Genomic DNA, 56,614 nt, shown 5'->3' on the forward strand with positions numbered 1-56,614 from the left:
AACGAGTGTTCACCATGTCTCCGGTCTGTACACTTGGCCCGGCCACCCACGACTTGAGGATGGGCCCGGCAAAGTCGTGGATGCCTGGGCCAAGCCCGGGCAGGACGGCTGAGGGGGACCAGCCACAACCTCCCCGCGCCCTTGACGGCTGCATCCGGCGGGCCTCATGAAGGATCAGCCGTCCCCCGGACCCCTGCCGTGACTTCTCCCCACGCCGAGCCCACCATCACCGAAGCGCCTGCCTCCGGCTGGAGCGTCTTCCGCTTCCGCGATTTTCGTGCCTTCTGCGCCGCCCGGTTCATGACAGGCATCGCGATGCAGGTGCACAATGTCGGCCTGGGCTGGCTGGTCTACGACCGCACCGGCAGCGTCATGGCGCTGGGCCTCGTGGGTCTCGCCGCCTTCCTTCCGGCGCTGCTGCTGGCGCTCGTGGCGGGCGCGGTGGCCGATCGGTACGACCGCCGCCTCATCATGGTGGCCTGCTGGAGCATCATCGCGCTCGGCGACCTCGCTTTGCTCGCCGTGGCGCTGAACCCGAGCCTGCCCGTCTGGCCGATCTTCCTGCTGACGGTGCTCGTCGGCGGCTCGCGCTCCTTCGCCAATCCGGCGAGCCAGGCGCTCCTGCCCAACCTCGTGCCGCGGCCCTATTTCGCCCATGCGGTGACCATGGCGACGACGGCCTGGCAGAGTTCGTCCATCGCCGGTCCGGCGCTCGGCGGCTTCCTCTACGCGCTCGGCCCGGCCGTGGTGTTCGGCTTCGCCTCCGCCTCCTTCGCGCTGGCCGCCATCGCCATCGCGACCGTCCGCCCGCGCGAGCAGGGTGGTCCAAACCGCGCCCGCCCCACGCTCGAGAGCCTGTTCGCCGGCATTGGTTTCATCAAGTCGCGCCCGGCCATCCTCGGCGCCATCTCGCTCGACCTCTTCGCCGTGCTGCTGGGCGGCGCCGTCGCGCTGCTGCCGGTCTACGCCAAGGACATCCTGCACACCGGGCCGTGGGGGCTCGGGCTGCTGCGCAGCGCGCCCGCGCTGGGCGCCGTCGGCATGACGCTGGTGCTGGCGAGCTACCCGCTGCGCCGCCACGCCGGCCGGCGCATGTTCACGGCCGTGGCGGTGTTCGGCCTCGCCACCATCGTCTTCGGCCTCTCGACCCATTTCTGGCTGTCGATGGCCGCGCTCTTCGTCACCGGCGCCGCCGACATGGTGAGCGTCGTCGTGCGCCAGACGCTGGTGCAGGCCGAGACGCCCGACGACATGCGCGGCCGGGTGTCGGCGGTGAACTCGGTGTTCATCGGCGCCTCGAACGAGCTCGGCGAGTTCGAGTCCGGCGCGCTCGCGGCAGCCGTCGGCCCGGTGGGCAGCGTGGTGATCGGCGGGATCGGGACGGTGATCGTCGCCGCGCTGTGGACCCGGCTGTTCCCGACACTGTGGAAGCGCGACGCGCTGGTGTGAGGCGCCGAGTCCGGCTGGCCAGCCCCAATTGTCCTCATCCTGAGCCGGCCGCGCAGCGGCCGAGTCGAAGGACGCAGGATGCCTGCAGCTGCACGGTGGTGCGTCCTTCGACTCACGGCCTTCGGCCGTGGCTCAGGATGAGGGGCATGGGGGCGTTCGGGAGAGGGCCCCGAGCTGCTCCCCCTCACACCGGCAACAACCCGTCCGTCTTCACCTCTTCCATCACCGCGTAGGTGCGGCTCTCCTTGACGCCGGGGAGCGACAGCAGCACGTCGCCGAGGAAGCGGCGGTAGGCGGCCATGTCTTCGACGCGCGTCTTGACGAGGTAGTCGAAGCCGCCCGCCACCATGTGGCACTCCATCACCTCCGGCGAGCGCCGCACGGCGGCGGCGAAACGTTCGAAGGCGTCGGGCGTGGTCTTGTCGAGGCTCACCTCGACGAAGACGAGCAGTCCCCGCCCGAGCCGGTGCGGGTCGAGCACCGCACGAAAGCCAGTGACGTAGCCGTCGCGCAGGAGCCGCTTCATGCGTTCGCTGGTCGCGGTGGCCGAGAGGCCGACGCGCTCGGCGAGTTCCACCGTCGTGATCCTGCCGTCCTCCTGCAGCACCTTGAGGATCCTGCGGTCGGTCCGGTCGAGATCGGTCACGTGGAAGTTCCGGTGAAGCTGGCCCAGAACCGTGAAAAACACGGTTCCGAGGGTCTAAAGGCAGATCGAAAACCCATCGATCTGCGCATATTATGTCGATAACACCGATCCATCAACCGAGGACGCGCCCATGATCGCCCCGTTCCGCGCCCCCTACGCTCCGTCCGACACCGACATCGCGCGCCGGCTCCTGTCGGGAGCGACGCTCGCCACCGAGCGGGAGCGCCGGATCGACGGACGGGCGCGGCGGCTGGTCGAGGCGATCCGGGGACGGGCGAGCGGCCTCGGCGGGGTCGAGGAACTGCTGCGCGAATACTCGCTGTCGACGCGCGAAGGCCTGGCGCTCATGGTGCTCGCGGAGGCGCTGCTGCGCGTGCCGGACGGGGTCACGGCCGACCGCCTCATCGAGGACAAGCTGGGCCAGGGGGACTTCGCCCACCGCGAGGCGCGCTCCGACTCGCTGCTCGTCTCGGCTTCGGCCTGGGCGCTCGGCATCACCGCCCGCATCATCCAGCCCGGCGAGACGCCGGAGTCGATCCTGGGCCAGCTCGCCAAGCGGCTCGGCGTGCCGGCTGTGCGCACCGCCACCCGCCAAGCCATGCGCGTGCTGGGCAGCCACTTCGTGCTGGGCGAGTCCATCTCCGAGGCCATGGATCGCGCTCGCTCCGGGTCCGGCAAGCTCTTCCGCTACTCGTTCGACATGCTGGGCGAAGGCGCGCGCACGCAGGACGACGCGATCCGCTACGCCCGCTCCTATGCCGATGCCATCGACTATATCGGCCGCCACGCCGGCAACGACCGGCTGCCGAACCGGCCGGGCATCTCGGTGAAGCTGTCGGCGCTGCACCCGCGCTACGAGGCGCTGTCGCACGCCCGCGTGATGACCGAGCTCGTGCCGGTGGTGGTCGAGCTCGCGCGGCAGGCCAAGGCGCACGACCTGAACTTCACCATCGACGCGGAGGAGGCGGACCGCCTCGAGCTGTCGCTCGACGTCATCGCCGCCGTGGTGGCGGACCCGTCGCTGGCCGGCTGGAACGGCTTCGGCCTCGCCATCCAGGCCTACCAGAAGCGCGCGGCCGGGGTGATCGACTGGATCGTCGATCTCGCCCGCCTGCATGACCGGCGCATGATGGTGCGCCTCGTGAAAGGCGCCTACTGGGACACCGAGGTGAAGCGCGCGCAGGAGCGCGGGCTCGACGGCTACCCGGTGTTCACGCGCAAGGCGATGACCGACCTGAACTACGTCGCCTGCGCCGACAAACTGCTCGCCGCCCGGCCGCTGATCTATCCGCAGTTCGCGACCCACAACGCGCTCACGGTGGCGACCATCCTGGAGCGCGCCGGCAATGCCGAGGGCTTCGAGTTCCAGCGCCTGCACGGCATGGGCGACGCGCTCTACCAGCGCCTGCTGGAGGAGGAGCCGACGCTCGCCTGCCGCACCTACGCGCCGGTCGGCGGCCATCGCGACCTGCTCGCCTATCTCGTGCGCCGCCTGCTGGAGAACGGCGCCAATTCGTCCTTCGTGTCGGTGGCGGCGGACGCCGACGTGCCGATCGAGGAACTCCTGAAGCGGCCGTCCGACATCATCGGCTCGGCCGAGCGCGCCGCCAATCCGCGCCTGCCGCTGCCCCGCGACCTCTATGGGCAGGAGCGCCGCAATTCGGCCGGCGTCGAGCTCGGCCATGAGGCGAGCCTGAAGGCGCTGCAGGCCGACCTCGGCGCCGCGCAGGGCGGCGGCCGCCAGGCGACGTGCCTCGTCGACGGCAAGCCCGCGGGCGGCGCAGAGCGCGTGCTGCTGGCGCCCGCCGACGGCGCCACCCGCATCGGCAGCGTGCGCGAGGCGGACGAGGCCACGGCCGACGCCGCCATGGCCGCGGCCCGCAAGGGCTTCCGGGGCTGGGAGCGCACGCCGGCGGCCACCCGCGCCACGGCCATCGAGAAGGCCGCCGATCTCATGGAGCAGCGCCGAGGGCTGCTGCTCGGGTTGCTGCAGGTCGAGGGCGGCAAGACCCTCGACGATGCGGTGGCTGAGCTGCGCGAGGCGGTCGACTTCTGCCGCTACTACGCCGCCCAGGCGCGGCGCCAGTTCGGCGAGGGCGAGGTTCTGCCCGGCCCGACCGGCGAGGACAACCGGCTCCTGCATCGCGGACGCGGCGTGTTCCTGTGCATCAGCCCGTGGAACTTCCCGTTGGCCATCTTCACCGGTCAGGTCGTCGCGGCGCTGGCCGCCGGCAACGCGGTCGTCGCCAAGCCCGCCGAGCAGACGCCCCTCGTCGCCCACGAGGCCGTGCGGATCCTGCACGAGGCCGGCGTGCCGGGCACGGCCTTGCATCTCGTCGCCGGCGACGGCGCCGTCGGCGCGCGTCTCGTCGCCCATCCGGCGGTGTCGGGCGTCGCCTTCACCGGCTCCACCGAGGTCGCTCGGCGCATCAACCAGACGCTCGCCGGCAAGCAGGGGCCGATCGTGCCGCTGATCGCCGAGACGGGCGGCATCAACGCCATGATCGTCGACGCCACCGCGCTGCCCGAGCAGGTCGCCGACGACGTGGTGACCTCGGCCTTCCGGTCGGCCGGCCAGCGCTGCTCGGCGCTGCGGCTGCTGTGCGTGCAGGAGGACGTCGCCGACCGCATGATCGAGATGATCGTGGGAGCGGCGCGCGAGCTGAAGCTCGGCGACCCGCGCGACGTCTCGGTGCAGATGGGCCCCGTCATCGACCAGGAGGCCAAGGCCCGCCTCGACGCCCACATCGCCGTCATGCGCCGAACGGCCAACGTGCACCTGAGCGGGGATGCGCCCGGAGCCGGCTTCTACGTCGCTCCCCAGGTGTTCGAGCTGAAGGGACCCGCCGACCTCGAGGACGAGGTCTTCGGCCCGGTCCTGCACGTGGTGCGCTACAAGGCCAGCGATCTCGACAAGGTGCTCGATGCCATCGAGGCCAGCGGCTACGGCCTGACGCTCGGCGTCCACTCGCGCATCGACGCCACCATCGAGCACGTCGTCACGCGCCTCGACGTCGGCAACTGCTACGTCAACCGCAACATGATCGGCGCGGTGGTCGGCACCCAGCCCTTCGGCGGCTCGGGCCTGTCCGGCACGGGGCCGAAGGCCGGCGGCCCCAACTACCTGCAGCGCTTCGCGCTGGAGCAGACCGTGACGGTGAACACCGCGGCCGCCGGCGGAAACGCGAGCCTGATCGCGATGGGGGAATGAGGGGTATTTGAGCCGTTGTGCGTCCTTCGACACGCCGCCTTCGGCGGCTGCTCAGGATGAGCATTAATGAGGATCTTCAGCCTTAAAGCCCCTCATCCTGAGCAGCCCGCAAGGCGGGCGTGTCGAAGGACGCAGCATGGTCGTGTGCGTCAAGGCAGGAACGGATTCTCGATCCTGAGACCCTTGAGCTGAAATCCGTTCTGGAGGTCTTCGCTGAGCAGCCGACCGCAGCCTGCTTGGATGGCAGCCGCCACGATGAGTGCGTCGTAGAAGGATATCTGATGCGACGACGCCAGGCGCCGTGCGGCGAGATGCGTCTCCATCGTGAGCGGAACCGGCGTCGGGAGGAGCGATAGAAAAAAGCCGACGGCGGTCTCGATCTCTGGCCAGGCACGACGAAGCTTGCGACGACTGACCGAGACGAATTCATTCAAGACTTGGACAGAGACAACTCCGCCTTCGGCCAATAGCGCACGCGCGACCGTTCCCTTGGGATCAGCTTGCGACGCGTAGACGAGGACGTTGGTGTCGAAGAAAGTCTTCAACGTTCGTTCGCCTCGTCCCGATCAAAGCGATAATCCGCAGGGAGCGTCCAGTTAAGCTTCGCAAGCCCATCGAGGGCGCGACGCCGCTGATCACGATCTTTCTCGACCTCGATCTCGCCTGTACGGGAAGCGACGATGCTCAGTTCGTCCCCTTCCTTGAGACCGAGTTCATCCACCAGCCGTCGGGGTAGCCGCACGGCCAGGCTGTTCCCCCATTTTGAGATCTGCATCAGCGATGCCCTCGTCCGTCGCCCGGCAATGATATCCCAAGATGGATATCATTTTCAAGATTGGCAGCTCCTGAGCCTCAACTCTCCACCACCTCAGGCGGCCAGGGCACCGTCGGATCCTCCGGGGGCACGGCGGCCATGAGGGCGCGGGTGTAGGGGTGGCGGGGGTTGGAGAAGACCTCTTCGGTCGGGCCCGCTTCCACCACGTCGCCGTTCTTCATCACCATCACGCGGTCGCAGAGGTAGCGCACGACCGCGAGGTCGTGGGAGATGAACAGGAGGCCGATGCCGCGGGCGGCGCGCAGGTCGAGGAGCAGGTTCAGGATCTGGGCCTGCACGGAGACGTCGAGGCCCGAGACGATCTCGTCGGCGACCAGCAGGCGCGGCGTGACGCACAGCGCACGGGCGATGTTGACGCGCTGCTTCTGGCCGCCGGAGAGCTGCGAGGGGTAGCGGTCGAGAAGGTCGGGCGAGAGGCCGGTCTCCAGCATCAGCGAGCGGGCCCGGGCGAGCCGCTCGGCCTCGGTCGTGGCGTGGTGCGGGGCCTCCAGCGACTGCGTGACGAGACGCTCCACGGGCCGGCGCGGGTTCAGCGCGGACTGCGGATCCTGGAACACCATCTGCAGCGCGCCGAGGCGGATCTCGCGCGAGGCGGGGTCGTTCGCGATCACCGGCTTGCCGTCGATCGCGATGCGGCCGGAGGTCGGCTCCTCGAGGCCCATCACGAGCTTGGCGAGCGTGCTCTTGCCGGAGCCGGATTCGCCGACGACGCCGACGAATTCCCCGGCGGCGACCGTGACGTCCGCGCCCTTCACGGCATCGGCGCCGGGGCCGCGCCGGCCGAGCCAGTCGCGCTTGCCGGGATAGTGCTTCGAGACGCCCTCGACCGTCAGCACGGTCTCGCCGCGGGCATCGCCGCGCACCAGGGCGGGCGCCGCGACTGTGGCCTCGGCGGCCTTGGCCAGGCACTCGCCGACGCAGCGCACCACGTGACGCGTACCGACGGGCTCCAGCGGCGGTACGGCGGTGGCGCAGGTCGGGTCGGCCACGGGGCAGCGGGGCGCGAAACGGCAGCCGTGCAGGGCCGTGAAGCGCGAGATCCCCGGCATCTGGTCGGGCAGGGTCACGAGGCGCCGGTCGGTGCCGGCGAGCGGCGGGTTCGCGGCCTGCAGCGCGCGGGTGTAGGGATGGCGCGGCGCGGCGGAGACATCGGCCGCGGGGCCCCGCTCCACCACGTCGCCCGCGTAGAGCACCAGCAGGTCGTCGCAGACGCGGCTCGCGAGCCGTAGGTCGTGCGTGATGAACAGGAGCGCCGTGCCGTGGTCGCGCTGCATGCGGCGGATGATCTGCACGACGGTCGCCTGGGTGCTCACGTCCAGCGCCGTCGTCGGCTCGTCGGCGACGATGAGCGCCGGTTCGCTGGCGAAGGCCATGGCGATCAGCACGCGCTGGCACATGCCCCCGGAGAGCTGGAACGGGTAGAGGTCGAGCAGCGCGTCGGGATCGCGCAGGCGCACGTCCTTCAGCGCCGCGGCCGCCCTGGCGCGACGCTCGCCACGCGGGACACCGATGCGCTCCAGATGCTCGCCGAACTGCGCCCCGATGGTGAGCACCGGGTTGAGCGCCGTGAGCGGTTCCTGCGGGATGAAGGCGATGCGATCGCCGAGCAGCCCGGTGAGGCGGTCGGCGGGGAGCCCGACGAGGTCCTGCCCCTCGAACAGCAACGAGCCCGAGGCGACGCGAAAGCCCGTCGGCAGGCTGCGCCCGATGACCCGGCCGATCATGCTCTTGCCGGCACCGGATTCGCCGACGAGGCCCAGCACCTGCCCGCGCTCCACCGTGAAGGAGAGTTCGCGCAGCACCTTCGGGACGTTCTCGCCCCGGCCGGCCGTGACGGTGAGCCCGCGGGCCTCCAGCGTCGCCATCTAGAGGCTCTCCCGGCTGGTGACGAGGCGCGGGTCGAGGGCGCGGCGCAGGCCGTCGCCGAGCAGGTTGAAGGCGAGCACGGTGGCGAAGATCGCGGCCACGGGCATCACCACGCCCCACGGCGCCTGGTTCATGGTGGTGCGGGCATCGGCGATCATCACGCCCCAGGCCGCGACGTCGGGCTCCACCGAGAGGCCGACGAAGGACATGATCGCCTCGACGATCACCGCGATGCCCATCTCCAGGCTGAACAGCGTGATGACGAGGGGCAGCACGGCGGGCAGCACCTCCTTCACGATGGTCTGCACGTGGGTGAAGCCGGCGAGCCGCGCGGCCGCCACGTAGTCGCGCCTTCGCACCACGATGACCTCGGAGCGGATGACCCGGCAAAAGCGCGTCCAGCCGATCAGCACGATGGCGAGGATCACCTTGTTGACGCCGGCGCCCATGCCGACCAGCAGGATCAGCGCCAGGATCACCGGCGGGAAAGCCATCCAGATGTCGACCAGCCGGCCGATGATCCAGTCGACCCAGCCGCCGAAATAGCCGGAGATCAGGGCGAGCACGGTGCCGAGCAGCATGGCGCCCGTGGCGGCGACGAAGGCCACGTAGAGGGCGACGCGGGCGCCGTAGATGAGGCGGCTCAGGATGCAGCGCCCGAGCGTGTCGGTGCCGAGCGGGAAGGCGGGGTCGCCGCCCGCGCTCCACATCGGCGGCAGCAGCGTGTTGAGGAGGTCCTGCTCCTGCGGGTCGTGGGGCGCGATCCAGGGCGCGCCGAGCGCGACGACGATGACGGCGAGCGCCAGCAGCAGGCCCGCCATGACGCGCGGGTTGCGCGCGCAGCGCAGGAGGGCGGCACGGGTGCGCGGGCTCATGCCGTCCTCAGCTTGGGGTTGGCCATCAGGTAGACGACGTCCACCACGGCGTTGATGGCGAGCACGAGGACGCAATAGACGAGGCCGACGACCTGAATGACCGGGAGGTCGTGGTTGCGCACCGCGTCGACCATCAGGTTGCCCATGCCGGGAAAGGCGAAGATCATCTCCACGAGCACCGTGCCGCCGAACATGAAGCCGCCCTGCACGCCGATGAGGCTGATGGTGGGCAGGGCCGCGTTCTTCAGCGCGTGGCGCACGAGGATGGTGTGCTCCGGGATGCCGCGCAGGCGGGCCTGGGTGATGTAGTCCTCCTGGATCACCTCCATCAGCGACGAGCGCAGCACCCGCATGACGAGCGGCGCGAGGCCGATGGCGAGCGCGGTCGCGGGCAGCACCATGTGGCGCAGCGCGCTGCCGAGCACGTCGAGGCGCAGGGTGATCGCGCTGTCCAGCAGCAGGAAGCCGGTGACCGGCGGCGGCAGCGACAGGCCCGGGCTGAGGCGCCCGATGAAGGGCAGGATGGGCAGGGCGACGCCGAAGACGAGGATGAGCAGGATGGCCCAGAGGAACTCCGGGATGGCCATCAACCCGGAGGTGCCCAGGTCGAGCACCTGCTCGCCGGCACGGCCGCGCCAGGCGAACATGGCGAGCCCGCCGGCGACGCCCAGCGCCACGCCGAGCACGAGGCCCAGGAACACGAGTTCGATGGTGGCCGGCAGCGCCTTCGACACGAGGTCCAGCACGGGCCGCCGGAAATAGATCGAGCCGCCGAAGTCGCCGGTCAGAAGCTTGCCGAGCCAGATGAGGTACTGCTCGGGGATCGACCGGTCGAGGCCGAAGGCCTGGCGCAGCTTGGCGAGATCTTCCGCCGTCGCGCCCGGCGGCAGCGACATGGCGACGGGATCGGCCGGCAACAGGCGCAGGATCACGAAGACCAGCGCCGACACGCAGAGCAGGATCGGGATGGCGAGGAGCACCCGCCGGAACAGGAGTTGGAGAGCGATGCGGCTCATCGTGGTGGGACGCTATGGCGACGCACTTCGTTGGCTCCCATCGCCCTCATCCTGAGAGTCGGCGATCGTTTCGTCGTCCAGCCAGCACCACCCTCTCCGCGGCATGGCCGGGCTTGGCCCGGTCATCCACGACGTGAGACTGGCTCCGGCAGAGTCGTGGATCCCCGGGCCAGGCCCGGGGATGACGGCTGAGAGGTGGGCTCGAGCGGGTGGACCGCCCGGCCATGCTTGCGTCAGGCCTTGGTCCAGCCCTGGGGCAGGGTGAGGCCGTTGTCGTACTTCGTGACCTTCAGCGTGTTGACGTGCACGGTCGTCTTCACGGTCTGGTACAGCGGGATCGTGTAGCCCTTCTCGGCCGCGTAGCGGTGCGCCGCCTTGTAGCCGTCGAGCCGCTTCTTCTCGTCCATCTCGACGAGCAGGGGCTGGAACTTCGGCGCGAGGTCGTCGGTCTTGAAGGCCGAGAAGATCGACTTCGGGTCGAGCAGGTAGCCGCCGTAGAGCTCGGGATCGCCGGCCGCGTTGCCCCACGAGAAGTAGGTCGCCTCCGGCAGCGTTCCGGCGCGCAGGCGCTCCTGGTAGGTCGAGAGCTCGATGGTCTCGAGCTCGGCGTTGATGCCGACCTTCTTCCACATGGCGACGATGGCGCGCGCCGCGTCGAAGTCGTTGGGGAAGGCGCCGTTGGGCGAGGCGAACTTGATCGAGATCGGGTTCTGCGGGCCGTGGCCCACCTCCTTCAGGAGAGCGACCGCCTTCTCCTCGGAGAACGGGAAGTTGAAGTCCTCCGGATAGCCCGAGGTGCCGTGCGCGGCCGGCACCGAGATCGGCTTCGCGGCGCCGCCGAACAGCGCCTTGGAGATCGCCTCCTTGTTGATCGCGTGGTGGGCTGCGAGCCGCACGCGGTCGTCGGCGAAGCCGCCGTTCTTGGTGATCTGCAGGAGCGTGATGTCCGAGATCGCGTCGATCGACGTGGTGAGGCCCTGCACCGTGCCGAGACGGATGGCCTCGCGCACCGGAACGTCGATGGCGCAGTCGACGCGACGCGACTCGATGGCGGCCACGCGGGCCGTGGGATCACGCACGAACTCGATGGTCACGCGGCCGATCTTCGGCGCGCCGTCGAAATACTTCGGGTTCGCCTCGAGCACGGCGCGGGCGCCCTGCTGGTACTCGACGAGCTTGAACGGACCGGAGCCGATCGGCTTCTTCTGGAACTCGTCGAGGCCGACCTTCTCCAGATAGGCCTTCGGCACCACGTAGCTCGTCAGGAAATACATCCAGGCGACGGCCGACGGCATCGGGTCGGTGAAGTGGATGATCGCGCGGGTCGGCGAGGCGACCTCGATGTCCTTGATCTTGCGCCAGATGAAGCTCGTGTCGAGCTTGCGGCCACCCTCCGGCACCGGCGCGCGCGGCCGGTCGAAGAAGGAGTAGCGGAAATCGGCGGCGGTGAGCGGCGAGCCGTCGTGGAAGGTCACGTCCGAGCGGAAGTCGAAGGCGAGCGCCAGGCCCTTGTCGTCGACATAGCCCCACTTGGTGACGAGCGCCGGCTTCACCGTGATGTCGGGGTTCTGCGTCAGCGGCTGGTCGAAGATGCACTTGTAGAGCGACTGCACGGCCGCGAGCGAGCGGGCGTTCGGATCCCAGGTCGGCACGTCCGACGGGAAGGCGATGGTGAGCTGGCCCTGCGCGGCGGCCTGCGCGAGCACCTGCGTCGGCACGCCGAGGGCCGCCAGCGCCGACGCGCCCGCACCCAGTTTCAGAAGACTGCGCCTGTCGATGTCGGTCATGGGTCCCTCTCCCTTGTCGTTGTCAGCGATTGCGTCAGGCAAGGCCGAGACGGCCCGCCGTCTCGGTCAGTTTTCCGCCGCTCTCGTCGGCCAGCGCCGCGGCCCGCAGCTCGGCCAACAGGCGCGCGGGCTGCTGCTGCTGGGCGATGCGGCCCAGCATGCCGGTGATGCGCTCGAAGCTGCGGCGGCCGCGCTCGTGCGTGTCGCCATAGCCCTTCACGAGGTTGCGGCACTCGGCGAATTCCAGCGCCAGCCCGTAGTCGGAGATCGCCAGGTCGAGAACCTTGGCGATCCAGGCATCCAGATGCTGCTGCTCGGTCGCGTAGCGCAGCGATTGGCGACGGCGCGGCTTCAGGCTGGCGACCGCGTAGAGCTGCAGGAAGCCGGTGATGCTCGTCGTCTCGACGATGCGGCCCTCCTGCGTCATGCGCTCGACGAAGCGGCGCAGCCAGCCGTCGGCGAGCATCCGCTTGCCGAGCCAGGCCGGCACGGTCTCGGCGATCTCCTGCAGGCGGGGATGGAGGAACTCGGCGATGGTGAGGATCTGGCCGTCCTTGAGCTGGACTTCCTTGGCCACGCGCTGGAAGCGCGAGTGCCGGATCTTCAGCTCGGCGACGCGGATCGTGTCCTCGTAGGCCATGCCGAGCGCGAGGTGGCGCGCCACCTCGGTCAGCAGCGCGAAGGAGCCGTCGCCGCGGCCGACGTCGAAGTCCGCGACGGGCTTCAGGCGGTCGATGTAGAGATGCGCGTAGGCCTCGTCCTGGTAGTCGACGAGCCGCTCGATGCCGGCGCGGATGATGTCCATCGCTGCGGCCGGGAAGATGCGCTGCGCCTCGTCGACGAGCGCCGGGGGGCGCGGCTTCGGCGGGGCCTTTTCGCGCTCGGGCGGCAGCGGCGCGGGCTCCTTGCCCTGGGCGACGTCGTGGCCGAGACCGAAGGCCTTCTTGGAGGCGGAGACGCCGACCCCGCCGCGCTCGATCGTGGCCTCGAAGGCCTCGCGCGAGAAGGGCAGGGATCCCGAGCCCGCCAGCGCGCCGAACATCACGGCGCTGATGACGCTGCCGGCGCGGTCGGCGAGCGTCGCCATGTCGAAGGCGACCCAGCGCCTGGCGGCCGTGCGGCAGGCATCGCGCAGGGCTGTCTCGTCGACGCGACCGTCGGCCAGCGCGATCTTCTCGGTCATCGCGAAGACACGGTGGGTCGAGGCGATCAGCGTCGTCCGGTCGGGCGTGACGATGCCGCGCTGCACGGCGCGGCCAGCCTCCATCAATTCGGACGCGACGACGATGTCGACGTCGCCCGGCACCGGCATCATGGCCAGCACCGGCGGCCGGCCGGCCGCCTCGGCGACGGCCCGCGGGAACAGCTCGATGTAATAGATCGTGGCGCCCGTGCGCTGGGCGACGCCGGGCACCGAGGTCGTCTGACCGATATAGCCGTTGTGCTCGCCCATATCGACGATCCAGTCGGCGAGGACGCCGCCGCCTTCGCCACCCATGGCGAGGACGGCGATGCGGATCGAGCGCGGCGTATCGGTCGTGGTCATGGTCGTTCCGTCAGGCGGTGGCGAGGCTGCGCCGCGCGAGGCGGCGCTGGAAGAAGCCGATCACCGCGTCGCGCAGCTTCTTGCGGCGCAGGTCCGCCGGGGTCGGGTTGTTGATGATCGAGGCCCGGTAGAAGGACGGGCAGAGCACGGCTGCGTGGCTCACCTCGCCGCACAGGCCGCAGCCGACGCAAGAGTTGATCACCTGCGTGATCGGGTCCTTGCGCAGCGGGTCCGGGTTCGGCGCGATGGTCAGCGACGGGCAGCCCGAGAGCCGGATGCAGGAATGGTCGCCGGTGCAGGTGTCGGGGTCGACGCCGAAACGCTCGCGCACCACGCGCTTGCCGTCCTTGATCGCCTGGTTCATCTGCGGCCGCACGCGGCGCTGCTTGTTCAGCATGCACTCCGACTGCGCCACGATGACCTTGGGACCCTTCTCCGGTGTCGTCAGCGCCTCACGCAGCGTCGAGACCATGGCCTTGAGGTCGTAGGTGCGCTCGATGGTGCGCGCCCAGGTGACGCCGATGCCGCGCACCGCCTTCTCGATGGCGTTCTGCGTGTTGCGCATCAGGCTCGGATGGTGGGACGACAGGATGTCCTGTCCGCCGGTGGCCGCGGAGTAGCCGTTGTCGACCACGATGATGACGTTGTCGGCCTTGTTGAACACGGCATTGCCGACGGACGAGACGAGGCCGTTGTGCCAGAAGCCGCCGTCGCCCATCACAGAGATGACGCGCTTGTCCGACACCGTGTTGAAGGCCGCCGCACCCGCGCCGCCGAGGCCGTAGCCCATGGTCGTCGCGCCGATGTTGAAGGGCGGCAGGATCGAGAACAGGTGGCAGCCGATGTCGCAGCTCACGTGGTGCGGCCCGAGCTCGCGCTCGACGAGCTTCATGGCCGTGAAGATCGGCCGTTCCGGGCAGCCGGTGCAGAAGGACGGCGGACGGCCATGGACCTTGCCGTCGAGCGCCGCGACGGCCGCCTTGCGGCGGTTGTCGCCCTCGGGCGTCGCCCCGGTGCTCATGGCCTGCGGCTCGTAGAGCGCGATGAACTTGCCGAAGGCGTCCTTCATCACCTGGCCGGTGTACTCGCCGGCCATCGGGAAGATGTCCTTGCCGTGCACCTTGGTCTGGATGTCGGCCCGCCGCAGGATGGTGTTCACCGCCTGCTCGATGAATTCGGGCTGGCCCTCCTCGACGATGAGGATCGCCTTCTTGCCGCGGGCGAAGCGGGTGAACTCCTCGTCGACCAGCGGGTAGGTGACGTTGAGGACGTAGAGCGGGATGCGCGAGTTGCCGAAGGCATCGGCGAGGCCGACGAGTTCCAGCGCCCGGAGCGCGGTATTGTACATGCCGCCCTGCAGCGCGATACCGATCTCGGAGAGGTCCCCCTCGGTCATCTCGTTGAGCTTGTTGTCGACGATGAACTTCACCGCCGCGGGCCAGCGCTTCTCGACCTTCTCCTTCTCGTGGAGATAGCTCGCCGGCGGCAGCACGATGCGGTTCACGTCGCGCCTGGGGTTCTCCATGGCGTCGCGCAGCGTGAAGGACGGCCGCACATTGTCCTTGGTCGCGAAGCGTCCGTAGACGTGGCAGGCGCGGATGCGGACCTGCAGCATCACCGGCGTGTTGGAGGCTTCGGAAAGCTGGAAGCCCTTCTCCACCATGTTCACGATGGTCGGCAGGTTCGGCTTGGGATCGAGCTGCCAGATCTGCGACTTCATCGCGAAGGCGTGGTTGCGCTCCTGCATGATCGAGGAGCCCTCGCCGTAGTCCTCGCCGACGATGATCAGCGCACCGCCGGTGACGCCGCCGGAGGTGAGGTTGGCGAGCGCGTCGGACGCGACGTTGGTGCCGACCGGCGACTTGAAGGTCACCGCCCCGCGCAGCGGGTAGTTGACCGAGGCCGCGAGCATGGCCGCCGCGGTCGCCTCGCTGGCGGAAGACTCGAAGTGGACGCCGAGGTCCTCGAGGATGTCGTTGGCGTCCGCCAGCACGTCCATGAGGTGCGAGATCGGCGCGCCCTGGTAGCCGCCGACATAGGACACGCCGGACTGCAGGAGGGCCTTGGTGATGGCGAGGATGCCCTCGCCGGCGAATTCGTCGCCGTCGCCGAGCCTGAGGCTCTTCACCTCTTCCTTGAAGGACCGTTCAGCCATGGTGGGGGCTCCAAGTCAGTCTGTCGTCGAACCACGGGGTCTTCGGGGTTGGGCGCCCACCCTCCCCTGCAGGGGAGGGTGGCAGCCGCGAAGCGGCTGTCGGGTGGGGGCGGTGGTCGGGAATTTTCGCGATGCCGGGGCCGTCCCCGACAACGCGCCTCATCCTGAACCGGGGTCCCCACCCCCGGCCTTCGGCCGGCTCCCTCCCCTGCAGGGGGGGATCGCGCTCCGGCCGTCAGCCTCGTTCTCAATCCTCGTCGTGCACGAGCGCGATGACGCGCAGCGGGCTGCCCGAGCCGTGCTCGATCTTCAGCGGCGCCGTCACGATCACCGCGCCGGTCGGCGGCAGCTTGTCGAGGTTGCACAGGCTCGCGAGGCCGAACTTGTTCGAGCCGTGCATGAGCGCGTGCGCCGGGAAGGCGGGTTCGAACGAGAAGGCCTGGCCGGCGTCGGTGCCGACGGCCTCCACGCCCCAGCCGTTGACGTCGCGCTCGACGAGCAGGCGCACCGCGTCGGCGTTCGGGCCGGGCACGTGCGGGCCGTCTTCCTTCATGTTGAGGAACTTCGCCGGGTCCTCGCGCTTCGACCAGTCGGTCCGCATCAGCACCCACGAGCCCTTCGGGATCGTGCCGTGCTTCTTCTCCCAGGCGAGGATGTGCTTGGGGGTGAGCAGGAACTTCTCGTCCTTCTTCGCCTCCTTCGAGCAGTCGATGACGACCGCCGGGGCGATGAAGCGCTGCACGGGCACCGTGTCCGTGGCGCCGTCGCGGTAGTCCTTGCCGGTGACCCAGTGGATCGGGGCGTCGAAGTGGGTGCCGGTGTGCTCGCCCATGGCGAGGTTGTTCCAGTACCAGGCCGGGCCCTTGTCGTCGTAGCGCGAGATCTCTTCGATCGAGAACGGCGCGGAGGGCGCGAAGGGCGGGGGCAGCTGGATCACCGGCGTCGACGGACGCAGGGTCTGCGTCAGGTCGATGACCTTGATCTTTTCCTTCGCGATGGCCTTGGCCAGTTTCGTCAGCAAGTCGCTCATGTCCTACCCCTCTCGCCTGCGCTGTTTTGCATGAACCGTGCCGTGGTCACAGCACACGGCCCGGATTGAGAATGCCTGCCGGATCCAGGGCTGCCTTGACGCTCGCCATCAGCGCGAGCTCCGGCTCGCTGCGCGACAGCTTGAGATAGGGGCGCTTCATGCGCCCGATTCCGTGTTCCGCCGAGACCGACCCGCCGAGCCGCGCGGTGAGGTCGTAGACGACCTTCTCGATCGCGAGCTTGTTCTGCGTGGAATAGACCTTGGGACAGGCATTGACGTGGAGGTTGCTGTCGGCGATGTGCCCGAACACGACCCAGATGTTGTCCTCGGCCGCACCCGGCATCGCCTCGCGCAGACCGACGATGGCCTCAGCCATGCGGTTGAGCGGGATCGACACGTCGAACCCGACCTGCCGGGGCAGGAACTTGCCGTATTCGTAGACGCTCTCGCGCAGCTGCCACAGCTTGTCGCGCTCGGCCTTCGACTTGGCGATGACCGCATCCTTCACGAGGCCCTTCTCATAAAGGCCGCCGAGAAACTCCTCGAACACCTCGGGGCCGCCATCGCCCGTCGGCGCCTCGACGAGCAGATAGAGGTCGTGGCCGCGCGGGATGGGCGCCGGTACGCCGATCGTCGTCGTCGCGATGCCGTAGAACTCGCTCCACATCGCCTCGAACACGAGCAGGCCCGCGGGCAAGGCGCGCTCGGCGGCGCGCAGGACCTGGATCGCCTCGTCGGCGCCGTCGACGGCGAGCACGGCCGTCTGGATGTTGCGGGGCCGGGCATGCAGCATCAGCACGACCCGCGTGACGACGCCCAGCGTGCCCTCCGAGCCGATGAACATCTGCGTCCAGTCGTAGCCGGCGTTGTTCTTCATCATCTTGTTCAGCGAGCGCACGATGCGCCCGTCGGCGAGCACGACCTCGAGGCCGAGCACGTTCTTGCGCGCCATGCCGTAGCGGAGCACCTGGTTGCCGCCGGCATTTGTGGCGATGTTGCCGCCGATGGAGCACGAGCCGCGCGCGCCCAGGTCGATGCCGCACATCAGGCCGGCATCCTCGGCCGCCTGCTGGATCATGATCAGAGGCGTGCCGGCGAGCGCGGTGAGGGTGTTGGAGGCGGTGTCGACCTCCTCGATGCCGACCATGCGCTCGAGCGACAGGGCGACCTCGCCTTCGCCCGGATGCGCGCCGCCGGCGAGCCCCGTGAGGCCGCCCTGGGTCACCACGGCCTGCTTGTGGGCGTGGCAGATCTCCAGTGCCTTGGAGACCTGCTCGGTGCTGCGCGGCAGGACCAGAGCCGCCGGGCTTTGCGGCGGCAGGCCGACCTGGTCGGCGAAGTTGCGCTGCGGGATGTCGGCGCCGGTCTTGACGACGTCGGGGCCGAGGATGGCGAGCAGGTCCTGGATCGCGGCGTTCATGCGGGGCGAGCCTCGAAGGTGCAGAGCGGAGCGCCCATGGCGGCGCAGGCAGTTTCGCGTGCGACGGCGGGCTTGTCGAAGACGAGCGTGGCGACGGCCCGCACCATGCCCCGCATGGGGGCGCAGACCGGGATGTCGGACGGGCCGTAGCCCTCGGCAAACGGGCTGTTGCGGACCGCCACGAAGAGGCGATCCGGCTCGATCGTCACCTCCCACGTGCCCCAGCCGAGCTGGGGCGCCGTGGCGGCGACGATGCGGGCGAGGTCGGCGCCCTCGCCGCCCATGGCGCGGTAGGCCCGCGCGCTGTCGGAGCCGCCCTCGAAGATCGAGGCCTCGAGCGCCTCCAGCGCGGCGATCCGGGTCGGTCCGTCCAGGCGCTTGAACATCCCCATGAACCCGTCGGGGCGCAGCATGAAGTAGCGCCGCGTCTGGTCGAGAATCTCGCCGGTGGCCGGCTCCCAGACGAGCCGTTCGCGGAAGCTCGGGGAACTCATGGGCGCTGCTCCTCGACATAGCCGGCGCCGTTCGCGGCCTTGTTGGCCGGCGTGGCGGAGACGGCCGGCGATGGCGCGGGCCTGGGCGAAGGCTTGGGCTCCGGCGGCAGCGCCGGGCCGGCGGGCGTGCGCGCCATGAAGCCGGCCGTGGCCTGGCCGAAGCCGCGCATCAGCACGTCGACGTCGTTGCTCGTGACCACCATACGGTAGCCCTTCTCGCGCCGCGCCCGGGCGCCGTCGAGGTTGCCGGTGAAGCAGCCGCACAGCGTCCACTCGGCCTTGCAGGCCGCGTGCACGGTGGCGCAGGCCACGTCGTGGCGCGCGTCGAAATGGGGGAAGGTGCCGAGAGACAAGGCGAGGTCGCCGGTGCCGATGAACACCATGTCGACGCCCTCGACCGCGGCGATCTCGCGGGCGTTCTTCACGCCCTTCTCGGTCTCGATCATGACGACGACCACGATGCCGCGCTCGCAGCCGTGGACGTAGTCGACGAAGTCGCAGAGCGGGCGCACGCCGCCACCGGAGCGGTTGCCGTGCGGCGGGAAGCGCGCGGCATCGACCGCCTTGCGCGCTTGCTTCGCCGTCTCGACGAGGGGGACGATCACGCCCTCGGCGCCGGCGTCCAGCGCCTGCCCGATGGCGAGCGGGGAGTTCTCGGCGACGCGCACGAGGACGGGAATGTCGGAGGGCACGATGCCGATCGCCTCCTCCATCGCCCGGCGCTCCCACAGCCCGTGCTGCAGGTCGAGCACGATGGCGTCCGGGCGGGCCTTGGCCGCGATCTCGGTCATCGCCACGCTGCCCATCATGAGCCAGGTGACGCCCAGCGTCTCGCCCTTGTCGAGGCGGTAGCGCAGGGTCGGGCGGCGCGGGTCGAACATCGGCTCTACTCCTACTCGACGCTCTTGTACTGCCCGTCGCCATACACGAGCGCGCGGGATCCGGGCGGGCCGAGATGCACATCCCCAACCTGGCCGATGACGATGTGGTGCGACCCCCAGTCCATGACCTTGGCCACCACGCATTCGAAGCTGACGCGGGCTCCCACGAGCAGCGGCACGTCGTGCTCGCTGCGCACCCAGTGCCCGTAGATGAAGCGGCCCGTGCCGCGCACCGCGAGCTGGCCGCCGAAGGCCCGCGCCACGTCCATCTGGTCGTCGGCGAGCACGTTCACGGAGAACTCCGCGCCATCCTTCAGCGCCGGCGCCAGCGACGCCGAGCGGTTGACGCAGACGAGCAGCGACGGCGGATCGGCCGAGAGCGAGCAGACAGCCGTCGCGGTGAGGCCGGCGGCGGTGCCTTCGTGGCCCTGGACGGCGACCACGGTGACGGCGCCCACGAGCGAGCGCATGCCCTGCTTGAAGGGGGCGGCGCCGGCAGCGCGGGCGGTTCCGTTGGCCATGCCGTCCTCAGCTCACGCGCAGGCCGGCCTGGCGCATCAGCGGCAGGACGCGGTCGCAGAAGAAGGGGAGCTCGTAGGTGTAGTTGACGAAGGTGAGCGCCGCCCCGGCATAGCCCTCGGCGGAGATCCGCACCATGTCCTCGACGATCTTCTCGGGCGTGCCCACGAGCGGGAAGCTGCCCGCCCCGCCGGCGAAGCGCTGGCGATAGAGGTCGTAGGAATTCTTGTCGTGCGAGTTGGAGAACTCCTTCTTGCCCGCCATGTGCGCGTCGACCGCGGCATGATCCGCCTCGGTGACGGCGTAGCGGGTGTAGTAGTCCTCGGCCTCCTTCTGGGTCTCGCGGCACACCACGTGGCAGACCGTGTAGATGCCGACCTCGCGGCCGACCTTGGCGCTGCGCTCGCGGATGTCGGCGACGTGGCGGCGCCCGTCCTCGATGTCGGTGAAGGTGGAGAACAGATAGTCGCAGTGCTGGGCCGCGAAGTCGCGCCCCGGACCGCCGAAGGCCGCGTTCATCGTCACCGGGCGCGGCACCTGCACGCTCGCCGGCCGGCTCACGACGCCCTTGAGGTCGTAGTACTCGCCCTTGAAGTCGAAGGGCTCGTTGGAGGAGTAGGCGCGCTCGATGATCTCGACCCACTCGGCCGCCTGGACGTAGCCCTTCTCGCCGAGCGCGACGCCGAACATCGCGAATTCCTGCGGGTTCCAGCCGCAGACGAGGTTGAGCCCGGCCCGCCCCTTGGAGATGTGGTCGACGGTGGCGAGCGCCTTGGCGGCGTAGAGCGGATGCACGATCGGCACGTGCACGGTCATGAACAGGCCGATCCGCTCCGTGGCCGAGGCGAGGCCCGCGGCCCAGGTGAACGTCTCGAACGACCACTCGCGCACGCGATTCTTGCCGCCGAAGCCCTTCCAGCGCGCGATGGGCAGGAAGAACTCGAGGCCGGCCCGGTCGGCGATCCCGACGGCGTTCAGGTTGTCGTCCCAGCGGGCGCGCCAGCGCTCGGAGACGTCCGTGATCGCCAGCCCGCCGTCGGCGTTGGCGGAGAACACGCCGAGCTTGAAGCGGTTGGGCCCCTTGAGGGGATGCGGCTTGACGATCATCGGGCGTCCTCGGCGGCGGGCGACTTGCTGGCAGGCGACTTGCTGTCAGGCGTCTCGGCGGCATCCTCGCGGTCGAGCTCGGCCTTGCGGACGCTGAAGAAGGCTTCCTCGGCGGCGGCCATGAAGGTCGCCATGCGCTTGGCGGCCGCCGTCGGGTCACGGCGCAGGAAGGCATCGTAGAGGCCTTCGAGACCGTCGGCCACGACCTTGCGCGTCCCCGATCCGCGCAGCGTGCCGAGCCGGACGGTCTGCACGTGGTCCACGAAGCGCGCGATGGTGTTGGCGAGCCGCTCGTTGCGCACCGCGCCGAGCCAGGCGGCACGGAAGCGGATGTTGGCGACGATGAGGCGTTCCACGTCGTCGAGGCGCGAGGCCTCGCGGGCCTCGCGGATCGCCGCCGTCAACTCGGCTTCGGTCGGCTCGTCGAGGTCGCGTGCCGCGTTGGCGGCGGCCTGCGGCTCGAGCAGGCGGCGCACCTCGAAGATGTCGCGGATGTCGGAGAGCGCCAGGCGCGGAACCATGAAGCCGCGGGTCGTGCCGGCGAGGTAGCCCTCGTTGGCGAGCCGCAGCAGGGCCTCGCGCACCGGCATGCGGGAGGTGCCGTAGGCGCTCGCGATCTCGGTGTCGACCAGGCGGACGTCGGGCCCGATCTCGCAGCGCTGCAGCCGCTGGCGCAGGTCGGCGTAGATGCGCTCGCTGAGGCTGTCGGGCTTCGACAGACGCGCCACGATCTCCGACGGTGCATTCAGCCTTCGAGCCATGCCATGATGCCTGCCGCAAGGTGCCGGCCGGGCCATTGCCGCCGACATTGGATACCGTATACAGTTGTGCCGACGACCGTCAACGGCGCTCTTCGCCGATGACGTCTCCACGCAAAGGACAGCCCGCATGACCGCAGCCGGCGCACCCGATCCGCGCACCATGGCGCGCCTCGCCGAGATCCTCGCCTTCGACACCGTGAGCCGCAGTTCCAATCTCGCCTGCATCGACTGGGCCCGTGCCCATTGCGAGGCCCACGGCGCGGTGACCCGGCTCGACTTCAACGAGGACCGGACCAAGGCCAACATGCTGGCGACCTTCGGGGAAGGTCCCGGCGGCATCGTGCTTTCCGGCCACGTCGACGTGGTGCCCGTGGACGGCCAGCCCTGGACCGTCGATCCCTTCGCCCTGACCGTGAAGGACGGGCGGGCCTACGGGCGCGGCGCCTGCGACATGAAGGGCTTCGACGCCGTGGTCATGGGGCACGTGCCCGACTACGCGGCCGCCGCACGGGCGGCCGGGCGTCCCATCCACGTCGCCTTCACCTACGACGAGGAGCGCGGCTGCCTGGGCATCCCCAAGCTGATCGAGGCCATGCACGGCTGGGGCATCCGGCCGGACGGCGCCGTCATCGGCGAGCCGACGATGATGCGCCTCGTGAGTTCCCACAAGGGCGGGCGCATCTGGCGCTGCCGCGTGACGGGCAAGGCCGCGCATTCCTCGCTCACCCACCAGGCCGTGAACGCCATCGAGTACGCCGCGGCCATCATCGCGCGCATCCAGCAGATCTCCGACCGCGAGCGGACGCAGGGGCTGCGCGTCGAGGGCTTCGACGTGCCCTTCACCACCATCTCGACGAACCTCTTCTCGGGCGGCAACGGCTCCAACATCGTGCCGGCGCTGGCCGAGTTCCTCTTCGACTACCGCTTCGTGCCGGGCTTCGACCCCGAGACGATCATGGCGGACCTGAAGGGTCTCGCCGCCGAGCTCGAGGGGCGCATGAAGGCCGTGGCGCCGGAGACCGGCATCGCCTTCGAGCTCGTCAACAAGGTGCCCGCGCTCGACGCCAAGCCGACCGACGAGATCTACGCGATGTCGCTGGCGCTGCTGCCCGACAAGACGGTCGAGAAGGTGGCCTACGGCACCGAGGCGTCGTTCTTCCAGGACTACGGCGTGCCCTCGATCGTGTGCGGTCCGGGCTCCATCGAGCAGGCCCACAAGGCCGACGAGTTCGTCGCGCTCGACCAGCTCGCGGCCTGCGACCGGTTCATCGGCGATCTTCTCGGCACGATGGGCCGGCGCAAGGTTTGACAGGCGCGCGCCGCTGAACGAAAGCAGGGGCGAGAGACCACGCCATGTCCAAGCCTGCACCTCGCCTCAAGGCCCCCGCCACCGCACCGCGCACCGTCGCGGCGCGGGCCAAGCGGGCGACGCCGCCCGCTCCCGCGTCGGCCTCCGAAGACCTGGACCTGGAGACGCGCGTCCGCGCCGACCACCACGCGTCGGTGCGCCTGTGGCTGCGCCTCCTGTCCTGCACCAACCTCGTCGCCGCCGAGCTGCGCCGGCGCCTGCGCGAGGAGTTCGACTGCACGCTGCCGCGCTTCGACCTGATGTCGCAGCTCGAGCGCGCGCCCGACGGCCTCAGCATGTCGGAGGTGTCGAAGCGCATGATGGTGACCAACGCCGCCATCACCGGCCTGACCGACCGCCTCGTCGCCGATGGCCACGTCGAGCGTGTCGACGACGCGAGCGACCGCCGCACCTTCCGCATCCGCCTGACCCCCGAGGGCCGCGCCTACTTCCTCCGGATGGCCCGCAAGCACGAGGGCTGGGTGGTGGAGATGTTCGCCGGCCTCGACGACCGCAAGAAGACCACGCTGCGCGACCTCGCCGGCGAGCTGAAGCGCAACCTCCGCAAGGGGTGAGGGGGAGCGATCCGCGCTCCTCCCAACCAAAGCACCAAAGCCCCTCATCCTGAGCCACGGCCCGCAGGGCCGTGAGTCGAAGGACGCACAACGGTGCCGCTGCACCGCTCTTCGTCCTTCGACTCGGCCGCTTTGCGGCCGGCTCAGGATGAGGGGCTTTGTGTTTGCCCCAAAATCTGGAGACGACCCGCCTTCACCGCCTCAGCGACAACGGGTTGTCCATGAGCGCGGCGCGGTCGGGCGTGTCCACGGCGGGCGTGCCGGTGAAGGCATCCCACAGGCGGCGGACGAAGCTTTCCTCGAGGTCCCGCGTGATGAACACGAGGCGCGTGCGGCGGTCCTCGTCGGGCCAGCGCGGCAGCACCACGGGCGGGTGCATCACGTGCTGGACGCCATGCAGCACGATCGGTCGCTCCGGGTCCTCGACGGTGCGCACGAGACCCTTGAGGCGCAGGAGCTTCGGGCCGTGGGCGGACGGCAGCAGGGTCAGGAACAGGTCGAGCGCGGCGACCGGGATCGGCACGTCCGTGGCGAGCGAGAAGGCGCGCACGTGGGCATCGTGGCGGCTCACGTCGTGGGGGCTCTGGTCGGAGCCCGCGCCGTGGTCGTGGCCTTCATGCCCGGCCGCGTCGCGGAAGGCCTCCTCGCTGAGCCAGGTGGCGACGTCCGCGATGCGCCCCGTCGCGGGGTCGAAGGGACCCGCATCGAGCAGGGCCTGCGCGGTCGTCTCGGCGGCCACGAGCTGCCTGGCGCCCGGGTTGAGCCGCCGCAGCCGCCGCCGCAGGGCCTCGGTCGCCTCGGGGCTCGCGAGGTCCGTCTTGGTGAGCACGATGCGGTCGGCCACCGCGGCCTGCTTCACGGCCTCGGGGTAGGTATCCAGCGTGTCCTCGCCGTTGACGGCGTCCACCACCGTGACCACGCCGTCGATGCCGTAGCGTGTCGACAGCAGCGGATGGCTGATGACCGAAGCCAGGACCGGCGCCGGGTCGGCCAGTCCCGTGGTCTCGATGAGCACGCGCCGGAAGGGCGAGACGGTGCCCTCGGTCCGGCGCTGCAGCAGGTCCTCGAGCGTCGCCACGAGGTCTCCGCGCACCGAACAGCACAGGCAGCCCGACGAGAGCAGGATCATGTCCCCCTCGACCGCTTCGACGAGCAGGTGGTCGAGCCCGATCTCGCCGAACTCGTTGATGAGCACGATCGTGTCCGACAGGGCGGGATCCTTGAGGAGCCCGTTGAGCAGCGTCGTCTTCCCGGCGCCGAGGAAGCCGGTGAGGATCGTCACGGGCAGGGGCGCGGCCAGGCTCACGACGCGGCCTCCTGCGCGGCCGCGGGGGCCTCCTCGCGCCGGCTGAGCAGGATGTTGGCGACGATCGCGGCGATGACGAGGGCTCCGCCCGCATATTGCAGCGGCGCGAGCCGCTCGCCGATGACGATCGCCGCGGTGATCGCGGCGATCACCGGCTCGGCGCAGTAGGTGAGGCCGGCAGCGACCGCCGAGATCCGCGCGAGCGCCATCAGCGTCAGCGAGAAGCCGACGAGAAATCCGGCCACGTGGAAGAACACCGACCAGGGCGCCGACGCCAGAGCCGCCGGCGGCGCGATCCCCCCGGTGACCAGCGCGACCACCAGCGAGATCGGCAGGATGACGACGTGGATCCAGAACAGCTTCGGCCAGGTGCCCACGCCGGCCAGGCGCGTGGCGACGAAGAACTGCCCCGTGGCGCTGAGGCTCGCACCGGCCGCCAGCAGGAGCCCGACCGGATCGAGGTCGCCCCAGGCCGGTCCGACGACGAGGACGATGCCGACGAAGGCCGCGAGCGCCACCATGAGCGTCGCCGCCGCCACGGGCTTGCCGTCGACGAAGGGCGAGGCCAGCACGATCAGGACAGGGAAGGTGTAGAAGATCACCGCCGCCACCGCGACCGGGATGAAGGCCACGGAGGAGAGGTAGCACAGCCCCACGCCCGCCGACGTCAGGCTCAGCAGCAGGACGCCGCCGCGCCGCGCCGGAGGCACCTTCAGCGTCTCTCGCATGATGGCCGCGCCCGCGGCCGCCAGCGCCAGCATCAGCACGACGCGGTAGAGCACCAGGGATGGGCCGGGCACGCCGGCGAAGGCCGCCAGCCGCGCGAAGGTGATGTTGAAGCCGTAGGCGGCTGCGCCGCCGAGCGCCATGGCGAGACCGGCTGCGGACGAGGCTGGGGTCATGGGCGAGGGGCGGCGCGGTCGGGGCCGGCGGCGCTCAGGCGCCGCCCGCCGGGTGGGCGAGGCCGGTGGTCTTGCCGGCCGGCTTGGCGGTGGTCTTCGCGGGCGCCTTCGCAGCGGGCTTGGCCGCGGCCTTGGGCTTCGCCTTGGCGGCGGGCTTGGCCTTGGCCTTCACGGGCGCGGCCTTGCCGGTGGGGACCGGCTTGGCCACCGCAGCCTTGGGCTCCGCGGACTTGGCCTCGATGGCGCCGAGCTTCTTCGCATCCGACGGCCTGGCTCCAGACCCGATGCCGCTGCCCGCCTTGAGCGGAACCGCCTCGGCCGGGGCGAGCACGATCGGGCCGGCGCCGGCGGCGACCGGCGCGACGGGGCGGCCGGTCAGGGGATTGACGAGCTTGCCTTTGTCGCCGGCATAGGCCGTCGCCGTGGCGGGCTCGTCGGGCCTGGCGGGGACCGGCCGGGCATTGGCGGCGATCGGCGCGGAGGCCGAGCCGGGCGAGCGGCCGACGAAGACCGGGATGGGCTCGAGCGGAGCCCGTTCGGACAGCGAGCGCGGACCGCGGCTGCCGCGCACGCTCGAACCCGGCACGGCCGCGGCGAAGACCGCGCCGCTGAAGGGCTGGCCGCTTTCCGCGTTCTGGAAGGCGGGGACCTGGACCGGGCCGGCGTCGAGCTCCTCCTCGGAGGCCGGCGGTCCCTTGCGGCGCACGCAGATGTCCTGGCGCATGTTCGGGGCGACCGAGACGGGCGAGCGGGGCAGGCTCTCCAGCGTGCCGCCGCTGAGGCCGAAGAATCCGCCCGAGGTGCCGAAGCCCTTGTCGAGCAGCGCCGCGGCCTTGATCGTCCGGTCGGCCGCCGAAGGCTGCCCCAGCACGACCGCGATGAGGCGCTGCCCGCCCCGCGAGGCGACGGCCACGAGGTTGAACCCCGAGGGGCAGACGAAGCCCGTCTTCATGCCCTCGATGCCCGGATAGCGGCCGATGAGGCCGTTGGTGTTCTTCATCACCCGCTCGCCCAGCTGCACGGCGGGGATCTGGAACAGGTCGGCCTGGTCGGGGAATTCGGTGAGCAGGGCGCGGGCGAGGATGGCGAGGTCGCGGGCCGATGTCTGCTGGCCGGGCACGTGCAGGCCGTTCGGGTTCTCGAAGTGGCTCTCGCGCATGCCGAGCCGCGCCGCCTCGGCGTTCATCATCTCGGCGAAGTTCTCGACGCTGCCGCCGACGCCCTCGGCGATGACGACGGCCATGTCGTTGGCCGACTTCACCAGCATCATCTTCATCGCGTTCTCGAGCGTGACCTCCTGGCCGGGATTCAGCCCGATCTTGGACGGCACGGCGCGCGCGGCACGCATCGAGACGGGGATCGGCGTCTCCCAGCCGATCGCACCCTCGCGCAGGCGCTTCAGGGCCACGTAGGTCGTCATCAGCTTGGTCACGGAGGCCGGATGCCAGGGCATGGTGGCATCCTCCTGCATCAGCACGCGGCCGCTGGCGGCATCGATGACGACGAAGGGGGCCGCGGCTTCGGCGAGGGAGGGGGCCACCAGGGCCGCGACCAGGACTGACCAGGACGCAACGCGGGACAGGAGGCCGGACGACGGTCGGCGGGGTGGCGACATGAAACCCATTCCGAATGTGCGCGAGAGGCCGTGACCGATCCCACCGTCCGCGGGCAGCGACTGCCCCGCCGGCCGGACCTCGGCCATTCCTACTCCGCGCGTGATGATTTGCCTAGCATTTCACCGGCTGGTATCGACCGATCATGGCCGGGATCGGGCAGCCGCGCCAATGCACCACGCTTTCTCGCAGCCTCGGCCCGACCGGCATTCACCGTGACCTGGACGCTCTTCTGGATACCGGCGACCTTCATCGCCGCCGCGGCGCAGACCGCCCGCAACGCCATGCAGCGCAGCCTCACCGCGACGCTCGGCACGGTCGGCGCCAGCCAGGTGCGCTTCCTCTACGGCTTTCCCTTCGCGCTGCTCTTCCTCGCCATGGTGGCGCTCGTGTCGGGCGAGGCGGTGCCCTTCGGCGGGGCGCGGTTCCTGGCCTTCACCGCGGGCGGGGCAGTGACGCAGATCCTGGCGACGGTGCTGATGCTCGCGGCGATGCGCGAGCGCTCCTTCGCCGTCACCACGGCCCTCATCAAGACCGAGCCCGTGCTGGTGGCGATCTTCGGCATCGCCGTCCTGGGCGACCACCTGACCGTCCTGGGGTCCCTGGCCATCCTCTCCGCCACGGCGGGCGTCGTGCTGATGGCGATGAAGCCCGGCACGAAGATGGTCTCCGGCGATGCGCTGCGGCCGGCCCTCTTCGGCGTCGTCGCGGGCGTGTTCTTCGCCGTCTCCGCCGTGGCCTTCCGCGGTGCCATCCTGTCGCTGCCGAGCGGCTCCTTCGTGCTGCGGTCCACGACGACCCTGGCCTGGTCGCTGGGCATGCAGACCGCCATGCTGATCCTGTGGCTCGGCGCGTTCGACCGGCCGGCGCTGTTCAAGAGCTTCGGCGCCTGGCGTCCCTCCCTCTTCGCCGGCTTCATGGGCGCGCTCGCGTCGCAGTTCTGGTTCATCGGCTTCTCGCTGACGAGCGCCGCCAACGTGCGCACGCTCGCCCTCGTGGAGGTGCTCATGGCACAGGGCGTGTCGCGCAAGCTGTTCTCCCAGGAGACGAGCCGGCGCGACCTCGTCGGCATGGCGCTGATCGTGGTGGGCGTCGTCGTCCTCCTATGGTCGCAGGCCTGAGGGACCGTCCCGATCTTGCGGAGGCGGTCCGCGCCCCCCACACTCCGTGGGGCGCGGGGTGACGCGCGCGAGGGAGTGACCGCCATGACCGCATGCATCGTGGGCTGGGCCCACACCCCGTTCGGCAAGCAGGACGCCGAGACCGTCGAGAGCCTGATCGTGAAGGTCGCGACGCAGGCCCTCGAACACGCGGGCCTCGAGGCGGCCCAGGTCGACGAGATCGTGCTCGGCCATTTCAACGCGGGCTTCTCCGCGCAGGACTTCACCGCGTCGCTCGTCCTGCAGGCGGACCCCGGCCTGCGCTTCAAGCCGGCGACGCGCGTCGAGAACGCCTGCGCCACCGGCTCGGCCGCGGTGCACCAGAGCCTCAAGACGATCGCGGCGAAGCAGGCGAAGGTGGTGCTCGTCGTGGGCGTCGAGCAGATGACCCGCACGCCGGGTCCCGAGATTGGGCGCAACCTCCTGAAGGCCTCCTACCTGCCGGAGGACGGCGACACCCCGGCGGGCTTCGCCGGCGTGTTCGGCAAGATCGCCGCCGCCTATTTCCAGCGCCATGGCGACCAGTCGGACGCGCTGGCGCGCATCGCCGCCAAGAACCACCGCAACGGCGTCGCCAATCCCTACGCGCAGATGCGCAAGGACCTCGGCTTCGCCTTCTGCCGTGAGGAGAGCGACAAGAACCCCTTCGTCGCCGGTCCCCTCAAGCGCACCGACTGTTCGCTCGTCTCCGACGGCGCCGCCGCCGTGGTGCTCGCCGACCTGGAGAGCGCCGTCGGCATGCCCCGCGCGGTGGCCTTCCGGGCCGCCCAGCACGTGCAGGATTTCCTGCCGATGTCGCGCCGCGACATACTGACGTTCGAGGGCTGCTCGGAAGCCTGGCGGCGCGCGCTGATGCAGGCCGGCGTGACGCTGGAGCACCTGTCCTTCGTCGAGACGCACGACTGCTTCACCATCGCCGAGCTCATCGAGTACGAGGCCATGGGCCTGGTGCCCGCGGGGCAGGGCGCGCGCGCCATCGCGGAGGGCTGGACCGAGAAGGACGGGCGCCTTCCCGTGAACCCGTCCGGAGGCCTCAAGTCGAAGGGCCACCCCATCGGCGCCACGGGCGTGTCCATGCACGCGCTCACCGCCATGCAGCTGTGCGGCGAGGCCGGCGACATGCAGATCCCGGCGGCCACGTTGGGCGGGATCTTCAACATGGGCGGCGCGGCGGTGGCGAACTACGTGAGCATTCTGGAACGGGTGCGCTGAGCCGCTCTCGAGCGGCCTGCATTCCATCCGCACGTCATGCCCGGGCCAAGCCCGGCCATGACGGCTGAGGGATGGCGGTGAGCTGGAAACGCGTCGTGGTCGCGGCGTGCAGACCCTCTCTGCGCCCTACGTCTCCACCAGCCCCGTGGTGTTCCCCGACGCCACGGAATCACGCCGGCCCTTCGGTGCGGCGAGGTACTCCTGCGAGCGCATCTCGATGAGGCGCGAGACCGTGCGGTCGAACTCGAAGGCCTCGCGGCCCTCGGCCGCGGTGTAGAGGTCCGGCGGTTCGGCGGCGGCGCTCGCGACGAGCTTCACGCCCGCGTCGTACAGCGCGTCCACGAGGATGATGAAGCGCTTCGCGGCATTGCGATGCTCGATGCCCATCACCGGCACGCCGTCGAGCACGACGGTGTGGAAGCGCTCGGCGATGGCGAGGTAGTCGGAGGCGCCGAGAGGCTGCTCGCACAGCTCGTGGAACGAGACGCGCGCCACGCCCTGCGCGGCCCGCGGAACGACCACCTCGCGGCCCTTCACGTGGAGCGTCACCGGCGCCCCTTTCTGGCCGCCGGTGAGCCGCAGGAAGGCATCTCCGAGGGCCTGCTCGGCCGCCTCGTCGGCGGGCACGCGCCAGACCGGGGCACCGCCCAGCTTCTCCATGCGGAAGTCGGTGCGGGCCTCCAGCTTCACGACCTCCATCCGCTCGGTGAGCAGGGCGATGAACGGCAGGAAGAGCGCTCGGTTGAGGCCGCCCTCGTAGAGCCGCGAGGGCTCGACGTTCGAGGTCGCGACCACGGTGACGCCCTGCGCGAAAAGCGCGGTGAAGAGCCGGCCGAGGATCATCGCGTCGGCGATGTCGGTGACGGTGAACTCGTCGAAGCAGAGCAGAGAGGCCTCGGCGGCGAGCGCGCCGGCGATCGGCGGGATCGGATCGGTGTCCTTGATCTCGCCGCGCTTCACCTTCTGCCGGAAGGCGTGGATGCGCTCGTGGACGTCGGCCATGAACGCGTGGAAGTGGGCGCGACGCTTGTCGGGGATCGGCACGTGCTCGTGGAAGAGGTCCATGAGCATCGTCTTGCCGCGGCCGACCGAACCCCAGATGTAGAGGCCGCGCACGATGCTGGGCGCCGCGTTGCGGCCGAACAGCCAGCCGAGCGCGCGGTTCTTGCGCGCCAGCTTGCGCTCGACCAGCGCCTCGCCGAGCGTGACGAAGCGGCGGACGATGGCGCGCTGTGCGGGGTCTTCCTCGATCGTGCCGGCGCTCACGAGAGCCTGGTAGCGGTCGGCGATGGTGGACGGCACGGGAGGCTCCGGCGGGGATGCGGCGCGCCGGTTTAGCGCGCTCCTGCCCCCGACGGCAATTCCTCTTCGGGCGATGGGGTTTCAGGCCGGCAGCGGATGGCCGGGCATGAGGGCGTAGGGATGCACCCAGCCGGGCAGGGCGCGCATGCGCTCGCGCCACGCCGACAGTGCGGGATACGCGGCCCAGTCCATGCCGGTCTCCTCGTCGTAGAAGGCGTAGCCCGCGAGCGAGAAGTCGGCGATCGAGGGCTTCGCGCCGAGCACGAAGGGCTTCGCCTCGAAGTGCTTGTCGGCCACGGCGAAGGCGGCCTGGGCGCGCATCCGCAGGAACTCGGTCACGGGGCTCTCGCCGCTCTTCTGGAGGCCCACCAGGAAGCGCAGGGTGGCGTAGTAGCTGGTGAACTTGTGATTGTCCCACAAGAGCCAGCGCAGGGCCTCGTAGCGCTCCTCCGCACCCTCCGGCGCGAAGTGGCCCGTGTGCTCCGCGAGCCAGGTGAGGATCGCGCCCGACTGCGAGTAGCGCCTGCCGCCATGCTCGAGGACGGGCACCTCGCCCATCTCGCTCACCTGCTCGCGCCAGGCGGCCGCGCGTGTCTCGCCCGCCTTGAAATAGTCGACCCAGCGCGGCGTCCACGGCAGGCCCGCAGCCTGCAGGTAGAAGGCCACCTTGTAGGCGTTTCCGGACTGCGCAAAGCAGTGCAGCGTGTACTGGGACATCGCGTCTGTCCTCTCCCTCGGGGACGCCGATCTTGGTCGCCCGTGGCGCATCCCACAAGTCGCGACTGTGCGACGAAAGAGGGTGTGGACGCGGCCCCGCATCGCGCCATGATCGACCCTGCGGCTCATGCCCTCGCGCGGCACGGACGCCAACGACACCACGCCCGGGAAGAGCGCCCGCATTCGTCGTTGCAGAGGTCTTCCGATGGGACGTTCCGCCGCCATGTCGTCGTCGCTCCGCGTGCTCGGTGCGGAGGACCTCGCATCCCTTCGCGAGCACCTCCTGCGGCTCGACCACGCGAGCCGCAGAAGCCGCTTCGCGATGCCCGTCGACGACGCGTTCCTCGTCGCCTACGCGTCGTCGCTGATGCGGCCTCTCTGCTTCGTGCTGGGATGGTTCGACGAGGGCACTCTGCGTGCGGCCGGCGAGCTTCGTCTGATCGAAGGCAGGATCGCCGAAGCCTCCTTCTCGGTGGAGCCCGCATGGCGCGGCCGCGGCGTCGGCTCGCAGCTCTTTCGCCGACTCACCGACGAGGCTCGCGAGCTCGGCGTGAGGCGTCTCTACATGAGCTGCCTCGCAGAAAATGTCGCGATGCAGGGTCTCGCGAGAAAGTTTGCCGCAGACCTGGTTTTCAACGCGCCCATGGTGTGCGACCTGCACGCAGAGCAGCATCGCGACGCCTTGGTGACAACCTCAGAACACTCTGAAAATGAAAAGGAATTCGCGACTGCGATCATGCGCATCGGGCCGCGCTGGCTGCCTCTTCCGAAGCGTCGCGCTTGACAAGACTAGCCCCTCGACGAGCCCACTTTCGCACAGCCGATGAGGCAGTAATGTCGAAAAACTTGTGGCGAATACTCTTTTTTCAGCTTTAGTTTCCACGCTCATCGTGTGTCGCCCGATTCGGAGGATATCCCCATGGCGAAGACTGCGAAGACCACGAGTGGCGTAAAAGAGTCCAAGCCGGCAGCGAAGCCCGCTGCTGCACCGAAGGCAAAGGCTGCTGCGAAGGCGCCGGCTGCGAAGGCTCCGGCGAAGGCCGCTGCCCCGAAGGCCGCCGCTCCCAAGGCTGCTGCCAAGCCGGCTGCTGCCCCCAAGGCCGCTGCTGCGAAGGCGCCTGCCAAGGCCGCTGCCCCGAAGGCTGCTGCTCCCAAGGCCGCTGCTCCCAAGGCTGCTGCGAAGCCTGCCGCGAAGCCCGCCGCTGCCCCCAAGGCCGCTGCGAAGCCCGCTGCTGCTCCCAAGGCTGCTGCGAAGCCCGCCGCTGCCCCGAAGGCCGCTGCGAAGCCGGCTGCCAAGGCTGCTGCCAAGCCGGCTGCGAAGCCTGCCGCGAAGGCCCCGATGAAGGTGGCCGCGAAGGCTGCTGCGAAGCCCGCCGCCAAGGCGTCGAAGGCGAAGTAAGACGTTGGGAGCCGGCCCGCTGGCCGGCACCTGCATCGCCTGAACCAAGACATGAAAACGGCGTCCTCGCGGACGCCGTTTTCATTTGTGGGCCATGCGGAAGAGAGCGTCGCTCAGAACTGGCGAGCGACCATCATCTTCTTGATTTCGGCGATCGCCTTGGCCGGGTTCAGGCCCTTCGGGCAGGCCTTCGCGCAGTTCATGATGGTGTGGCAGCGATAGAGCCGGAACGGGTCCTCGAGATTGTCGAGACGCTCGCCGGTCGCCTCGTCGCGCGAGTCGATCAGCCAGCGATAGGCCTGCAGCAGCGCCGCCGGTCCGAGGTAGCGATCGCCGTTCCACCAGTAGCTCGGGCAGCTCGTCGAGCAGCAGGCGCACAGGATGCACTCGTAGAGTCCGTCGAGCTTCACGCGGTCCTCGGGGGACTGCTTCCACTCCTTCTCGGGCGAGGGGCTCGAGGTGTGCAGCCACGGCTCGATGGAGGCGTGCTGGGCGTAGAAGCCGGTGAGGTCCGGCACCAGGTCCTTCACCACCGGCATGTGCGGCAGCGGGTAGATGCGGATCGTGCCCTTCACGTCGTCCATGGCCTTGGTGCAGGCCAGGGTGTTCGTGCCGTCGATGTTCATCGCGCACGAGCCGCAGATGCCCTCGCGGCACGAGCGGCGGAAGGTGAGCGTGGGATCGATCTTGTTCTTGATCCAGATGATCCCGTCCAGGATCATCGGGCCGCAATCCTCGCGGTCCACCCAGTAGGTGTCGATGCGCGGATTGCTCTCGCCGTCCGGATCGTAGCGGTAGATGCGGAACTCGGTCAGCGCCTTGGCCCCCTGGGGCTTCGGCCAGACCTTGCCCTCGACGGGGCGGGAGTTCTTCGGGAGTGTGAGCTGGACCATCGCTGAACCGTTCCCTCAGTACACGCGAGCCTTGGGCTCGATGTACTGGATGTCGTTGGTCATCGTGTAGGTGTGGACCGGCCGGTAATCGAGGACGACGGCGTGCTTCGTCTCGTCGATCCAGGCCAGGGTGTGCTTCATCCAGTTCTTGTCGTCGCGATCGGGGTAGTCCTCGCGGGCCTGGGCGCCGCGCGACTCCGTGCGGTTCAGCGCACCCTCCATCGTGACCACCGCCTGGGTGATCAGGTTGTCGAACTCGAGGGTCTCGAGCAGGTCCGAGTTCCAGATCAGCGAGCGGTCGGTGACGCGCACGTCGGCGGTCCCCTTCCACACCTCGGTGATCAGCTTCTGGCCCTCGGCCAGAACCTCGCCGGTGCGGTAGACGGCGCAGTTGCTCTGCATCGTCTTCTGCATGCGGTCGCGGAGCTCCGCGGTCGACGTGCCGCCCTTGGCGTTGCGGAAGTGGTCGAGGCGCGACAGCGCGAGGTCGGCGGAGTTCGCCGGCAGCTCGGCGTGCTTCTCGCCGGGCGTGACGATCTCGGCGGCGCGCATGCCGGCCGCGCGGCCGAACACCACGAGGTCGATGAGCGAGTTCGAGCCCAGGCGGTTGGCGCCGTGCACGGAGACGCAGGCCGCCTCGCCGATCGCCATCAGGCCGGGCACCACCGTGTCCGGATCGCCGCCGACCTTCGTCAGCACTTCCCCGTGATAGTTCGTGGGGATGCCGCCCATGTTGTAGTGCACCGTCGGCAGCACCGGGATCGGCTCGCGGGTCACGTCGACGCCGGCGAAGATCTTGGCGCTCTCCGAGATGCCGGGCAGGCGCTCGTGCAGGATCTTCGGATCGAGGTGGTCGAGGTGCAGGTAGATGTGGTCCTTGTTCTTGCCCACGCCGCGCCCGCCACGGATCTCCATGGTCATGGCGCGCGACACCACGTCACGCGAGGCCAGGTCCTTCGCCGAGGGCGCATAGCGCTCCATGAAACGCTCGCCCTCGGAGTTGGTGAGATAGCCACCCTCGCCGCGCGCGCCCTCCGTGATGAGGCAGCCCGCGCCGTAGATGCCGGTCGGGTGGAACTGCACGAACTCCATGTCCTGCAGCGGCAGGCCGGCGCGCAGCACCATGGCGTTGCCATCGCCGGTGCAGGTGTGCGCCGAGGTGGCCGAGAAGTAGGCGCGGCCGTAGCCGCCCGTGGCCAGGATCACCATGTGCGAGCGGAAACGGTGGATCGTGCCGTCGTCCATCTTGATGGCGACGACGCCGCGGCAGCGGCCGTCCTCGTCCATGATCAGGTCGATGGCGAAGTACTCGATGAAGAACTCGGTCTGGTTGCGCAGCGCCTGGCCATAGAGCGTATGCAGGATGGCGTGGCCCGTGCGGTCGGCTGCGGCGCAGGTGCGCTGCGCGGTGCCCTTGCCGTAGTCCGTCGTCATGCCGCCGAAGGGGCGCTGGTAGATCTTGCCCTCGTCGGTGCGCGAGAAGGGCACGCCCCAGTGCTCGAGCTCGTAGACGGCGGCCGGCGCGTTGCGGCACAGGTACTCGATGGCGTCCTGGTCGCCCAGCCAGTCCGACCCCTTCACGGTGTCGTACATGTGCCAGCGCCAGTCGTCCGGCCCCATGTTGCCGAGCGCCGCCGAGATGCCGCCCTGGGCGGCCACGGTGTGCGAGCGGGTGGGGAACACCTTGCTGATGCAGGCCGTGCGCAGGCCGGCCTGCGAGCAGCCCACCGTTGCGCGCAGTCCGGCGCCGCCGGCGCCGACGACGACGACGTCGAAGGTGTGGTCGGTGATGGGATAGGCCGCGCCGAGGGTCGAGGGGGCGGCGACGCCGTTGGTTCCGTTGGCAGCCATGGTCAGGCTCCGAAGCTCAGCTTGAGAAGCGCGAAGGCGCAGGCGAACCCGACGGCGATCGCGAAGAAGATGTTCAGCGCGAGGAGCACCAGTTTCGGCAGTTCCTCGTGGACGTAGTCCTCGATGATGACCTGCATGCCGATCTTCATGTGGATCGCGCCGGACACCACGAAGAGAAGCATGAGCAGCGCGACGAGGGGATGCGACAGGGTGGCCACCACGGCCGCGTGCGGCTTGCCGATGACCGAGAGCAGCACGACCACGAAGGCCAGGGTGAGCGGCACCTGCGCGAGCGCGGTGATGCGCTGGCGCCAGAAGTGATCCGTGCCGCTGCCGGCCGAACCGAGCCCGCGGACCCGCTTGAGGGGAGTGATGATGGAACGACCGGACGTCTCGGACATCGGTGCCTCCTCAGCGCACGGCGTAGGCGACGATCCACACCAGGATCGTCAGGACGATGGAGCCGCCGAGCGTCATCTTGGCGAGGGTCTCGCGGGCCTCGGGACCGAAGCCGCGCCCCGTGTCCCAGATGAGGTGGCGGATGCCGCCGAGCATGTGGTGCAGCAGCGCCCAGGTGTAGCCGAACAGGACGATGCGGCCGAGGAACGAGCCGAGCACCGCCTGGGCCACGTCGAAGTTCGCCTTGCCCGAGGCGGCGGCGATCAGCCAGAAGGCCAGGATCACCGTGCCGAAGTAGAGCGCGGCGCCCGTCACGCGATGGACGATGGACATCGTCATCGTCAGCATGGGGCGATAGATCTGCAGGTGGGGGGAGAGCGGACGCTCGATGCGGAGCTTGGAGTCGGCCATTCGCCTTCTCATTTTGCGCTGTTGTGCCCGGGAAGGGCGACTTCTCGGCCTGTTTCGTAGCGAATGTGGCCCCCCTTCGCAATGCGATAAGCTATGATCCATTCGACGGATTCGGGTTCCCGGGAGGCATGGCGCGGCGATGGCGCGGGCACGGCGACGAGCGCAAGCGGGGCTGGATGAGCCGGCCGAGGCGGCCCCGCGACCCCGCCGCGAGCGCGCGGAACGCCTCAGCGCGACAGAACGCCGCGAACAGATCCTGGCGGAAGCGTCCCGTTTCTTCGCTGAATCGGGCTTTTCGGGGACCACTCACACGCTCGCCGACCGCCTCGGCATCCGCCAGGCGCTGATCTACCGTTATTTCACGTCCAAGGAGTCGCTGGTCGAGGCGGTGTTCCACCGGGTCGCCGCGGGCCGATGGACGCTGGACTATCCCGCCATCCTCGCCGACCGCGGCCGTCCGCTCGAGGATCGCCTGTGCGAGGTCTATCGCCTGCAGGCCGAGCAGGAGGATGGGCTGGGCCTGCGGCTCTTCGTCCGCGCGGCGCTGGACCGCTACCCCGTCCCCGCGGCCAGGGGTGCGACGCTGACGTCAAGCATCCTCGAGCCGGTCGTGGGCGAACTGCGCCACGAGGCGCGCCTGCCGGGCCTCGACCGCACGCCGATGTCCCGGGGCGAGCGGGAGCTCGTGATGCTCCTGCACGGGGCGGCGATGTTCCGCGCAATCCGCGAGCACGTCTACGGCGCGCGCATGGACGACGACGCGGGCGAGATCCTGCGCCTCTACGTGACGACGTTCCTCGCCGGCGCCCGCGAGACCATCCGCAGGCTGCACAGGATGCCGCCGGCCGTGACGCCCGGCATTCTTCGTCAAGGACGGACGAGCAGCGCGGTGAAGAGGCCCGCGTGAGGATCGGTCCTGCTGGACCGACCCGCGGAGCAACGCATCTGCCCAGCGTGGCATCGACAAACGAAAAACCCCGCCGGGCTTGTTATCGCCATGGCGGGGTTGCCCCTCGCGGGGTCTTGAGGCTCAACGGCAGGAGCCGAGAGCGATCGCCGCTAATGTGTGCCGGGCGTAGTAATTGTCAAGTGACCGAGCCCCAAAGCAAACAGCACTCCGCGCCGGACCTCCGCGAAGGCATCCTGCGGCAGCTTCGGATGCAGATAGCGCCTCCGCCCGTCATGCCCGCGCTTGGTCTGGAAGAGGTCGAGTCTGCCGAACGCCACGGTCCCGACCATGTCGCATTTCGCCCAGAACGTCCGCTCGCCGAACGGGTCCGGAAGCGGCTCCGGAAGGTCGACCTTCACGACGTAAGGAACCGCATGAAGCGGCGGGGTGCCCGAGAGTGGCACGACGGTACACAGTCCGTCGCGGTGAGGAAGGCGAGGCGACACGATCACCACGGGACGTCGCTTGACCATCTCAGGCGGCACGAACCCGCCCATGCCATAGTCGCACAGCAACACGGTCCGTGGGCTGACGGAAAGCTTGATTGGCATGGGCCCGAACGGCTCGACGAGGATAAATAAAAGATCGGCGAGACAATCCGCCGATCTTAGTCTCACGTCGAAATCGGGCAACAGCGAAGATGAACTGCGTTAGTTCCCCTTGCCGGCCTTGCGTCCGGCCAGCCGCAGGACGGAGCCGCCCTTGTCGAGCCCGCCGCGGGCGGCGGTGGCATCGCAGTTGGCGATGAAGTCGGCGATCCGCGGGGCGATGTCGGCGCGGAAGCGCGAGCCGTTGAAGACGCCGTAGTGGCCGACCTTCGGCTGCAGCCAATGGACGCGCAGCTCGTCGGGAATGTTGGGGCACAGGTCGTGTGCGGCCTGCGTCTGGCCGACGCCGGAGATGTCGTCCTTCTCGCCCTCGACGGTCATCAGGCCGACACGGCGGATGGCGGTGAGGTCGACGGGCGCGTCGCGGTGCATCATCTCACCCTTCGGCAGGGCGTGGTCGACGAACACCGTCTCGACGGTCTGCAGGTAGAACTCGGCCGTGAGATCCATCACGGCGAGGTACTCGTCGTAGAAGTCCCGGTGCTTCTCGGCCGAGTCGCCGTCGCCTTCGACGAGGTGCTTGAACATCTCGCCCTGGGCTTCGAGATGCCGGTCGATGTTCATCGCCATGAAGCCGGCGAGCTGCAGGAAGCCCGGATAGACGTCGCGCATGAAGCCCGGGTTGGGCAGCGGCACCTTGACGATGCAATTGCGGCGGAACCACTCGATGCCGCGCTTCTCGGCGAGCAGGTTCACCTCGGTCGGCGACTTGCGGGTGTCGATGGGCCCGCCCATCAAGGTCATGGAGCGCGGCGTGCGGGGATCGTCCATCGCCTCCATGCGGGCGATGGCCGCGATCACCGGCACGCTGGGCTGGCAGACCGCCATCACGTGCACGTCGGGCCCGAGCAGGCGCAGCATGCCGATGACGTAGTCGATGTAGTCGTCGAGATCGAAGCGGCCCTCGCCGAGCGGCACGTTGCGCGCATCGACCCAGTCGGTGATGAAGACCTCGTGGGTGGGCAGGAAGGCCTCCACCGTGCCGCGCAGCAGCGTCGCATAGTGGCCGGACATCGGGGCGACGATCAGAAGCTTCGGCTGGCGCGCCCGCATCTCGCCCAAAGCGCGGTCGAAGTGCAGGAGCTTGCAGAACGGGCGCTCCCACACGACGCGCTCCATCACGGAGACGCGCTGGCCGCCCACGAGCGTGGTCTCGAAGCCGAACGTGGGCTTGCCGTAGCGGCGCGTGGCGCGCTCGAACAGCTCGCACGCGGCCGTCATCGAGCGGGCCATCTGCGTCTGCGAGACCGGATTCAGCGGGTTGGAATAGAAGATCCGGGTGGAATCGGCGAGCGCGCGGGCCGGAGCCAGGAAGGCATGGGCCGCCTCGTACCACACGTAGAGGGGCAGCTGCATGGGGAACTCTCCTGTCTGAGGCGCCGCGACTGTGGGCATCGTGCCGCAAGCTTAACCACCAAAACCTTTTCCACAATCCTTCGAAGGTGAAAGATCCGTGACATTCCCATGGGTGAAATGAGTGATCCGTTTGCCGCCAATGCCCGAAAACATGGCAGGGTTCCAGCTCCGCTGTCCGGCAGGATCGCGCTCGGGCGCCCGGCGTCGCGGCGTTCCTGCGGCGAGACGCCCCCTCGAACCGGGCCGGACGGCACGCTAGGAACACGCAATGCGCATGCCCGACGCCCTCGACTTCGGTACCGGTGCCAGCCGCCTGCGGGTCGGCACGCTGGTGCGTCTGCGCTGGCTGTCCATCGGCGGACAGCTCGCGGCGGTGCTGGGCGTCGCCTTCGGGCTCGGCTTCCCGATCCCTCTTCTGGCCTGCCTTTCGGTCATCGTGGTGTCGGCCGCGCTCAATGTGAGCATCGGGATGCTCTATCCCGTCGGGCACCGCATGTCGGACGGCGGGGCTTCGCTGCTCCTGGGCTACGACATTCTCCAGCTGGCGGCCCTTCTCTACCTGACCGGAGGCCTCGAGAACCCGTTCTCGATGCTGTTCCTGGCCCCGGTCATGATCTCGGCCGCCGCATTGCCGCCCCGACGGACCCTGTCGCTGGGCGTGCTGGCGATCACCGCGGCGACGCTGCTCGGGTTCTGGCACGAGCCCCTGCCCTGGACGCCGGGCGAGCCCCTGAGCCTGCCGCCGCTCTACCGGGCCGGCATCTGGTCGGCGATCCTGCTCGGCCTTGCCTTCATCGGCGTCTACGCCTGGCGCGTGACGCAGGAAGCGCGCGAGCTGGCGCAGGCGTTGGCGGCGACGGAGTTCGTGCTGGCTCGCGAACAGCACCTGTCTCAACTCGATGGGCTCGCCGCAGCCGCCGCCCATGAGCTGGGCACGCCGCTGGCCACCATCGCCCTCGTCGCCAAGGAGCTCGGCCGCAGCGGTCCGAAGGAAGGCCCGATCGCCGACGACATCGCCCTGCTCAGCCAGCAGGTGGCCCGTTGCCGCAGCATCCTCGGCAAGCTGACCTCGCTGGGCAACGAAGACGCGGCCGTGCTCGACAGCATGCGGCTCAGCCTCCTGATCGAGGAGGTCGCCGGTCCGCACCGGCCCTTCGACGTCGACATCGTGGTCGACGTCAGGGGCGAGGGGACCGAGCCGGTCTGTCGCCGCAATCCGGGGCTGATCTACGGTCTCGGCAACCTCATCGAGAACGCCGTCGACTTCGCCCGCGAGCGCGTGCTCATCGACGCGCGCTGGGATCGCGACAGCGTGACCGTCGAGATCCGCGACAGCGTGACCGTCGAGATCCGCGACGACGGCCCCGGCTTTCCGCCCGACGTGCTGGCCCGCCTCGGCGAGCCCTACGTGACCACGCGCGGCGGCCGCCGGGCCAAGTCCGAGGAGGGGTCGGGGATGGGCCTGGGCATGTTCATCGCCAAGACCCTGCTGGAGCGTTCCGGTGCGTCCGTGTTCGCCGGCAACGCCTCCGACGGCGGCGCGTCGGTCGCGGTCCGCTGGTCGCGCTTCTCGTTCGAAAGGGGCCTCGTTCCGCCCGCTTCGGCGCTAGAACCCGGATTTCCCCTGTGAAATAGGCCAAAAGTGAACCGGTGGACGCGCCCCTGCGTAAGACGCATGGAGGTTCCCAATGATGTTGTCCAGCGTGTCATCTTCCCCCGTCTCCCAGGTCCCCCCGACCGACAAGTCCCTGCTCATCGTCGATGACGACCGGGCCTTTCTCACGCGGCTGGTCCGCGCCATGGAGGCCCGTGGCTACGTCGTGACGGCCGCCGAATCCGTCGCCGACGGGCTCGCCGCGATCGCGCGCGAGGCGCCGGCGTTCGCCGTCATCGACATGCGCCTTGCCGACGGCAACGGTTTGGACGTGCTCAAACAACTGGGCGAGGTTCGGCCCGACGCCCGTGGCATCATCCTGACCGGCTACGGAAACATCGCGACGGCCGTGTCCGCCGTGAAGCTCGGCGCCTACGACTACATCGCGAAGCCTGCCGACGCCGACGAGATCGACGCCGCGCTGCAGTCGACGGGCGAGGACCGGGCCATGCCCCCGGAAAACCCGATGTCGGCCGACCGGGTGCGGTGGGAGCATATCCAGCGCGTCTACGAACTGTGCGGCCGCAACGTCTCGGAGACGGCCCGGCGCCTGGCGATGCACCGGCGCACCCTGCAGCGCATCCTGGCCAAACGCGCCCCGCGCTGAATTTCCAAATCGTGCATGGAACGCGAAGGCCACGCCTCGCGTTGACGGCCCGATCCAGCGACGGCTCGCGTCGTGAGATCTCGACGCGGAGCCAGCGCAGGATGAACGACACGGCCGGGACGGCACCAGGGGACGCGAGCGTCTCCGGGCCGTCCATTGACTATGTGGCCCTCTTTCGCCGGGCGCCGAACCCCTACGTCCTGCTCGATCCCGAGCTTCGCATCATCGACATGAACGAGGCCTACCTCGCCGTGACGATGAGCAAGCGCGAGGCTATCGTGAGGCGAAACCTCTTCGAAGCCTTTCCGAACGAAGGCACGGTCAACGATCCGTCGGTCGCGCTCGTGCGCGAGTCGCTCCTCAAGGCCCTGCAGCAGGGCACGGTCGATCACCTCGCCGTCGTGGAGTACCAGATCGAAAGCCCCGCGGGCCCCGAGCGACGCGTCTGGAGCGCGACCCACACGCCGATCCTGGATCAGGACGGGCGGGCGGTGTTCGTGATGCAGCATACCCAGGACATCACCGAGATCACGAGGCTGCGCCGGCGCGTGGACGACCGCTCTCCGCTGGAGACGGCCATCCTGGGCCGGGCGCGTGCCGTGCAGGCCCGCAACGCCGACCTCACCGCCGAGGCGTCGCGCCTGCGCACCCTCTTCGACCAGGCGCCAGGCTTCATGGCGGTGCTGCGCGGGCCCGATCACGTCTTCGAGATCGCCAATGCCGCGTATCTGCAGCTGGTCGGCCGGCGGGACATCGTCGGTCGCAGCGTCGCCGATGCGCTGCCCGAGATCGCGGGCCAGGGCTTCATCGAACTCCTCGACGAGGTGCGCGACACGGCCAAGCCCTTCGTGGGGCACGGCGTCACGGCGCGCCTCCGTCGCGCGCCCGACGCACCGCTCGAGGAGCTGGTGCTGGACCTCGTCTACCAGCCCATCGTGGGCGACGACGGGCAGGTCGCCGGCATCTTCGTGCAGGGCCACGACATCACCGTGCAGATGCGGGCAGAGTCGGCGCTTCGCGAGCTCAACGAGACGCTGGAAAACAGGGTCGCCCTGCGCACGGCGGAGCTCGAGCAGGCGCGCGCCGCGCTGGAATCGGTCAATGCCAATCTCGAGAACATCGTTGCGGCGCGCATGGTCGATCTGCAGGCCGCCAACGAGGAGATCCAGCGGTTCGCCTACATCGTGAGCCATGACCTGCGCTCGCCGCTGGTCAACGTCATGGGCTTCACGAGCGAGCTGGAAAGCATCCGCCAGACCATCACCGACCACTTCGGCGGAGCCGACGGGCGGGCCCTTCCCGAGACCGTGCGGGTCGCGGTGGAGGAGGATCTTCCGGAGGCCATCGCGTTCATCCGCAGCTCGACCCAGCGCATGGACTGGCTGATCGGGGCCATCCTGAAGCTCTCGCGTGAAGGCCGCCGGGTGCTGCAACCCGAGCTCGTGCCGATGCGGTCGCTGGTCGAGGCGTTCCAGACCGTCCTGGCGCACCAGCTCGACGAACACCCGGCCGTCCTGGATACCCGCGACATGCCCGACGTCGTCAGCGACCGCATGGCGATCGAGCAGGTGTTCGGCAATCTCGTCGAGAACGCCGTGAAGTATCTTCAGCCGGGCAAGCCCGGCCTGATCGTCGTGCGCGGCTGGGAGGACGGTCCCAACCTGCACTACGCGATCGTCGACAACGGCCGCGGCATCGACCCGCGCGATTTCGACCGCATCTTCGACCTGTTCCGGCGCGCCGGCGCCCAGGACGTTCCCGGCCACGGCATCGGCCTCGCCCACACGCGGGCGCTCGTGCGCAGGCTGGGAGGCACCATCACCGTCTCGTCGGAACCGGGACAGGGCTCCACCTTCGTGGTGACCCTGCCGCGTGTCCTGACCGCGTCAAACGAGGAGGCCGCGTAAATGGCCAGTTCCCCCCATCCCGTCACCATCATCATGGTGGAGGACGACGACGGCCATGCCCGGCTGATCGAGAAGAACATCCGCCGCGCCGGCGTCTGCAACGAGATCCGCCATTTCGTCAGCGGCAATGCGGCCTGCGACCACCTGTTCGGCGATCCGACGCATGACCACGGCCCCATCCTCGTGCTGCTCGACCTCAACCTGCCGGACATGAGCGGCACGGAGATCCTGGCGCGCCTCAAGAGCGACGAAACGCTGCGCCGCGCACCCGTGGTGGTGCTCACCACCACGGACGACCAGCGCGAAATCGAGCGTTGCTACGATCTGGGATGTAATGTCTACATCACCAAGCCGGTGGAATATGAGAGTTTCGCCCAGGCCATCCGGCAACTCGGCCTGTTCCTCTCCGTGATGCAGGTACCGGAAGTCCCTTGACCGAAGCCGAGACGCCGGGCCCCGTGCGCCTGCTCTACATCGACGACGATCCGGGACTGGGCCGGCTCGTCGAACGAAGGCTCGCCCGCCTCGGCTTCGCGGTGACGCACGTGGAGGACGGCGAAGCCGGGCTGGCCAGGCTCGCCTGCGGCACCTTCGACGTCGTGGCTCTCGACCACTTCATGCCGACGCGCCAGGGGCTCGACGTGCTCGTCGACATCCAGGCCCTCGCCGAGCCTCCCCCCGTCGTCTACGTCACCGGCTCGGAAGAGGGACGGATCGCCGTGGCGGCCCTGAAGGCCGGTGCGGCGGACTACGTCATCAAGGACACCGCCGGCATCTTCATCGACCTGCTCGGCCAGGCGGTGACGCAGGCCCTCGAGCAGCAGCGGCTCCGGCGCGACAAGGCGGCCGCGGAGCGCGAGATGCGGGAGGCGCGGGAGCGGGCGGAGATCCTGCTGCGCGAGGTCAACCACCGCGTCGCCAACAGCCTGCAGCTCGTCGCCTCGCTCGTGTCCATGCAGCAGAAGACCGAGGGCCTGGACCCTGTCGCCCGCGAAGCGCTGGTCGAGGCCCAGAACAGGATCCACGCCATCGCGCAGATCCATCGCCGCCTCTATACCTCCGAGGACGTCCGCTTCGTCGCCATGGATGCCTATCTGTCCGGGCTCGTGGAGGAGCTGGAGGCGGCCATGAAGGCGGCCGGGCGCGAGCATACGATCATGCTGCGGGCCGAACCGGTCCGCGTGGGCACGGACCGCGCCGTGTCGGTGGGCGTGATCGTGACGGAACTCGTCACCAACGCGTTCAAATACGCCTATCCGCAGGACGTCCTCGGCGACATCCGCATCAACCTGTCGCGCCGGGGCGAGCAGTGCCGCCTCGAAGTGGAGGACGACGGCATCGGCCTTAGCGGCGAAGCCGCCCCCAAGGGAAGCGGGCTGGGCACGCGCATCGTGCGCGCCATGACCGCGACGCTGGGCACCACGATCGCCTACGAGGCGCGGCCGGTGGGGACCCGCGCGGTCCTGACCTTCAGCCTCTGACGTCCTTCAGCCTCGCGCGCGGTGCCGGCCGCCAGGGCGCCGTGCTCTCCCGGCTCAGCAGTTCCACCGGCAACCGGATCGCGTGATCGTCGGGGGTGCTCGTGCCGTCGAGCATGCGCAGCAGCACCTCGGCGCCCCGCCGCCCGATCTCCTGTCGCGGCTGGCGCATCGTCGACAGGACGGGATCGAGGTAGTCCACCTGGTCGATGCCGTCGAAGCCGACCACCGACACGTCGCCGGGAACGCGCAGGCCCGCCCTGCGCACCACCTTCATCAGCCCCATGGCGATCTCGTCGCTGGCGCAGAACACCGCCGTCGGCCGGTCGGGGATCGCCAGGAACCGCTCGCCGGCGGCCATGCCGCTGACGAAGCTGAAGCGGGCGCCGGCATCGCCCTCGACCCTGACGATGTCGTGATCGGCGATGCCCGCTGCGAGCGCCGCGGCACGGAACTGCGTCCAGCGGGCCGTGTCGACCACGCTGCCCTTCGGTCCGGCGGCATAGGCGAGCCGGCGATGACCCAGCGACGCCAGGAACCGGCCGGCCTCGCGCCCGCCGGCCTCGTCGTCGGCGCAGACGTCGGGGATGGACGGATGCCCGATCGGGGCGCACAGGGAGACGATGGGCAGGCCGGCTTCCACGAGCGTGCGCCCATGGCTGCCGGGAATGTAGCCGCACAGGAGGATGATCGCGTCCACCTGCCGGGCGAAGGCCAGCTCGACGAGACGGGACTGGTTGCCAGGCGCGCTGTCCAGGTTGCCGATGATCACTCCGTAGCCCGCCGGCGCGAGGGCGGTGTCCACCCCGCGCAGGACGTGGGAGTACATCTGGTTGGCGATGCTCGGCACGACCACGAGCACCATCTGGGTGCGCTGGGTGCGCAGCATGCGCGCGCTCGAGTTCGGCGTGTATCCGCAGGCGCGCACGGCCTCCATCACGAGGGCGACCGTCTCCGCCCGCACGCTGTCCGGCTTGGCCAGGGCCCGGCTCACGGTCGCGGTGGAGACACCCGCACGCGCGGCGACGTCAGCAATGGTGGCGGTCCGCGCGCCCTGTCCGGTCTTGTCGCTCACGCCTGCGTCTCCATTCCCGTCCAGGCTATAGCCCGGATCTTCCTGCCGCATTCTTCTTGCTGCAGCGCAGCAACGACGGCCTCTTGACAGACCATCGCGCGGACTTCACTCTCGCTCCAAATTGTAATCGATTACAAGGGCGACGGCAAACGTCCCCTGCCAGCGGGAGGAAACCCATGAAGCATACAGCATCCGTCGTTGCGCTTGCCCTCGGCCTCGGCTGGGCCGGCACCGCCTTCGCGCAGGACAAGGCCGAGGTGATCCACTGGTGGACCTCGGGCGGCGAGTCCGCGGCGGTGAAGGTGTTCGCCGACATGTACACCAAGGGCGGCGGCACCTGGGTCGACACCGCGATCGCCGGCGGCGCCAATGCGCGCACCGCGGCCATCAACCGCACGGTGGCCGGCACCCCGCCCACGATGATGCAGTTCAACACCGGCAAGCAGTTCGACGAACTCGTCGAGAACAACCTGCTCAACGACGTCGACGCCGTCGCCGCCGAGATGAAGTGGAAGGACAAGATCCCGGGCCCGATCCTGGCCGCCACCACCCGCAACGGCAAGATGTTCGCCGTTCCGGTGAACATCCACGGCCAGAACTGGCTGTTCTTCAACACGGAGGTCCTCAAGAAGCTCGGCGCCGAGGAACCCAAGACCTTCGACGATCTGCTCGTCGTCCTGGAGAAGGCGAAGGCCGCCGGCCTGATCCCGCTGGCCTTCTCGGGCCAGAAGACCTGGGAGCGCGGCCTCTTCAACACCGTCATGGTCGGCGTGGGCGGTCCCAAGCTGTGGATGTCGGTCTACGGTGACAAGGATCCCAAGGCCCTGAAGTCGCCGGAGTTCAAGCAGGTCGCCGAGACCTTCGCAAAGCTGCGCAACTACGTCGACGCGGGCGCGCCGGGCCGCAACTGGAACGACGCTACCGCGCTCGTCATCCAGGGCAAGGCCGCTGGCCAGATCATGGGCGACTGGGCCAAGGGCGAGTTCATCGCCGCCAACCAGACCGCCGGCAAGGAATACGGCTGCGTCGTCCTGTCGAAGGCGGGTGGCGGCTACCTGATGGGCGGCGACGTCTTCGCCTTCCCGAAGACCAAGGACGCCGCGCAGCAGAAGCAGCAGATCGTGCTGGCCAAGATGCTGCTCGACCCGGCCACGCAGGTCGAGTTCAACAAGAAGAAGGGCTCGATCCCGGTCCGCACGGACGTCGACACCTCGTCGATGGACATCTGCGCCCAGAAGGGCGCGAAGATGGCGGCCGACCCGGCCCAGCAGGCGCCCGCCATGGAGCTCCTGACCGCGCCGGCCGTGACGGGTGCGGTCGAGGACGTGATCTCCTCCTACTGGAACACCCCGGCCCAGACCGTCGACCAGTTCGCGGACAAGTTCGCCGCGGCGCTCAAGACCCTCTGATCCTGCACTGATGCCGGCCCGCGCGTTCGCGCGCGGGCCGTGCGTTCCGCCGCCGTCGTTTCCCTCGCGCGTGGATCCGTCCGATGCTCGCGATACGGCCTCGCCTTGCCTCGCGACTGGCGGCCTGGGTGGCACTGTCCCCCGCGCTGGCCGTCCTGGTCGTCGTCTATATCGGCTGCACCACCTGGACGATCTGGATCTCGATGACGGCATCGCGGATGCTGCCGAGCTCCAATTTCGTCGGCCTGCGGCAATACGAGGCGCTCTTCGCCAACGAGCGCTGGACCGTCTCGGTCTCCAACCTCGTGATCTTCGGCACGATGTTCATGATCGCGAGCCTCGCGCTCGGCTTCCTGCTCGCGGTCGCCATCGACCAGCGGGTGCGCGCCGAGAACCTGCTGCGCTCGATCTTCCTCTACCCCTTCTCGATGTCCTTCGTGGTCACCGGCCTCGTCTGGCAGTGGGTGTTGAACCCCACCTTCGGCATCGAGCGCATCGGCAAGAACTTAGGGTTCGCCGACTTCAAGTTCGACTGGATCGTCCGTCAGGACATGGTGATCTACTGCCTCGTCTTCGCGGCCGTCTGGCACGCGGCCGGGCTGGTGATGGCCATCATGCTCGCCGGCCTGCGCGGTATCGACGAGGACATCTGGAAGGCCGCCCGCGTCGACGGCCTGCCCACCTGGCGCGTCTACGTGTCGATCGTGGTCCCGATGATGGGCGCGAGCTTCGCGACCGCCAGCGTGCTCATGGCCACCAGCGTCGTGCGCCTGTACGACCTCTCCGTCGCCATGACCAACGGTGGGCCGGGCATCGCCTCCGAGGTGCCGGCGAAGTTCGTCATGGACCACCTGTTCGAGCGCCAGAACATCGGGTTGGCCACCGCGGCCGCGACGTCGATGCTGATCACCGTCGCCGCCGTCGTCGGACCCTTCCTCTATTGGCAGAGCCGCCGACGGGCTGCTGCGGGAGCGCACTGATGGTCGCCATGGTCGAACCCACCGGCCCGCGCCCGCGCCCGCTCACGCCGGCACGCATCGGGCTCTACGCCTTCCTCTTCATCTCGGCCCTGTTCTTCCTGGTGCCGCTCTACGTGATGATCGTCACGTCGCTGAAGACCATGCCGGAGATCCGGCTCGGCAATCTCCTGGCGCTCCCCTCCGCACCCAGCATCGAGGCGTGGGTCAAGGCCTGGTCGTCGGCCTGCACGGGCCTCACCTGCAACGGCATCAGCGTCGGCTTCTTCAACTCGGTGAAGATCCTCGTGCCCTCGGTGATCGTCTCGATCGCAGTGGGGTCGCTCACCGGCTACGCCCTGTCGTTCTGGCGGGTGCCTGTGGCCGGCATCCTGTTCGGCGCGCTGATGACCGTGGCCTTCGTGCCGTATCAGATCTTCATCTATCCGCTGGTGCGCATCTTCGCCTCGGCGGGCATCAGCAACTCCCTGCCGGCGATCGTCATCATCCACACGATCTTCGGCCTGCCGACGATGACGCTCCTGTTCCGCAACTACTTCGCCTCGCTGCCGATCGAGCTCTTCAAGGCGGCGCGTGTCGACGGCGCGGGCTTCTTCCGGATCTTCTGGTCGGTCATGCTGCCCATGGCCACGCCGATGCTGATCGTCGCCGTCATCCTGCAGGTCACGGGCATCTGGAACGACTTCATCCTCGGGCTCGTCTTCGCCGGCCGCGAGAACCTGCCCATGACCGTGCAGCTCAACAACATCGTCAATTCCACCCAGGGCGAGCGCACCTACAACGTGGACATGGCCGCCACGCTGCTCACCGCGCTCGTGCCCCTCGTCGTCTACTTCGCCTCCGGTCGCTGGTTCGTCCGGGGCATTGCCGCCGGAGCCGTGAAGGGATGAGCGCAGCCATGACCCAGGCCTCCTCGCAGGCCATGAGCCACGCCGCCACCGACAAGCGGTGCGACGTGTCCGTGAAGGACGTCGAGATCAGCTTCGGGCGCCACGTGGTGCTGGAAAAGCTGTCGCTCGACATCGCCCAGTCCGAGTTCATCGTGCTGCTGGGCCCGTCCGGCTGCGGCAAGTCCACGCTGCTCAACGCCATCTCGGGCCTGCTCGACGTCAATGCCGGGCAGATCTGGATCGGCGGACGCAACGTGACCTGGGAGGAGCCCAAGGACCGCGGCATCGCCATGGTGTTCCAGTCCTACGCGCTCTACCCCCGCATGAGCGTCCGCGAGAACATGTCGTTCGGGCTGCGGGTCGCCGGCATGCCGGCCAACGAGATCCAGAAGCGCGTCGCCGATGCGGCGACGATGCTCAAGATCACGGAGCTCCTGGATCGCAAGCCCTCGCAGCTTTCCGGCGGCCAGCGCCAGCGTGTCGCCATCGGCCGTGCGCTGGTGCGCGATGCCGGCGTCTATCTGTTCGACGAGCCGCTTTCCAACCTCGACGCCCAGCTGCGCGCCGAGCTGCGCGTCGAGATCAAGCGCCTGCACCAGCGCCTCCGGGCGACGATGATCTACGTCACCCACGACCAGATCGAGGCGCTGACGCTGGCCGACCGCATCGCGGTGATGAAGGACCGGGTCATCCAGCAGCTCGACACGCCGCAGAAGATCTACCGCGAGCCGGTCAACCGCTTCGTGGCATCCTTCGTCGGCTCGCCGGCGATGAACTTCATGCCGGGCCGGGTCGAGCGCGGCGCCACGGGCGCCACCTTCTCCCTGGGCGACCTGTCGATCCCGATCCAGGGCTATCCGTTCAAGTCGCCGGGGCTCACCGGCGCGGCCGTTCTCGGGATCCGTCCCGAGCACGTGCTGTCCGGCGCCGAAGCGGGCCCCAACGCCTTCAACGCCCAGGTCGAAATGGCCGAGCCGATGGGTGCCGACACGCTCGTCTGGTGCCGCACGCCATCGGGCGCCAGCTTCTCCGTGCGGGTCGACAGCGGCCCGTCCATCGCGCCCGGCGACACGCTGCCGGTTTCCTTCCCCGTGGGCACGCTGTCGCTGTTCGAGGAAGGCCCCGACGGCCGCCGCCTGTAATCCCCAGGACAATCCGATGTCACGCGCAGACACCCTGTCGATCCAGCTCTATTCCGGCCGGTTCATGGCCTCGCTCGAGGACCAGTTCAAGCTGCTCCAGTCGCTGGGCTACCGCCATGTCGAGCCGTTCGGCGGCCTGTTCGCCGACGTGGCGGGGCTGAAGGCGCTCCTGCAGACATACGGCATGGCCGCGCCGACGGCCCATGTCGGCATGGACCTGTGGCGCAGCGACGCCGCCGGCACGGCCCGCATCTGCCGCGACCTCGGCATCGCGACGGCCTTCGTGCCGGCGCCGCCGCAGGGCGAGCGCGACAAGGATGCCGCCGGCTGGACGGCCTTCGGCCAGGAGCTCGCGGCCATCGGCAAGATCGCGACCGCCGAGGGCATTCGCTTCGGCTATCACAACCACCACTGGGAATACGGCAAGGCGCCGGACGGCCGGCGCTTCATCGACCTCATCTTCGCAGCCGCGCCCGACCTCCTGTGGGAAGGGGATTTCGCCTGGACCATTCGCGGAGGCGGCGATCCGCTCGCCGAGATCGCCAGGCATGGCAACCGCCTGGTGGCCTGCCACGTGAAGGATCTCGCACCCGCCGGCGAATGCGCCGACGAGGACGGCTGGGCCGATCCCGGCCACGGAACGATGGACTGGCCCGCGATCGTCAAGGCGATGGACGGCGTCGGTCCGGTGGTCCTGGTGGCCGAGCACGACAAGCCGAACGACATGGCCCGGTTCGCCCGGCGCGCCCGCGAGACCGTGGCGCACTGGGGCTGACCAGGCCGCAATTCGAAGAGACAGAGGATACCACCGTCATGGCAGACCTGGGCGTCGGCATCGTCGGATGCGGAGTTATTTCCGGCATCTATCTCGAAAACATGCCGTCCTTCGCCGGCATCAAGGCCGTGGCCTGCACGGACATCATTCCCGAGCGGTCCGAGGCCAAGGCCAAGGAACACGGGATCGATGCCGTCACGCCGGCCGAGATGCTGAAGCGCGACGACGTCGACATCATCCTGAACATCACGCCGCCGCTGGTGCACTACGACGTGAGCCTCGCCGCCCTGCAGGCCGGCAAGCACGTGTTCGGCGAGAAGCCGCTGTGCGTCGAGGTCGAGCACGGCAAGCGCCTCGTCGACGAGGCCCGCTCGCGCGGGCTGGCGATCGGCGTGGCGCCCGACACCTTCCTGGGGGCCGGTGGCCGGCTCGCCCGCGAGCTCATCGACCAGGGCATCATCGGCAAGGTGATCGCCGGCTCGTGCAACCTCATGTCGCACGGCATGGAGCACTGGCATCCCGACCCGCGCGCCTTCTACGTGCATGGCGGCGGCCCTCTGCTCGACGTGGGCCCGTACTACATGAACGCCCTCATCAACCTCCTCGGCCCGGTCGAGAGCGTGGTGGGCGTCACCTCGACCGCCTTCCCCACCCGGCACGTCACGGCCGAGGGCCCGCTGAAGGGCCAGCACATCCCGGTCGAAACGCCGACCACCATCATGGGCATGCTGCACTTCGCCAGCGGTGCCGACGTGAACGTGTTCATGTCGTGGGACGTGTGGAAGCACGGCCACCCGGCGATCGAGCTCTACGGCACCGAGGGCACGCTGCGCGTGCCGGATCCCAACTTCTTCGGAGGCTCGCTGCAGTACTCCAAGGGCCGCGACGAGTGGATCACCGTGGATGCCAGCGACCGCGCCTTCGGCCGGCCGAACTACCGTGCGGCGATGTGGCCGGCCGGCCAGCCGAGCCAGGCCAACTACCGCTGCCTCGGCATCGCCGAGCTCGCGGCCTCGGTCACCCGCGGAACGCCGCATCGCGCGTCCGGCGCCATGGGCAGCCATTCGCTGGAAGCCATGCAGTCCGTGATCCGCAGCGGCCGCGACGGCGGCCGGATCGCGCTCCAGTCGAAGATCGACCGTCCGGCGTCGCTGCCGGAGAGCGAAGCCGCCCTGCTGTGGGAGGGCGGCTGGCGCTGACGCGCCCGCGCCGCGGCCACTAGGCAGGCGGGCCGAGGTCCGCCTGACCAATCCCGGGATGGAAAGGCCCCGTGCCGGGCGCCGCGTGATCGCGGCGCCGACGGGAGGGGCTTGCCTCGTATCACCCTCGCTCGGAGGAGCCACCGACATGCCCACGACGTACAGCGAAGAGGTCGACGTCCTGATCGTCGGCAGCGGACCGACCGGCGCCACCTATGCGCGCGTCATCAACGACATGAGGCCGAAGGCGAAGATCCTGATGATCGACGCCGGGCCCATCATCACCGATCCGCCCGGCTTGCACGTCGCCAACATCCGCGACGACAAGCTGCGCGAAGCGGCGCAGATCGCCTCGCAGGGACCCAACCGGAACACGGCCTATGCCCCGATGTCGACGGAGGAGGTCCTGGCGCGGCGCGCCGGCGCCCACGACACGTCGATGCTGCGCCGGCCCGGCCTGTTCGTGGTCGGCAACGGCACGATCGACGGCGATGGCTTTCCGGCGGCCCACGCGAGCCTGAACGTCGGCGGCATGGCGTCCCACTGGTTCGGGGCCTGCCCGCGGCCGGCCGAGGCCGAGCGGATCCCGTTCATCCCGCGCGCGTTGATGGACGAGGTGCTGACCGGCGCCGAGGCCCTGTTGCGCGTCTCCAAGACGCAGTTCGGCGCCTCCCACATCGCCGGTCCGCTGCGCGCGGCCCTGAGCAGGCTGTTCGACGCGGGCCGGGCGCCCGACCGGCAGGTCCAGCCGATGCCGATGGCCATCACCGTGACCCCGGAGGGCGTCTACCGCTCGGGCTCCAACGTGATCCTCGGCGATCTGCTGACCGACGGCGCAAAGCCCTTCGAGCTTCGGCCCGACACCGTCTGCATGCGCCTGATCATGGGTGACGGACGGGCGGACGGCGCCGAGCTCAAGAGCACCGTCACCGGCGAGGTCACGCGCGTGAAGGCGGGCACCGTCGTCGTCGCGGCCGACTCGCTCCACACCCCCCAGTTGCTCTTTGCCTCGGGCATCCGGCCGAAGGCCCTCGGCCGGCACCTCAACGAGCACCCGCAGGTCGGCATCCTGGCCGAGCTCACGGGCGTGCCGGCGGGCGAGCCTGTCGGACAGGGCTTCTTCGGTGGAGGCGTGCTGGGCGATCGCACCGTCACCGCGCGCATGACGAGCGGCGTCATGTGGGTCCCCTACGACGGCGAAAAATTCCCCTTCCACGTGCAGATGAGCCAGGTGGAGCCGACATCGCTGCTGCCCGAGGACGCCGAGGCCGTGGGCGACAACGCCGTGGTGACGTGCTCCTTCTTCCTGCCCTCCGACCTGCAGTGGGACAATCGCGTCGAGTTCAGCGAGACCGAGACCGACTGGCTGGGCCGGCCGAAGATGCGCACGCACTTCCGGATGAGCGAGGCCGACCTTCAGCGCATGCAACTCGCCCGCGAGACGCAGCTGGCGATCTGCAACACCATCGGTCGCCCCCTGCCGGGCCACCAGCCCCGCACGCCGCCCAACGGCTCGTCGCTCCACTACCAGGGCACGCTGCGGATGGGCGAGCGGGACGACGGCACCAGCGTGTGCGACACGCAGAGCCGGGTCTGGGGGCTGGACAACGTCCACGTGGCCGGCAACGGGGTGATCCCGACGATGACAGCCGGCAACCCGACGTTGACCGCCGTGGCGCTGTCGATCCTGGGAGCCCGCGCGATCGCGGCCCGGTGAGGGCTCGGCCGATCCGAGCGACCTCGCCCTACTTCACCGACGAGAACGCGGTCGGCTGCAGGAAGGCGTTGACGATGTTCTCGAGGATGGGGCCGTCCGCCTCGGAGGCGGTGCGGGCGGCGATCCATTCGGGGTCGGCCTGGAAGGCGGCCCACTTCGTTTCGCGCTCGGCCATCGACTCCCAGGCGACCAGGTAGACGAGCTCGTTGTTGGAGGGCCCGACCGCGTAGGTCCAGAAGCCGGCCTGCCGGATCCCGTGGCGCTCCCAGATCCGCAGCGTGTTGTCCTGGAACCGCTTGAGCAGGGCGGGCAGGCGGCCCGGCAGGCAGCGATAGGTGCGCATTTCGTAGATCATGATCTCACTCGGCGTTCGGGTGGGGAGGAGCCCGCGGCCGTCAGGCCACGGCGAATTCGGACACGATCTTCAGAAGATTCGCCAGCAGGGGGTTCGCGTCGCCCTTGCGCCAGAGGCAGGTGATCTCGACGACGTCGGTCGGCGTCACGGGGACGTAGCTGACCCCGGGGAAGGGGATCGTATCCCAGGCCCGATGCACGACGTGGACCCCGAAGCCGGCCGAGACGAGACCGAGCCTCGTCAGCGTGTTGCTCGCCTCGTGCACGATCCTCGGCGTGAAGCCGGCCCGATGGCAGAGCGCGATGATGCGGTCGTAGATCGCCTTGTCGTTGGGCTCGCGCGGAAACATGATCCAGGGATCGTCGGCGATCTCGAGGAGCCGGATGGACGTCCGCTCGGCGAGCGGATGGGCCGGGGGCAGCACCGCCACCAGCGGGTCGCGCACGATGGTGATGCGCTCGAACTCGCCGCCCAGCCGCACGGGCGGATGCGCGAACACCACGTCGGTGGTGCCCTCGCCCAGCGACTGCATGAGCGCGGTGGACGGCGTGACGTTGTCCACGAAGTGCAGCGAGATCTCGGGGAAGCGGCGGTGGAATTCGGCCAGGATGGTGGGCAGCGGGCCGAGCAGGGACGCGCTGACCACGCCGACGCTGAGCCGGCCGGCCCGGCCCTGCGCCCCGGCCTGCGCCCGCCGCCGGGCGACGTCGGAGAGCTTGAGGAGGCGCATGGCCTCGGGCAGGAACGCCTCGCCCGCCAGCGTCAGCCGCACGTTCTTCCGGTCGCGATGGAAGAGGACCACGTTGAGGTCCTCCTCGAGCTGCTTGATCCGGCGGCTGACATGCGGCTGGGCGATGCGCAGGCGCTCGGCCGCCAGACCGAAATGCCGCGTGCTCGCCAACGTGACGAACGTGCGCAGCTGCGCGAACTCCATGGCCTCTCCTCCGCCATGCAGACAAGCACGGCTTTGTGGCGGTCAGCCACCCCGGCAGGCTCTGGGCCTACATGAAGCGGACGCAGATCGGCGTGCCCGCCTCCACCACGTCGCCGGTCGCCGTCAGCAGGCCGCTGGCCGGGTCGATCCGGAACATCACGACGTTGTTGGTGTCCTGGTTCGCCGCCGCCAGCCACTTGCCGTCCGGGCTGATCTCGAAGTTGCGCGGGATCCTGCCCCGCGTGCTCTCGTGGCCCACCACGGCGATGCGGCCCGTGTCCTGGTCGACCGAGAAGATCGCGATGCTGTCGTGCCCGCGGTTCGAGCCGTAGAGGAAGCGGCCGGATGGCGCGATCTGCACCTCGGCGCAGGTGCTGTGTCCGGAGAAGCCCGCGGGCAGGGTCGGCAGCGTGTTGACCTCGGTGAGCGTGCCCTTGGACCCGTCGTAGCGGTATGACGTCATCGTCGAGTTCAGCTCGTTGATGAGGAAGGCGAAGCGGTCGCTGGGATGCATCACGATCTGCCGAGGCCCCGCACCGGGCGCCATGGCGATCCAGGGCTGGTCGGGATTGGGCGTCAGCGTTCCCGTCGTCGGGTCGAAAGCATAGATGATCACCTTGTCCATGCCGAGGTCCGGCACGAACAGGAACCGGTTGGCACGGTCCAGGGTGACCGCGTGGGCGTGGGGGCCCGCCTGCCGGCGGGGATCGATGCTCGACCCCTGGTGCTGCTTGAAATCGCACGCTTCGCCCAGCGAACCGTCCGCCTGGATCGGCAGCACGCAGACGCTGCCGCTGGCGAAATTGGCGATGAGCACGTTGCGGCCGGTCGCGTCGACGACGAGGTGGCAGGGATCCGTGCCGCGGCTGGCCCGCGTGTTGAGATAGGTGAGCGCG

52 protein-coding genes (1 of these 52 cut by a window edge) are annotated in these 56,614 nt (G+C 69.4%); 21 read left to right on the forward strand and 31 right to left on the reverse strand.

What is annotated here, in order from left to right:
- Positions 1-225 precede the first annotated feature (225 nt).
- The gene (locus Q0Q47_RS08980) at positions 226-1,449 is read left to right on the forward strand and encodes an MFS transporter (protein ID WP_293858104.1); all 1,224 of its coding nucleotides are present in this window, start codon (positions 226-228) and stop codon (positions 1,447-1,449) included.
- Between the two features lie 184 nt (positions 1,450-1,633).
- Here Q0Q47_RS08980 and Q0Q47_RS08985 read toward each other — a convergent pair whose 3' ends face one another.
- On the reverse strand, positions 1,634-2,095 hold the full coding sequence (locus tag Q0Q47_RS08985) for an Lrp/AsnC ligand binding domain-containing protein (RefSeq protein ID WP_293857659.1): 462 nt from the start codon (positions 2,093-2,095) through the stop codon (positions 1,634-1,636).
- 130 nt (positions 2,096-2,225) lie between these two features.
- Between Q0Q47_RS08985 and putA the strand changes: the two genes are divergently transcribed.
- Entirely contained in the window at positions 2,226-5,306 is a 3,081-nt protein-coding gene (gene putA / locus Q0Q47_RS08990; protein WP_293857662.1) for a bifunctional proline dehydrogenase/L-glutamate gamma-semialdehyde dehydrogenase PutA, read from the forward strand.
- Positions 5,307-5,455: 149 nt separating this feature from the next.
- Here putA and Q0Q47_RS08995 read toward each other — a convergent pair whose 3' ends face one another.
- The 15 genes from Q0Q47_RS08995 to Q0Q47_RS09065 all read right to left on the reverse strand — a co-directional run bounded on the left by Q0Q47_RS08995 (position 5,456) and on the right by Q0Q47_RS09065 (position 21,598).
- Complete coding sequence (locus Q0Q47_RS08995) at positions 5,456-5,851, reverse strand: PIN domain-containing protein (protein ID WP_293857665.1); 396 nt, start codon at positions 5,849-5,851, stop codon at positions 5,456-5,458.
- On the reverse strand, positions 5,848-6,081 hold the full coding sequence (locus Q0Q47_RS09000; RefSeq protein ID WP_293857668.1) for an AbrB/MazE/SpoVT family DNA-binding domain-containing protein: 234 nt from the start codon (positions 6,079-6,081) through the stop codon (positions 5,848-5,850). Before Q0Q47_RS09000 ends, Q0Q47_RS08995 begins: the two co-directional genes overlap by 4 nt.
- Positions 6,082-6,158: 77 nt before the next feature.
- A complete protein-coding gene (locus tag Q0Q47_RS09005) occupies positions 6,159-8,006 on the reverse strand; it encodes an ABC transporter ATP-binding protein (protein WP_293857671.1) in 1,848 nt (615 codons plus the stop codon).
- Positions 8,007-8,882 carry an ABC transporter permease gene (locus Q0Q47_RS09010; protein ID WP_293857674.1) on the reverse strand — a complete coding sequence of 292 codons (876 nt, stop codon included), beginning with the start codon at positions 8,880-8,882 and terminating at the stop codon, positions 8,007-8,009. It abuts the gene before it with no gap.
- A complete protein-coding gene (locus Q0Q47_RS09015) occupies positions 8,879-9,898 on the reverse strand; it encodes an ABC transporter permease (RefSeq protein WP_293857677.1) in 1,020 nt (339 codons plus the stop codon). Before Q0Q47_RS09015 ends, Q0Q47_RS09010 begins: the two co-directional genes overlap by 4 nt.
- A 233-nt stretch (positions 9,899-10,131) precedes the next feature.
- Complete coding sequence (locus Q0Q47_RS09020) at positions 10,132-11,685, reverse strand: ABC transporter substrate-binding protein (RefSeq protein WP_293857680.1); 1,554 nt, start codon at positions 11,683-11,685, stop codon at positions 10,132-10,134.
- 34 nt (positions 11,686-11,719) lie between these two features.
- Complete coding sequence (locus Q0Q47_RS09025) at positions 11,720-13,231, reverse strand: indolepyruvate oxidoreductase subunit beta family protein (RefSeq protein ID WP_293857683.1); 1,512 nt, start codon at positions 13,229-13,231, stop codon at positions 11,720-11,722.
- A 10-nt stretch (positions 13,232-13,241) separates the two neighbouring features.
- On the reverse strand, positions 13,242-15,386 hold the full coding sequence (locus tag Q0Q47_RS09030; RefSeq protein ID WP_293857686.1) for an indolepyruvate ferredoxin oxidoreductase subunit alpha: 2,145 nt from the start codon (positions 15,384-15,386) through the stop codon (positions 13,242-13,244).
- Positions 15,387-15,633: 247 nt separating this feature from the next.
- Positions 15,634-16,416 carry a cyclase family protein gene (locus Q0Q47_RS09035; protein ID WP_293857689.1) on the reverse strand — a complete coding sequence of 261 codons (783 nt, stop codon included), beginning with the start codon at positions 16,414-16,416 and terminating at the stop codon, positions 15,634-15,636.
- 46 nt (positions 16,417-16,462) lie between these two features.
- Positions 16,463-17,836 carry an FAD-binding oxidoreductase gene (locus Q0Q47_RS09040; protein ID WP_293857692.1) on the reverse strand — a complete coding sequence of 458 codons (1,374 nt, stop codon included), beginning with the start codon at positions 17,834-17,836 and terminating at the stop codon, positions 16,463-16,465.
- Positions 17,833-18,330, reverse strand: coding sequence for a V4R domain-containing protein (locus Q0Q47_RS09045; protein WP_293857695.1), 498 nt, complete (start codon positions 18,328-18,330; stop codon positions 17,833-17,835). Before Q0Q47_RS09045 ends, Q0Q47_RS09040 begins: the two co-directional genes overlap by 4 nt.
- Complete coding sequence (locus Q0Q47_RS09050; protein WP_293857698.1) at positions 18,327-19,211, reverse strand: aldolase/citrate lyase family protein; 885 nt, start codon at positions 19,209-19,211, stop codon at positions 18,327-18,329. Before Q0Q47_RS09050 ends, Q0Q47_RS09045 begins: the two co-directional genes overlap by 4 nt.
- 11 nt (positions 19,212-19,222) lie before the next feature.
- A complete protein-coding gene (locus Q0Q47_RS09055; RefSeq protein ID WP_293857701.1) occupies positions 19,223-19,732 on the reverse strand; it encodes a flavin reductase family protein in 510 nt (169 codons plus the stop codon).
- 7 nt (positions 19,733-19,739) lie between these two features.
- Entirely contained in the window at positions 19,740-20,834 is a 1,095-nt protein-coding gene (locus Q0Q47_RS09060; protein ID WP_293858107.1) for an LLM class flavin-dependent oxidoreductase, read from the reverse strand.
- Positions 20,834-21,598, reverse strand: coding sequence for a GntR family transcriptional regulator (locus Q0Q47_RS09065; protein ID WP_293857704.1), 765 nt, complete (start codon positions 21,596-21,598; stop codon positions 20,834-20,836). The genes Q0Q47_RS09060 and Q0Q47_RS09065 overlap by 1 nt, the downstream gene beginning before the upstream one ends.
- A 127-nt stretch (positions 21,599-21,725) precedes the next feature.
- Here Q0Q47_RS09065 and argE point away from each other — a divergent pair, with 127 nt between their 5' ends.
- Both argE and Q0Q47_RS09075 read left to right on the forward strand, forming a co-directional pair.
- Positions 21,726-22,907 (forward strand): acetylornithine deacetylase, encoded by a 1,182-nt coding sequence (gene argE / locus Q0Q47_RS09070; RefSeq protein ID WP_293857706.1) that lies wholly within the window; start codon positions 21,726-21,728, stop codon positions 22,905-22,907.
- 44 nt (positions 22,908-22,951) lie between these two features.
- Entirely contained in the window at positions 22,952-23,521 is a 570-nt protein-coding gene (locus Q0Q47_RS09075) for a MarR family winged helix-turn-helix transcriptional regulator (protein ID WP_293857709.1), read from the forward strand.
- A gap of 193 nt (positions 23,522-23,714) precedes the next feature.
- On the opposite strand, the gene Q0Q47_RS09080 is transcribed toward Q0Q47_RS09075, so the two are convergent.
- Genes Q0Q47_RS09080 through Q0Q47_RS09090 form a run of 3 tightly spaced genes read right to left on the reverse strand, consistent with a single transcriptional unit; the run spans position 23,715 to position 27,344 of the window.
- A complete protein-coding gene (locus Q0Q47_RS09080; protein ID WP_293857712.1) occupies positions 23,715-24,827 on the reverse strand; it encodes a GTP-binding protein in 1,113 nt (370 codons plus the stop codon).
- Positions 24,824-25,729 (reverse strand): EamA family transporter, encoded by a 906-nt coding sequence (locus Q0Q47_RS09085; protein WP_293857715.1) that lies wholly within the window; start codon positions 25,727-25,729, stop codon positions 24,824-24,826. The genes Q0Q47_RS09080 and Q0Q47_RS09085 overlap by 4 nt, the downstream gene beginning before the upstream one ends.
- Before the next feature lie 34 nt (positions 25,730-25,763).
- The gene (locus tag Q0Q47_RS09090) at positions 25,764-27,344 is read right to left on the reverse strand and encodes a serine hydrolase (RefSeq protein WP_293857718.1); all 1,581 of its coding nucleotides are present in this window, start codon (positions 27,342-27,344) and stop codon (positions 25,764-25,766) included.
- 213 nt (positions 27,345-27,557) lie between these two features.
- Here Q0Q47_RS09090 and Q0Q47_RS09095 point away from each other — a divergent pair, with 213 nt between their 5' ends.
- On the forward strand, positions 27,558-28,463 hold the full coding sequence (locus Q0Q47_RS09095) for a DMT family transporter (protein WP_293857721.1): 906 nt from the start codon (positions 27,558-27,560) through the stop codon (positions 28,461-28,463).
- Between the two features lie 84 nt (positions 28,464-28,547).
- Positions 28,548-29,714 (forward strand): acetyl-CoA acetyltransferase, encoded by a 1,167-nt coding sequence (locus tag Q0Q47_RS09100; protein ID WP_293857724.1) that lies wholly within the window; start codon positions 28,548-28,550, stop codon positions 29,712-29,714.
- 126 nt (positions 29,715-29,840) lie between these two features.
- Here Q0Q47_RS09100 and zapE read toward each other — a convergent pair whose 3' ends face one another.
- Both zapE and Q0Q47_RS09110 read right to left on the reverse strand, forming a co-directional pair.
- Positions 29,841-31,016, reverse strand: coding sequence for a cell division protein ZapE (zapE, locus tag Q0Q47_RS09105; RefSeq protein ID WP_293857727.1), 1,176 nt, complete (start codon positions 31,014-31,016; stop codon positions 29,841-29,843).
- 81 nt (positions 31,017-31,097) lie between these two features.
- Positions 31,098-31,733 carry a glutathione S-transferase family protein gene (locus tag Q0Q47_RS09110; protein WP_293857730.1) on the reverse strand — a complete coding sequence of 212 codons (636 nt, stop codon included), beginning with the start codon at positions 31,731-31,733 and terminating at the stop codon, positions 31,098-31,100.
- 223 nt (positions 31,734-31,956) lie between these two features.
- Between Q0Q47_RS09110 and Q0Q47_RS09115 the strand changes: the two genes are divergently transcribed.
- Together Q0Q47_RS09115 and Q0Q47_RS09120 are read left to right on the forward strand one after the other, a co-directional pair.
- Positions 31,957-32,517 carry a GNAT family N-acetyltransferase gene (locus Q0Q47_RS09115; protein WP_293857733.1) on the forward strand — a complete coding sequence of 187 codons (561 nt, stop codon included), beginning with the start codon at positions 31,957-31,959 and terminating at the stop codon, positions 32,515-32,517.
- Positions 32,518-32,652: 135 nt separating this feature from the next.
- Entirely contained in the window at positions 32,653-33,132 is a 480-nt protein-coding gene (locus Q0Q47_RS09120; protein WP_293857736.1) for a hypothetical protein, read from the forward strand.
- Positions 33,133-33,245: 113 nt separating this feature from the next.
- Here the strand turns inward: Q0Q47_RS09120 and Q0Q47_RS09125 are convergent, their stop codons facing one another.
- Genes Q0Q47_RS09125 through sdhC form a run of 4 tightly spaced genes read right to left on the reverse strand, consistent with a single transcriptional unit; the run spans position 33,246 to position 36,686 of the window.
- Entirely contained in the window at positions 33,246-34,025 is a 780-nt protein-coding gene (locus Q0Q47_RS09125; protein ID WP_293857739.1) for a succinate dehydrogenase iron-sulfur subunit, read from the reverse strand.
- 15 nt (positions 34,026-34,040) lie between these two features.
- The gene (gene sdhA, locus Q0Q47_RS09130; protein ID WP_293857742.1) at positions 34,041-35,876 is read right to left on the reverse strand and encodes a succinate dehydrogenase flavoprotein subunit; all 1,836 of its coding nucleotides are present in this window, start codon (positions 35,874-35,876) and stop codon (positions 34,041-34,043) included.
- 2 nt (positions 35,877-35,878) lie between these two features.
- Positions 35,879-36,277: a succinate dehydrogenase, hydrophobic membrane anchor protein gene (sdhD, locus tag Q0Q47_RS09135; protein WP_293857745.1), complete on the reverse strand. Its 399-nt coding sequence runs from the start codon at positions 36,275-36,277 to the stop codon at positions 35,879-35,881.
- A gap of 10 nt (positions 36,278-36,287) precedes the next feature.
- On the reverse strand, positions 36,288-36,686 hold the full coding sequence (sdhC, locus tag Q0Q47_RS09140) for a succinate dehydrogenase, cytochrome b556 subunit (RefSeq protein ID WP_293857750.1): 399 nt from the start codon (positions 36,684-36,686) through the stop codon (positions 36,288-36,290).
- A 139-nt stretch (positions 36,687-36,825) separates the two neighbouring features.
- Between sdhC and Q0Q47_RS09145 the strand changes: the two genes are divergently transcribed.
- Entirely contained in the window at positions 36,826-37,593 is a 768-nt protein-coding gene (locus Q0Q47_RS09145; protein ID WP_293857753.1) for a TetR/AcrR family transcriptional regulator, read from the forward strand.
- Between the two features lie 152 nt (positions 37,594-37,745).
- Here the strand turns inward: Q0Q47_RS09145 and Q0Q47_RS09150 are convergent, their stop codons facing one another.
- A complete protein-coding gene (locus Q0Q47_RS09150; protein WP_293857756.1) occupies positions 37,746-38,267 on the reverse strand; it encodes a type II toxin-antitoxin system PemK/MazF family toxin in 522 nt (173 codons plus the stop codon).
- 18 nt (positions 38,268-38,285) lie between these two features.
- Entirely contained in the window at positions 38,286-39,599 is a 1,314-nt protein-coding gene (locus Q0Q47_RS09155; protein ID WP_293857759.1) for a polyhydroxyalkanoate depolymerase, read from the reverse strand.
- Positions 39,600-39,867: 268 nt separating this feature from the next.
- Between Q0Q47_RS09155 and Q0Q47_RS09160 the strand changes: the two genes are divergently transcribed.
- The 5 genes from Q0Q47_RS09160 to Q0Q47_RS09180 all read left to right on the forward strand — a co-directional run bounded on the left by Q0Q47_RS09160 (position 39,868) and on the right by Q0Q47_RS09180 (position 45,248).
- Complete coding sequence (locus tag Q0Q47_RS09160; protein WP_293857762.1) at positions 39,868-41,229, forward strand: ActS/PrrB/RegB family redox-sensitive histidine kinase; 1,362 nt, start codon at positions 39,868-39,870, stop codon at positions 41,227-41,229.
- Between the two features lie 58 nt (positions 41,230-41,287).
- The gene (locus Q0Q47_RS09165; protein WP_293857765.1) at positions 41,288-41,860 is read left to right on the forward strand and encodes an ActR/PrrA/RegA family redox response regulator transcription factor; all 573 of its coding nucleotides are present in this window, start codon (positions 41,288-41,290) and stop codon (positions 41,858-41,860) included.
- A 101-nt stretch (positions 41,861-41,961) separates the two neighbouring features.
- Positions 41,962-43,767, forward strand: a complete 1,806-nt coding sequence (locus Q0Q47_RS09170; protein WP_293857768.1) for an ATP-binding protein — start codon at positions 41,962-41,964, stop codon at positions 43,765-43,767.
- A complete protein-coding gene (locus tag Q0Q47_RS09175; protein WP_293857771.1) occupies positions 43,768-44,202 on the forward strand; it encodes a response regulator in 435 nt (144 codons plus the stop codon).
- Entirely contained in the window at positions 44,199-45,248 is a 1,050-nt protein-coding gene (locus Q0Q47_RS09180; RefSeq protein ID WP_293857774.1) for a histidine kinase dimerization/phosphoacceptor domain -containing protein, read from the forward strand. Before Q0Q47_RS09175 ends, Q0Q47_RS09180 begins: the two co-directional genes overlap by 4 nt.
- Here Q0Q47_RS09180 and Q0Q47_RS09185 read toward each other — a convergent pair.
- Positions 45,238-46,320, reverse strand: coding sequence for a LacI family DNA-binding transcriptional regulator (locus Q0Q47_RS09185; RefSeq protein WP_293857777.1), 1,083 nt, complete (start codon positions 46,318-46,320; stop codon positions 45,238-45,240). The two genes, Q0Q47_RS09180 and Q0Q47_RS09185, sit on opposite strands and share 11 nt — an antisense overlap.
- Positions 46,321-46,496: 176 nt before the next feature.
- Between Q0Q47_RS09185 and Q0Q47_RS09190 the strand changes: the two genes are divergently transcribed.
- The 7 genes from Q0Q47_RS09190 (at position 46,497) to Q0Q47_RS09220 (ending at position 54,429) form a co-directional block, all read left to right on the forward strand.
- The gene (locus Q0Q47_RS09190; RefSeq protein WP_293857780.1) at positions 46,497-47,729 is read left to right on the forward strand and encodes an ABC transporter substrate-binding protein; all 1,233 of its coding nucleotides are present in this window, start codon (positions 46,497-46,499) and stop codon (positions 47,727-47,729) included.
- Positions 47,730-47,857: 128 nt separating this feature from the next.
- Positions 47,858-48,709, forward strand: coding sequence for a carbohydrate ABC transporter permease (locus Q0Q47_RS09195; protein ID WP_293857783.1), 852 nt, complete (start codon positions 47,858-47,860; stop codon positions 48,707-48,709).
- Positions 48,709-49,596 carry a carbohydrate ABC transporter permease gene (locus tag Q0Q47_RS09200; protein ID WP_293857786.1) on the forward strand — a complete coding sequence of 296 codons (888 nt, stop codon included), beginning with the start codon at positions 48,709-48,711 and terminating at the stop codon, positions 49,594-49,596. The genes Q0Q47_RS09195 and Q0Q47_RS09200 overlap by 1 nt, the downstream gene beginning before the upstream one ends.
- A gap of 32 nt (positions 49,597-49,628) precedes the next feature.
- Positions 49,629-50,738, forward strand: a complete 1,110-nt coding sequence (locus Q0Q47_RS09205) for an ABC transporter ATP-binding protein (RefSeq protein WP_293858110.1) — start codon at positions 49,629-49,631, stop codon at positions 50,736-50,738.
- A gap of 16 nt (positions 50,739-50,754) precedes the next feature.
- The gene (locus tag Q0Q47_RS09210) at positions 50,755-51,513 is read left to right on the forward strand and encodes a sugar phosphate isomerase/epimerase (protein ID WP_293857788.1); all 759 of its coding nucleotides are present in this window, start codon (positions 50,755-50,757) and stop codon (positions 51,511-51,513) included.
- A gap of 38 nt (positions 51,514-51,551) precedes the next feature.
- Positions 51,552-52,712, forward strand: coding sequence for a Gfo/Idh/MocA family oxidoreductase (locus tag Q0Q47_RS09215; RefSeq protein WP_293857790.1), 1,161 nt, complete (start codon positions 51,552-51,554; stop codon positions 52,710-52,712).
- Between the two features lie 148 nt (positions 52,713-52,860).
- Positions 52,861-54,429, forward strand: a complete 1,569-nt coding sequence (locus Q0Q47_RS09220; protein WP_293857793.1) for a GMC oxidoreductase — start codon at positions 52,861-52,863, stop codon at positions 54,427-54,429.
- Between the two features lie 28 nt (positions 54,430-54,457).
- Here Q0Q47_RS09220 and Q0Q47_RS09225 read toward each other — a convergent pair whose 3' ends face one another.
- From Q0Q47_RS09225 to Q0Q47_RS09235, 3 genes are all read right to left on the reverse strand, one after another.
- Complete coding sequence (locus tag Q0Q47_RS09225; protein WP_293857796.1) at positions 54,458-54,784, reverse strand: NIPSNAP family protein; 327 nt, start codon at positions 54,782-54,784, stop codon at positions 54,458-54,460.
- 40 nt (positions 54,785-54,824) lie between these two features.
- The gene (locus Q0Q47_RS09230; protein ID WP_293857799.1) at positions 54,825-55,718 is read right to left on the reverse strand and encodes a LysR family transcriptional regulator; all 894 of its coding nucleotides are present in this window, start codon (positions 55,716-55,718) and stop codon (positions 54,825-54,827) included.
- Positions 55,719-55,785: 67 nt separating this feature from the next.
- Positions 55,786-56,614 carry the 3' portion of a lactonase family protein gene (locus Q0Q47_RS09235; protein ID WP_293857802.1) on the reverse strand. It continues 278 nt past the right edge of the window, so the window shows 829 of its 1,107 coding nt (coding positions 279-1,107); its start codon lies beyond the right edge, outside the window; it ends in the stop codon at positions 55,786-55,788.

It is taken from the genome of uncultured Alsobacter sp., assembly GCF_945952055.1.
Lineage (GTDB): Bacteria > Pseudomonadota > Alphaproteobacteria > Rhizobiales > Beijerinckiaceae > Alsobacter.

Coding starts and splice junctions, on each gene's coding strand:
- Q0Q47_RS09045 (WP_293857695.1), bottom strand. CDS start 18,330: ATGAGTTCCCCGAGCTTCCGCGAACGGCTCGTCTGGGAGCCGGCCACC.
- Q0Q47_RS09015 (WP_293857677.1), bottom strand. CDS start 9,898: ATGAGCCGCATCGCTCTCCAACTCCTGTTCCGGCGGGTGCTCCTCGCC.
- Q0Q47_RS09005 (WP_293857671.1), bottom strand. CDS start 8,006: ATGGCGACGCTGGAGGCCCGCGGGCTCACCGTCACGGCCGGCCGGGGC.
- Q0Q47_RS09040 (WP_293857692.1), bottom strand. CDS start 17,836: ATGAACGCCGCGATCCAGGACCTGCTCGCCATCCTCGGCCCCGACGTC.
- putA (WP_293857662.1), top strand. CDS start 2,226: ATGATCGCCCCGTTCCGCGCCCCCTACGCTCCGTCCGACACCGACATC.
- Q0Q47_RS09100 (WP_293857724.1), top strand. CDS start 28,548: ATGACCGCATGCATCGTGGGCTGGGCCCACACCCCGTTCGGCAAGCAG.
- Q0Q47_RS09220 (WP_293857793.1), top strand. CDS start 52,861: ATGCCCACGACGTACAGCGAAGAGGTCGACGTCCTGATCGTCGGCAGC.
- sdhD (WP_293857745.1), bottom strand. CDS start 36,277: ATGTCCGAGACGTCCGGTCGTTCCATCATCACTCCCCTCAAGCGGGTC.
- Q0Q47_RS09035 (WP_293857689.1), bottom strand. CDS start 16,416: ATGAGCGACTTGCTGACGAAACTGGCCAAGGCCATCGCGAAGGAAAAG.
- Q0Q47_RS09090 (WP_293857718.1), bottom strand. CDS start 27,344: ATGTCGCCACCCCGCCGACCGTCGTCCGGCCTCCTGTCCCGCGTTGCG.
- Q0Q47_RS09225 (WP_293857796.1), bottom strand. CDS start 54,784: ATGATCTACGAAATGCGCACCTATCGCTGCCTGCCGGGCCGCCTGCCC.
- Q0Q47_RS09120 (WP_293857736.1), top strand. CDS start 32,653: ATGGCGAAGACTGCGAAGACCACGAGTGGCGTAAAAGAGTCCAAGCCG.
- Q0Q47_RS09190 (WP_293857780.1), top strand. CDS start 46,497: ATGAAGCATACAGCATCCGTCGTTGCGCTTGCCCTCGGCCTCGGCTGG.
- Q0Q47_RS09000 (WP_293857668.1), bottom strand. CDS start 6,081: ATGCAGATCTCAAAATGGGGGAACAGCCTGGCCGTGCGGCTACCCCGA.
- Q0Q47_RS09155 (WP_293857759.1), bottom strand. CDS start 39,599: ATGCAGCTGCCCCTCTACGTGTGGTACGAGGCGGCCCATGCCTTCCTG.
- Q0Q47_RS09200 (WP_293857786.1), top strand. CDS start 48,709: ATGGTCGCCATGGTCGAACCCACCGGCCCGCGCCCGCGCCCGCTCACG.
- Q0Q47_RS09170 (WP_293857768.1), top strand. CDS start 41,962: ATGAACGACACGGCCGGGACGGCACCAGGGGACGCGAGCGTCTCCGGG.
- argE (WP_293857706.1), top strand. CDS start 21,726: ATGACCGCAGCCGGCGCACCCGATCCGCGCACCATGGCGCGCCTCGCC.
- Q0Q47_RS09125 (WP_293857739.1), bottom strand. CDS start 34,025: ATGGTCCAGCTCACACTCCCGAAGAACTCCCGCCCCGTCGAGGGCAAG.
- sdhA (WP_293857742.1), bottom strand. CDS start 35,876: ATGGCTGCCAACGGAACCAACGGCGTCGCCGCCCCCTCGACCCTCGGC.
- Q0Q47_RS09085 (WP_293857715.1), bottom strand. CDS start 25,729: ATGACCCCAGCCTCGTCCGCAGCCGGTCTCGCCATGGCGCTCGGCGGC.
- Q0Q47_RS09050 (WP_293857698.1), bottom strand. CDS start 19,211: ATGTTCGACCCGCGCCGCCCGACCCTGCGCTACCGCCTCGACAAGGGC.
- Q0Q47_RS09115 (WP_293857733.1), top strand. CDS start 31,957: ATGTCGTCGTCGCTCCGCGTGCTCGGTGCGGAGGACCTCGCATCCCTT.
- Q0Q47_RS09020 (WP_293857680.1), bottom strand. CDS start 11,685: ATGACCGACATCGACAGGCGCAGTCTTCTGAAACTGGGTGCGGGCGCG.
- Q0Q47_RS09025 (WP_293857683.1), bottom strand. CDS start 13,231: ATGACCACGACCGATACGCCGCGCTCGATCCGCATCGCCGTCCTCGCC.
- Q0Q47_RS09165 (WP_293857765.1), top strand. CDS start 41,288: ATGATGTTGTCCAGCGTGTCATCTTCCCCCGTCTCCCAGGTCCCCCCG.
- Q0Q47_RS09230 (WP_293857799.1), bottom strand. CDS start 55,718: ATGGAGTTCGCGCAGCTGCGCACGTTCGTCACGTTGGCGAGCACGCGG.
- Q0Q47_RS09065 (WP_293857704.1), bottom strand. CDS start 21,598: ATGGCTCGAAGGCTGAATGCACCGTCGGAGATCGTGGCGCGTCTGTCG.
- Q0Q47_RS09205 (WP_293858110.1), top strand. CDS start 49,629: ATGAGCCACGCCGCCACCGACAAGCGGTGCGACGTGTCCGTGAAGGAC.
- Q0Q47_RS09075 (WP_293857709.1), top strand. CDS start 22,952: ATGTCCAAGCCTGCACCTCGCCTCAAGGCCCCCGCCACCGCACCGCGC.
- Q0Q47_RS09215 (WP_293857790.1), top strand. CDS start 51,552: ATGGCAGACCTGGGCGTCGGCATCGTCGGATGCGGAGTTATTTCCGGC.
- Q0Q47_RS09160 (WP_293857762.1), top strand. CDS start 39,868: ATGCGCATGCCCGACGCCCTCGACTTCGGTACCGGTGCCAGCCGCCTG.
- Q0Q47_RS09175 (WP_293857771.1), top strand. CDS start 43,768: ATGGCCAGTTCCCCCCATCCCGTCACCATCATCATGGTGGAGGACGAC.
- Q0Q47_RS09030 (WP_293857686.1), bottom strand. CDS start 15,386: ATGGCTGAACGGTCCTTCAAGGAAGAGGTGAAGAGCCTCAGGCTCGGC.
- Q0Q47_RS09110 (WP_293857730.1), bottom strand. CDS start 31,733: ATGTCCCAGTACACGCTGCACTGCTTTGCGCAGTCCGGAAACGCCTAC.
- Q0Q47_RS09010 (WP_293857674.1), bottom strand. CDS start 8,882: ATGAGCCCGCGCACCCGTGCCGCCCTCCTGCGCTGCGCGCGCAACCCG.
- Q0Q47_RS09210 (WP_293857788.1), top strand. CDS start 50,755: ATGTCACGCGCAGACACCCTGTCGATCCAGCTCTATTCCGGCCGGTTC.
- Q0Q47_RS09055 (WP_293857701.1), bottom strand. CDS start 19,732: ATGGCCAACGGAACCGCCCGCGCTGCCGGCGCCGCCCCCTTCAAGCAG.
- Q0Q47_RS09145 (WP_293857753.1), top strand. CDS start 36,826: ATGGCGCGGGCACGGCGACGAGCGCAAGCGGGGCTGGATGAGCCGGCC.
- sdhC (WP_293857750.1), bottom strand. CDS start 36,686: ATGGCCGACTCCAAGCTCCGCATCGAGCGTCCGCTCTCCCCCCACCTG.